Here is a 55,084-nt window from a genome sequence, read left to right as displayed (position 1 = left end):
TCGCTTCCTGGGCGACATAGTCGAAGGGGCGGTCGCGCAGGGCCGAGAGCAGCCGGTCGCGCTCGGCGTCGAGGGCGTGGGGGGCCAGGATCGCGTCCCGGACCGCTCCCTTGGGCGGTGTCGCCACCGGCCGCAGGCTCAGGGTATCGAGGTTGTCGCGAACCTCGGCCAGGGCGTCCGGATCGCCGCACCACCACGTCTTCGGACCTGCGAGTTGGAGGTCGGTGCCGAGCAATCTTCGGGCGATGCCCGGCAGGTAGGCGGCGAGCGCGCCCGACTCGAGCAGCCCCGAGCCGGGCATGTTGCCGACGACGAGGCTGCCGTTGCGCAGGGCCTCGACGAGGCCGGGCACCCCGAGGCGCGAGGCCGGGTTGAGTTCGAGGGGATCGACGTAGTCGGAATCGATACGCCGCCATAGCACGTCGGCGCGCTTCAGGCCGGAGACGGTGCGGATGTGCAGGGCGCCGTCCTGCATCACGAGGTCGTCGCCCTCGACGAGCAACAGGCCAAGGTAGCGGGCGAGCGCCGCCTGCTCGACATAGGTCGAGCTGAACACGCCGGAGGTCAGCAGGCAGATGCGCGGATCGCTGCGCTCGGCCCCCGCCGCCAACCCGTCGCGAAGGGCCTGGAAGAAGGCGGCGAGGCGCTCGACCTGCAGGTCGGCATGGAGATCCGGAAAGGCCCGGGTGAGGACGAGGCGGTTCTCCAGCGCGTAGCCCGGCCCCGAGGGCGATTGCGTCCGGTCGGCCAGGACCCGCCAGCGCCCGTCGGGCCCGCGCGTCACGTCCGCCGCGTAGAGCTTGAGGTAGCGCCCGCCCGGGGGGGCGACGCCCACGAGGGGGCGCATGAATTCCGGGCTGCCCGCGACGACGGCCGCCGGCAACAGACCCTCGCCCACGAGACGCCCCGCGCCGTAGACGTCGGCCAGGATCGATTCCATGAGCCCGGCGCGCTCGATGATGCCGGCGCTCAAGGTCTCCCAGTCGGCCTGCTCGATGACGAGGGGCAGAGACCCTAATGGCCAGGCATGGTCGCGCTTGTCGCCGTAGATCCGGTACGAGATCCCGGTGTCCCGGATCCGGCGCACCGCCGAGACGAAGCGGGTGCCGATCTCCGCTTCGTCGAGGTCGCCGAGACGGTCGAGGAAGCGCGGCCAGGCCCCCTTGGTCCGGCCCTCCGCATCCATGAACTCGTCCGGCACCCCGGCCTGCGGCCTGTAGGCGGAGGTCCAGCGCGCGAGGCGCTCGGCCCGTCCCCGGACCTCCGCTTCGGCCGCTTCGCTCATTGGGGCGTGTAGCCCGGAGGTGCCGGCGTGCGCAGGTCGAGCGTCATCGGGAACTCGCGGTTGGTCTCCTCCGGCGGCATCGCGATCCGGCCCGGGGTGTGGCCATGGGCCTGGAAGCGGGCGAGACGCCGCCCCTCGGCCTCGTAGGTGTTGACCGGGAAGGTTTCGTAGTTGCGTCCGCCCGGATGGCTGACATGGTAGCGGCACCCACCCAGCGAGCGTCCGCTCCAGGCATCCAGGATGTCGATGGTGAGCGGCGAATGGGCCGGAATGGTCGGGTGCAGGGACGAGGCCGGCTGCCACGCCTTGAAGCGCAGGCCCGCCACCGCCTCGCCGGCGACACCGGTACCGGTCATCGGCAGGCGCCGCCCGTTGCAGGCGATGATGTGCCGGCCGGGGACATAGCCCTCGACCTTCACCTGCAGCCGTTCCACCGACGAATCCACGTACCGCACCGTTCCCCCGATCGCGCCCTCCTCGCCCAGAACGTGCCAGGGTTCGAGGGCTTGGCGCAGCTCCAGCTTCACGCCGCCCTGCTCCACCGTCCCGAAGACCGGGAAGCGGAACTCGCGCTGCGCCACGAAGGCCGCCGGGTCGAAGTCGTAGCCGGCGGCCCGGAGGTCTTCCAGCACGCCGACGAAGTCGGCCCACAGGAAGTGGGGCAGCATGAAGCGATCGTGCAGGCCCGTGCCCCAGCGGACACAGCCTCCCGTCTGCGGCTCGCGCCAGAGCCAGGCCACGATGGCGCGCAGCAGGAGCTGCTGGGCGAGACTCATGCGCGGGTCCGGCGGCATCTCGAACGAACGGAATTCGAGCAGCCCGAGGCGGCCCGTGGGTCCGTCCGGCGAGTAGAGCTTGTCGATGCAGATCTCGGAGCGGTGGGTGTTGCCCGTCACGTCCACGAGGATGTTGCGGAAGATGCGGTCCACGAGCCAGCGCGGGATGTTGGGCTCGTCGGGTTTCGGCACCTGCGCCATCGCGATCTCGAGCTCGTAGAGCCCGTCGTGTCGCGCCTCGTCCATGCGCGGGGCCTGGCTCGTCGGGCCGATATAGAGGCCGGCGAAGAGGTAGGACATCGCCGGGTGGCGCTGCCAGTAGAGCACGAGGCTCTTCAGCAGGTCGGGCCGGCGCAGGAACGGCGAATCGTTCGGCGTCGCGCCGCCGAGCACCACGTGGTTGCCGCCGCCCGTGCCGGTGTGGCGTCCGTCGGTCATGAACTTCTGCGCCCCGAGGCGGATCTGCCGGGCGTCCTCGTAGAGGTCGCTGGTGATCCGGACGGCGTCGCGCCAGGTGGGCGCCGGATGCACGTTGACCTCGATCACGCCGGGATCGGGGGTCACCTTGATGACGTTCAGGCGCGGGTCGAAGGGCGGCTCGTAGCCCTCGATATGCAGGGTCAGCTTCAGCTCGGCGGCCGCGTCTTCCAGGTGGCCGAGGAGTTCGAGGTACTCGTCCACCCGCTGCAGCGGCGGCATGAAGACGTGGAGCACCCCGTCGCGCGGCTCCACCGCGAAGGCGGTGCGCACGGCCACACCCATCACGCCGGAGCCGTTGACGGTCTTGGTGCCGGGATGCCCTTCGGGCAGGGCGTCGCGCGCTTCCAGCGTGTCCTGCGGCTGGTAGTAGGGGTAGTGCTCCTGCGCCACGTAGGGCAGCGAGGAGAGCGGCAGGCGGTAGCCCACGGGCGAATCGCCGGGGGTCAGGAAGGCGTGGCCGCGCCGGAATTCCCAGGGTTCGGAGATCCAGAGCCGATCGGAATCGCCGTCCTTGCCGGTGGGCAGGCTCGCCAGCGGCAGGGCGTAACCGGCGGCCTCGCCGAGGCCGCGCTCGAACACCCGTGCCATGCGGGCATTCGTCTCCGGGTTCGGGTAGTGCGGCTCCGCGGTGGTGACGTTGACCGGCAGGTCGTCACGCTTCTCGCCCCAGTAAACCGGGTCCTCGAAGGCCGGGAACACGTAGGCGCCGAGCCCGAGGCGCCGGGCGACGCCATCGATGAGGTCCTTCGCGTTGTGGATGTTCGCGTCGCGCGCACCGTCCTCGGGCGCGATGAGGGCGGCATCCTTCCAGATTGGTACCCCGTCCCGGCGCCAATAGAGGGCGAAGGCCCAGCGCGGCAGGCTCTCGCCCGGGTACCACTTGCCCTGGCCGTAATGCAGCATGCCGCCCGGCGCGAAACGGGTGCGCAGGCGCCGGATCAGCTTGTCGGCGAGGCCCCGCTTCGTCGGGCCGACGGCGGAGGCGTTCCATTCGGCGGACTCGAAGTCGTCGACCGAGACGAAGGTCGGCTCGCCGCCCATGGTCAGGCGCACGTCCTGCGCGGACAGGTCCACGTCGATGCGCTCGCCGAGCGCGTCCATCGCGGCCCAGACCTCCTCGGAGAATGGCTTCGTGATGCGCGGGGCTTCCGCCACGCGGGTCACCGACATCTCGAAGCCGAACTCGACCTTCGCGGGCTCGGCAAGCCCCGAGATCGGGGCGGCGGAGGCGTAGTGCGGGGTGGCGGCAAGCGGGATGTGGCCCTCGCCGCAGAGCAGGCCGGAGGTGGCGTCGAGCCCGATCCAGCCCGCACCCGGCAGGTAGACCTCGGCCCAGGCGTGCAGGTCGGTGAAGTCGGTCGTGGTGCCGGCCGGGCCGTCCACGGCGGTGGTGTCGGGAACGAGCTGGATCAGGTAGCCCGAGACGAAGCGGGCGGCCATGCCAAGGCGGCGCAGGATCTGCACCATCAGCCAGGCCGAGTCCCGGCAGGAGCCGCTCTTTAGGGTCAGGGTCTCGGCGGCGCTCTGAACGCCGGGCTCCATGCGCACGCCGTAGGTGATCTCCTGCGCCACCTGCGCGTTCAGCGCCACGAGGAACAGCACCGTGTTCTGTTCGCCGGGCAACCGCTCCAGGAACGCGTCGACCTCGGGCGCCATCGCCTCGTCGAGAACGAGGTAGGGCTTCAGTTCGGCGGTCAGATCCTCCGCGTAGGTGAAGCCGCGGACCTGTGCGTAGTCCTCCACGAAGAAGTCGAACGGGTTGATCACCGACATGTCGGCGGTGAGATCGACTTCGATCTTCAGTTCGGTTGTCTTCTCGGGGAAGATGAGACGGGCGAGCCAGTTGCCGTTCGGGTCCTGCTGCCAGTTGATGAAGTGGTTTTCCGGCAGGACCTTCAGCGAGTAGGCCGGCACGGCGGTGCGCGTATGCGGCGCCGGGCGCAGGCGGATCACCTGAGGGCCGAGCGCGATCGGCCGGTCATAGGTGTAGTGCGTGACGTGATGCAGGGCGGCTTTGATCGACACGGGGGCTCCCGCTGTATCTGGACAGGGCGCCGGGCGTGCGACGAGGCACGCACCGGTTGCGGAGGAACCGGGCACCGCCCTGCGGTGTCCCGGAGCAAGCTTCACGATGACATACGCGAACCGGGCCCCATGCGCGATGCCCTTGCGGGCAACGGCCTTGTGGTTGTTCGCGGCGTCCGGTCGCTCCCGGCGCGGGCAGCCGAGACGCATCCGGATGCTCATCGGCTTGCAAGTTTCATGCACCCTGCAACCGACCCCCCGCTGCACACCGGCGGCCGGAACTTCGCCCGCGACACGCACTTTGGCATGCTGAGGCGCATCGGTTCGACGGTGGACGCGTCCACGGGGGGCAGTCCGTTCACCGGCGGTGTGCTATGCAACGCTCTGCGCGGCTTTCACAGCGACAGGAAAGGCGTCCCACGACGGCTCCATGAAGATCTTCCAGTGTCAGGCTTGCGACCAGCCGATCAGCTTCGAGAGCACCCATTGCGAGAGCTGCGAGCGCCGGCTTGGCTACGCCAGCGACATCCACGAGATGTCGGCTCTGGAACCCGTTGGCGGCGTCTGGCACGCCTACGCGAACCCAGCCCGCAAGTATCGCTTCTGCGCCAACGCTCATTTCGATGCCTGCAACTGGCTGGTGCCGGAGGATTCTCCGAACCGCTACTGCGTCACCTGCCGGCACAATCGCGTGGTCCCGGATCTCTCGATCGGCTGGAACCTGACCCGATGGCGTCAGATCGAGGCGGCCAAGCATCGGCTGTTCTACTCGCTGCTGCGCCTCGACCTGCCCCTGATGACGCGGGACGAGAACCCGACGACCGGCCTCGCCTTCGACTTTCTCGTCGATCCGTCCGAGAGCTACCAGATCGGGCCGCCGGTTCTGACGGGCCATCGCAGCGGCCTCATAACCCTCAACATCGCCGAGGCCGACGACGTCGAGCGTGAGCGCCGGCGAATGCTGTTCGGCGAGTATTACCGAACCCTGCTCGGGCATTTCCGGCACGAGATCGGGCATTACTTCTGGAACGTCCTGGTGCGCTACGACCAGAGCATCTGGACCTTCCGGTCTCTGTTCGGGGACGAGCGGATCAACTACTCGGGCGCGCTCCAGCGCCACTACGCCCAAGGCGCGCCGCCGAACTGGGAAGAGAGCTTCGTCAGCGCCTATGCGACCGCCCATCCGTGGGAGGATTTCGCCGAGACCTGGGCGCAGTACCTGCACATCGTCGACACGTTGGAGACGGCGAGCACGTTCGAGATGCACGTGCGCCCGCGCCTGCGTCACGGCCCCGCCGAGCCTGTGGTGATCGATTTCGATCCCTACCGGATGTCGGATTTCAGCCGAATCGTGGAGACATGGCTGCCGCTGACCTACGCGGTCAATTCCCTGAGCCGCAGCATGGGCCAGCCCGCGCTCTTCCCGTTCAAGCTGACACCGGCGGTGATCGCCAAGCTGTCCTTCGTGCACGAGCGCATCGAGACGGTGCGCTGCATGGGCAGCAGCAACGCCGACGCGGACATCCTGAAGGCGGTGATCACGGGCCTGCGCCAGAAGGTGGCCGCGCCCAACGCCTGACTATCGATTCGAAGGCTGGTCCTGCTCGATGGGGCGCGGACGTCCTTCGTCGTCGATGGCCACGAAGGTGAACGTCGCTTCCGTCACCTGTTCGCGCATCTGTGTGCGGAAGCGACGGGCCCAGGCCTGGACGGCGATCTTCATCGACGTGCGGCCCACCCGCTCGATGCGCGTGTAGACACAGAGCACGTCGCCGACCCGCACGGGGCGGATGAAGGTCATCGCATCCACCGCGACCGTGACCGCCCGCCCCTGCGAGCGTTCGACCGCCGCGATGCCGCCGGCCTGATCCATCTGCGACATGACCCAGCCGCCGAAGATGTCGCCGTTGGCGTTCGTATCGGCCGGCATCGCGATGGTGCGCACCGCGAGTTCGCCGCTTGGAACTCTCGTGCCGTCCGTCTCTGCCATGATGTCACTCGTTTCCCGTCGCCCGGCCACTCGACCGGGGCATCACCATAGGCGCACGGCAGTCTGTCCGCCCACCCATTGCAATTGCCGTCAGGGCATCACGCCCGCAGCCTTCAGGCCACCGGCGAGAATTACGGCGAGGACCGAGACGATCAGTTCGAGCGGGATCGTCTCCCAGACTTCGCGCGGAGGCGCGAAGCGTGCGGCGATGGCGAACATGAGCGTTCCTCCGGAGCGACGCGATCTGACGCGCGCCGTCTTCCTTTCGGCAACTTACCGCATGTTCTGGTCGTTTCCCAGGCAAAATCAGGAAATTTAGTGCCTGAAAACGAAGAGGCCCGGCCCTCGTGTCAACGAGAGCCGGGCCGGCGGTACGATCACGCCTCTCGCGAGGCGATCAGCGGGGTCTCAGTAGAAGCGGCGAGGGCCGTAGAACCGGCGGCCGTAATAGGGACGCGGGCCATAGAAGCGACGCGGGCCGTAGTAGCGGCGGCCATAGAACGGACGCGGGCCGTAGAAACGGCGCGGGCCATAGAAGCGGCGACGGTAGCCGTAATACTGCACGGTCTGCACGGCAGCCGGCGCGGCCTCGCTTTGAAGGGCGAGGGCGGGACCGATCGGGGCGGCCGAGGCGCCCTGCGGCGCCGTGGCGGCAAAGCCTAGGGCCAGAAGCGCGGCCAACACGAGTTTCCTCAGCACGTTCTCAACTCCCTGGAATCTGTCGAAATTCGACGTCCCGCGCCCGCTCGTCGGAGAGGCCCGGTCGCAGCAAACGCACGAACGCCGAAAGCGTTGCGGGATCATCGCCGAGCCGTGACAGGCTGGTCAACGCATGCTTAAGCGCGGCCGGCTCAGGCGATCTTCAGGGTCATGTCCACGGTGGAGGCGGCGGCGCTCGCCTTCACGAGTCCGATGCCGTGCTCGCAATCCTCCCGGCGGACATAGGCCTCGGCGGAATCGGCGATCACGTTTCCGTTCTGCGAACGCAGGCGCCAGCGCCAGCCGCCGGCGGAATCCCGGTAGATTTCAAACCGCATCGCCGTCACTCCGATGAAACCGGACACGGGGTCCGGCCGTCATTCAGATGGCATGCCCCGGCGTCTTGGCAATGCCCCCGGTTCATGACCGGCGCACCGATACGAAAACGCCGCCCCGGCGAACCGGGACGGCGTGGTCTCAGATCAGGTCGTCGCCGCGATCAGGAGCGCGGGCCGCGATCCAGCCAGCCGATCGCGCGGCCTTCGCCGCTGCCCTGCGGGCGCGGAGCGCGGGGACGTTCGCCGCGCGGCTCGGCCCGGTTCTCGGACGGGCCACTCGGACGACGCTCGCCGCGGGGCTCAGACCGCGCTTCCTGGGGACGGGCGGCGCCGTCGGGACGGCTCGGACGGCCGGCGCCGCCACGGTTCTCACCGCCGCGACCCTCGAAGCCACGGCCCTGGCCGGGACGGCCACCTGGACGGCTGCTGGGGCGCTGGCCCTGGCGCTGGCCGGGGCGCTGACCCTGCGGTGCGGGGCGACGCTCCTCGGCCTGGGCGTTGTCCGCCGCTTCCTGGCGGGACGGAGGCGTGAAGCCCTCGGGGAAGGCGCCCACGGGGATCTTCTGGCGCGTGGTGCGCTCGATGTCCCGCAGGTAGGCCTTCTCCTCGTCGTTGCAGAACGAGATGGCGAGGCCATTGGCGCCAGCGCGCGCGGTGCGGCCGATGCGGTGGACGTAGCTCTCCGGCACGTTCGGCAGGTCGTAGTTGATGACGTGGCTCACGGCTTCGACGTCGATGCCGCGCGCCGCGATGTCGGTGGCGACCAGCACCCGGCAGGAGCCGTCCTTGAAGGCGGCGAGCGCCCGCTCGCGCTGCGGCTGGGACTTGTTGCCGTGGATGGCGGAGCCGGCGATGCCGACCTTCTCAAGGCCGCGCACGACACGGTCGGCGCCGTGCTTCGTCCGGGTGAAGACGAGCACGCGCTCGATCTTCGGATCGCGCAGGATGTGGTTGAGGAGAGCCTGCTTGGCGCCCGTATGGGCGAAGATGACCTCCTGGCTCACCCGCTCGGCGGTGGTGGCCACTGGGGTCACGGCGACCTGGACGGGATCGCGCAGGTACTGGTCGGCGAGGCCGGCGATGTTCTTGGGCATGGTGGCCGAGAAGAACAGGCTCTGGCGCTCTTTCGGCAGCATCTTCACGATGCGCTTGAGGGCGTGGATGAAGCCGAGGTCGAGCATCTGGTCGGCCTCGTCGAGGACGAGGATCTCGACGGCCTCGAGGGTCAGCGAGCGGCGCTCGATGAGGTCCATGAGGCGGCCGGGGGTCGCGACCAGGATGTCGACGCCGTTGGCCAGCGCCTTCTCCTGGCGAGAGATGGTGACGCCGCCGAACACCACGGTGTTGGTGAACGAAAGGTACTTCCCGTAATCCGAGAAGTTCTCGGCGATCTGGTTGGCGAGTTCGCGGGTGGGCGAGAGCACCAGCACGCGGCAGCCACGGCGGATCGCCTTGCGCGGGGTCTCGGCGAGGCGGTGCAGGATCGGCAGCGCGAAGGCGGCGGTCTTGCCGGTGCCGGTCTGGGCGATGCCGCAGAGGTCGCGTCCCTGCATGGCCGGGGTGATGGCCTGCGCCTGGATCGGGGTCGGGCTCTTGTAGCCGGCCTCTTCCAGCGCCCGCAGCACGGGCTGGGCGAGTCCGAAATCGGTGAATTGGGTCAAGGGGTAACTTTCAGGCAGCGGGACCGTGCCGGACGACCTCATGAACAGGATCGTCGTTGGAAGAGGTGGCCGGTCCGTTGAGCTGGAGCCGCCCGCGTGCGGGGGCAGTCCGGGTGCATGCACGTTGAAGAGAGGGGCTCAGGTCGCACGGGGCCCGCAGAAGCGATCCAGCGATCCGTCACGCAGCCCTCTCAAGCGGAACCATGACGGCCGCTGACGCTGCATGTGCGATATGGGCTTTCGCGCTTGCGAAGTCAATCAAGGGTGCCGGCCCAACCGGATGCGGCGTAGGCACCATGCATGGCGTGCATGAGGCCTCGTTGTCGATCTACCAGGGGTGCGAGCTGACCGGGGTAAGACGAAGCCGTTGACGCGTCGGCAACACTGGCGTGCTACCGCAATCCCACGACGCCGGAGGGACCGGTGGGGCTGGTTGTGCCCTGGGGATTCATGATCGCGCGGCACACCCTTACCTATGTGGGTTCACGGGGCTTCGCTGCGGCCCTGAACATGGCGGCGCTGGCGGTGTTCACACGCCTCGCGCCGACGGACGTGTTCGGATTCTACCTTCTCGTGCTGTCCTGGGCCCTCGTCCTCTACAGCGCGACCTGCCAGTGGCCGAAATTCTCGTTCTTCGCCCTCTATACCGAGGAGCGGGCCGCACCCCAGGTCGGCACCGTAGTGCGCCTCCTCGGCGGCATGGTCCTGATCGCGGCGCTGGTTGCCATCGCCGCCGCCGCAGCCGGGCTCGTGGCGCCTCGGGTGGCCGTCAGCATCCTCGTGGCGGTGTTCGGAATGATGGTCTTCGAGGGAGCGGCCGAGATCGCGCGGACCCGGCTGGAGGTCGGCGCCGTCGCCCTTGCGATCGTGCTGCGCGCCGTGCTGGTCCTGACGCTCGGCAGCACCGCCCTTCTCGCCGGGGGCGGTGCCCTCGGCCTGCTGCTCGCTACCGCCACCGCCAACCTGCTGGCGGCGATTCCCGCTCTCCTGTCTATCCGTACCCTGCTGCGCGGTACGGGCGACTGGGGGGAGGCCCGGCGCTTTCTCGACTATGGCTTGCAGCTGGTTCTTTACTTAGCGGCTGACGCGCTGGCGCAGACCTAGGACCGCCTGATCATCGGGGCCAGCATCGGCGTCGCCGAGCTCGGAGCCTACGGTGCGTTCGCCGACTTCCTGCGCCAGAGCTTCGTCGTCTTCGGCGACAGCATCGCGCTCTCCCTCATTTCGATCGCCAAGCACGAGGCCCGCGATGGCGGCTTGGGCGCGGCGCGCCCGGTGCTGGAGGATGCCGCGCGTCTGCTCACGGTGATCGCGGCTTTCGGGGCGGTGTTCTTCCTGTGTTTTGACGACCTCCTGGTCGGCATCCTCCTCGGGGCGGATTATCGCGGGACGGCCCTGCGCGTCGCGCCCCTGCTGATCGCGGCCAGCATCCTGCAGATGCTGCGCTCCTACTACTTCGGGCAGGTGATCTACTTCACCCGCACCAGCCACCTCGATGCCGTCGCTTCGGTGACGTTGCTCGTCGCCATCGGCGGACTGTCGGCGCTGCTGGTTCCCCGCTACGGAGTCGAGGGGGCGGCCATCGCGATGGTCGTCGGGCAGGCGCTGGCCTGCCTCGTGTTCCTGTTCGGTGCGCGGGATGGGAGCCGGATGCCGGTGCCCCTGCGCGACGTCGCGCTCATCGCGGCCGCCGCTTCCCTGTGCGGGCTCGTCCTCACCGGCTTCGACGCCGTGCCGCTTGACGCGCGCGCCGCGCTCGTCCTGAAGCTAGGCTGCCTCGGGCTGGTCTCGATCGGCACGGCCTGGCATTTCAACATCCTGGGCCTCGCCGATCAGGCGGTCCGCCGCTTCCGGCGCGCCGCCTGATGCGCCGCCACAAAATCCGCAGCGTGGTGACTCCGGACGGTCTCGTCGTGGCGCTACGTCCCCTCGACGCGAACGCGCCCTGGGTCGAGGCCTGGCGCGACCTGAGCCGGCGCGCGCTCGTCGATAACCTGTTCTACGATCCCGATTTCGCGCTGCCGGCGGCGGGCGCCTTCGGCCAGGGCGTTCAGGTCGCCATGGTCGGTGATCGGGCGCCGGAGGAGCCGGGGCTGCATCTCCTCGGCGCTTGGCCGATACGGACGACGCGCCTGCGCTGGGGCGTTCCGCTCATCCTGGCGATGGGCTGGATGCACGATTTCGGCATCTTCGGTGCGCCGCTCCTCGATGCGGCCGAGCCGGCCCGCGCCCTCGACGGCCTGTTCTCAGGCCTGCGCCGTCTCGTCGGCCCCCGCCTGATGTTGACCCACGTGCCGACCCGAGGGCCGTTCGCCGACCTCCTGTCGGGCTGGCTCGATCGAAACCGGCTCCGGCACGCCCGGTTCTGGGCGCATGAGCGCGCCTTCCTCGACCTTGCCGCTCACGATTTCGCAGCGCGCGCGGCGTATCTCGATCACATCTCCTCCCGGAAGCGGCGAAAGCTCAGGCAGGCCTGGGACCGGCTGAACGCCGAGGGCGCGGTCACGACCGAGACGATCCGCGACCCCGCCGACCTCCCTGCCGCCATCGACGATTACATCGCCCTGGAGGCTGGCGGCTGGAAGGGCCGGCGCGGCACCGCCATCGCGGACGATCCCGCCCAAGTCGCGATGATGCGCGGAGCCGTCTTAGGCCTCGGTGCCCGCGGGGCCGTGCGCATCGACCGCCTCCGCCGCGACGGGCGGACCTTGGCGGCCGTGATCAGCTTCATCACGCGCGGGCAGCTCTGGAGCCTGAAGATCTCCTACGATGCGGCGGCCGCGAAGCATTCCCCCGGCGCGCTGGCCTTCCACCGGCTGACGCAAGCCATTGTCGCCGACACGGCGATCACGCGCGCGGATTCCTGCGCGCCTCCGAACTATACCTTGCCCGAGACCTTCTGGACCGAACGGTTGGCGCTCGCCCATATCCTCGTCGAGACGAAGGGCGGCGATCCGCTCTTTCCCCTCGCGGTGCGGCTGGAGCGGATCCGCGCCGCCGCCAATGTCCGACTCAAGGCGTGGCGGCAGCGGCTTCGAGCGCGGCGGGACAATGGTGCGGCGGCCGCGGAGACCACCGGCGACGCTTGATCCTCGATTGGGCTCAAACCGCCGGGAACAGGGTCTTGCGCTGCGAAAGCGTATGCGAAACGCATCATCAAAGCGATGGAAGCTGCGAGGCGCAGTGCCGAACGGCCGCCGGTCAGATTCCATTCTTCAGAAGCGGCCTCACCACCCACCCATGCCGAGTCTCTCACCAGCCGAAGCGGCCGATCTCCGCGAGGCGGGCCTGGACCATGGCTTCGTCTCGCCCGAGGGTCGCGATACGCTGGGAGAGGCCGTAGCAGGTACCGCAGAAGTCGAGTTGTAGCAGCGGCATGCCGTCGGCGCGGGCCCGGGCGACAGACCCGATCAGGCAGGCGATCACCGGTTGCCCCTCCGGAATGCCGAGGCATTCGGCGCGCGGGCTGCCGAACAGCGGCCGGTTCGGCCAAGCCAGCGAGACCACCGTTCCGCCGCGCCGGTCGGGGGCCGGAGGCACCGTGTAGCTGCGCACGAACAAGGCCGCGAAGGCGACGAACAGGAGCGGAAGGATGAGGGCGCGCATGGGTCGTCTCGCCGTCGTCAGGCCGGCTCGTCGAAGCGGCTCCAGCGGAAGACCTCCGTGCCGGCGCCGTCGATGACCCGGACCGCTTCGGCGGGCGCACCGGAGCGCTGCGGCGCGCGGGCACGCGCGAACAGCGTGAGGGCGCGCTCCTTGGCGGCCTCGACGGTGCCGGTGCGCACCGAGACGCGCTGGCGCACGAAGTCTTCGCCGCGCGCGTCGGCTTCGTCTTCTGAGGCCAGTACCTCGATGTGATAGGTCTCGCGCGGCTTCAAGGCGGCTCCGTCCGGCTCCATCGTGGGGGTTGACCTTAACCACCGCGCTCGCGAATGGCACCGCTCGGACGCCGGGTGCGACGAAAAAGGCCGGGCGCGAACCGCCCGGCCTCGTCGCGATGAGCGAACCGCGCCTAGCGCGGCAGGGCGCCGCTCGGTGCCGCACTCGATCCGGTCCCGCCTGGGCTCATCGGCCGGCCAGCGGTGGGAATCGGCGCCGCGTTCGGATTGCGCGCCGCACCCGCACCGGGCCCGGCCGTCGCGCTGCCGGCGCCCGTGCCACCGGTGGTTCCGGCGCTGCCGCGCACGCTCCCGGGATTGTTCACGCTGCCGCCGGCACTTCCGGGCAGGTTGGATTGGGCTTCGGCGGCTCCGGCGAGGAACGCGGCGGCCGACGCGGCGAGGACGAGGGTGGCGAGGCGCATGGTGGAACTCCGATTGGGCGTCGTGTCGGCTTCCAACGTCGCCCAGGGCGGGCTTGTTCAGGGGGGCATGGTCCGCAGGGCGTGCAACACCGGCCGGGATGTGGTTTGGTGAAGGCCTCCGCCCGCTCGAACGCGCCTCCCAGCCGGGTCATCCCCGGCGCAATCGAACAGAGAACCTCATGGCGACGACGCCCTTTGTCACGGCCGAATGGCTCCATGCCCGCCTCGGCGCCCCGGACATCGTGATTCTCGACGCGTCCTGGTACCTGCCGGCCCAGGGGCGGGACGCCCGCGCCGAGTACCTCGCCGGGCACATCCCCGGCGCCATCCGCTTCGACATCGACACGATGAGCGACGAGACCTCGCCCCTGCCCCACACCCTGCCGCGCCCGGAGGTCTTCGCGTCCCGCATGCGGGCGCTCGGCATCGGTGACGGCGCGCATATCGTGGTCTACGACGGCATGGGCCTGTTCTCGGCGCCACGGGTGCGCTGGATGCTGCAGACGTTCGGCGTCCGCGACGTCGAGATCCTGGAGGGCGGCTTTCCCGCCTGGGTCGCGGCGGGCTACCCGATCGAGGAAGGCGAGGGCCGGCCGCGCGCCCGCCGCCACTTCACCGCCCGCCTCGACCACGGCGCGGTCGCCGATGCCAGCGACGTCGCCCGTGCCCTGGACACGGGCGCGGCGCAGGTCGTCGATGCCCGCTCCGGTCCCCGCTTTCGCGGCGAGGAGGCGGACCCCCGCCCCGGCGTTCGTCCCGGTCACATGCCGGGCGCCCGCAACGTGCATTACGCCGCGCTCCAGACCGAGGGGCGCCTGAAGGACGCGGCATCCCTGCGCGCCGTCTTCGCCGAGAACGGCGTCGATGTGGGCAAGCCCGTCGTCACCACCTGCGGCTCCGGGGTCACCGCCGCCATCGTCGGCCTAGCACTCGAGACGCTGGGGCGCCCGCCGCGCGCCCTCTACGACGGGTCGTGGTCGGAATGGGGTTCGGATCCGGCGCGCCCTGTGGCGGCCGGCCCGGCCTGAAGCCGCCGCCTTGCTGCATCCCGACCGTCCGGATTTCGCGCTGACCGCGCCGGAGCGTCAGCGCTCGCGGGGGCGCATCCACCTCGGCGTCGACTGCCCGGACGGCCGTGACACCCGCATCCGCGACATCGCGGAAGCGGGGCCGCTGCGCCTGCGCATTCCCCGCCACTCCCCCGGACCCTGCGAGGCGATCCTCCTCAACACCGCCGGCGGCATCGCCTGCGGTGACATCTTCACCGTCACGGCGGAGGTCGCCCCTGGCGCCGACCTCGTCCTCACCACCACGGCGGCGGAGAAGATCTATCGTTCCGACGGCCCGGTGAGCCGGGTCGAGACGCGCGTGACGCTCGCGGCCGGCGCCCGCCTCGCCCACCTGCCGCAGGAGACGATCCTGTTCGACCACGCCGCCCTGGAGCGTCGCTTCGAGGCGGACCTCGCCCCGGACGCCCGGCTCCTCGCCTTCGAGGCGGTCACCTTCGGGCGGACCGCGCGCAACGAACCGATGACGCGGGGGCGCTTCTTCGAGACCTGGCGCATCCGGCGCGGCGGTCGCCTCGTTTATGCGGATTCCGTGCACCTCGACGGTGCACTTTCGGCGCAACTCGCACGCGCGGCCATCGGCGGCGGCGGCCGCGCCATGGCGACGCTGCTCGACGTCTCGCCCGATGCCGAGGCGCGCCTGGAGCGCGCCCGCGCGATCCTCGACGCCAACGCGACGGAGGGCGTCGCGGCCGCCGCCAGCGCCTGGAACGGGCACCTCGTGCTGCGCTTCCTCAGCCCCGATCCGGATGGCCTGCGGAGCCTCGCCCAGCGGGTGCTCACGGCCTATCGCGGAGTGCCGCTTCCGCGCGTCTGGCAGACGTGAAGCCTCTTCCAGAGCGGCCGTACCGCTCGCGGACGTTCGCGAGGCCACGAAGGACCTGCGGATGACGAGCCGGCGATCGGCGGCATGGGGGATGCACCCTGGACGATCGAAGTGACCAATCCCGCGCCGCGCCGCGCGGCGGCGGCCGATCCGCGATGATCGAGGAGACCTGAACCCATGCTGCCCGCCATCCTCGACGCCGCGACCCTGCGCGCGGCCTATGCCTCCGGCGACCTCGACCCCGTCGCGCTCGCGGAGATCGTGGCCGAGCGCATGGCCGCCTCGGCCGATCCGGCGATCTTCATCACGCCGGTTTCGAAGGCCGACCTCGTCGCGGCCGCCCGCCACCTGATGGAGCGCCATCCGCAGCCGAATTCGCTGCCGCTCTGGGGCCTGCCCTTCGCGGTCAAGGACAACATCGACGTGGCGGGACTGCCCACCACCGCCGCCTGCCCGGCTTTCGCCTACACGCCCGACCGGGACGCCGAGGTGGTGGCACGCCTGAAGGCGGCCGGCGCCCTGGTGACCGGCAAGTCCAACCTCGACCAGTTCGCCACGGGCCTCAACGGCACGCGCTCGCCCTACGGGGCGCCCCGCAGCGTCTTCAACGCCGACTACGTCTCCGGGGGGTCGAGCTCCGGCTCGGCGGTGGCGGTGGCCGCCGGACTCGCCTGCTTCAGCCTCGGCACCGACACCGCCGGTTCGGGACGCGTGCCTGCGGCCTTCAACAATCTCGTCGGCATCAAGCCGACGCCGGGGGCCTTGAGCACGACGGGCCTCGTGCCGGCCTGTCGCAGCCTCGACTGCATCACGGTCTTCTCCGCCACCGTGGGCGACGGCATCGCGGTGCGCCGCGTCGCCGAGGGTTTCGACCCCGCCGACCCCTTCTCGCGCCGGGCCGTCCGCCAGACCCTGCCCGCCGCCGGCCTGCGCTTCGGCGTGCTGGAGCCGGCCGAGCGCGAATTCTACGGCGATACCGAGACGGAGGCGCTCTACGCCGCCGCCATCGCCCGGCTGGAGCGCCTCGGCGGCGTGGCGGTGCCCTTCGACTACGCGCCCTTCCGTGAGATCGCCGCGCTCCTCTATGACGGCCCCTGGGTCGCCGAGCGGTTCGCGGCGATCGAGGAGTTCCACGCCGACCACGCCGCCGCCATGGACCCGAATGTCCGCGCCATCGTCGAGTCCGCGAAGGGCTACAGCGCCGTCGACGCGTTCAAGGGGCGCTACGCCTTCGAGGCGTGCAGGCGCCGCACCGACACGATCCTGGCCGGCCTCGACGTGCTGCTGTTGCCGACCTCGCCCACCATTTATTCGGTGGCCGAGATGCAGGCCGAACCCATCGCCCGCAACAGCCAATTCGGGCGCTACACCAACTTCGCCAACCTGCTCGGGATGGCCGCCATCGCGGTCCCGGCCGGCTTCCGGCGGGACGGGTTGCCGGCGGGCGTCACCCTGGTGGGGCCGGCGTTCAGCGACGAGGCCCTGGCGCCCTGGGCAGACGCGCTGCATCGCGCCCTCGGCGGCGGGATGGGCCTCGACCGGCGGGCCGCCCTGCCCGAGGCGAGCCGGGTCGCGACGGCGGAAGACGACCGGATCCCCCTCGTGGTCGTCGGCGCCCATCTCACCGGGCTCGCCCTCAATCACCAGCTTCAGGACCTCGGCGCCATCTTCCTGCGCGCCACCCGGACCGCGCCCGATTACCGGCTCTTCGCGCTTCCCGGCACCGTGCCGCCCAAGCCCGGCCTCCTGCGCGAGCCGGGTCACGCGGGGCCGGGCCTGGAGGTCGAGATCTGGGCCCTCGATCCGGCGAGCTTCGGGCGCTTCGCGGCCGCGATCCCCGCCCCGCTCGGCATCGGCAAGGTCACGCTGGCGGATGGGCAATCCGCCTCCGGCTTCCTGTGCGAGGCGCACGCCGTGGCGGGTGCGCCGGAGATCACTCACCATGGGGGATGGCGCGCCTACCTCGCGGCGAACCGGGCCTGAGGCGCCTGCGCTTGCGACGGCCCGTACGCTTGCCCTAAACCCCGTCCGGCAGGCACGGCCCTCCGCGCGCCGGCACTCACGAGGACCCGGGTTTGCGTCGCACCCTCCGTTGCCGCCTCGCCCCCGCCGGCCAGATCGAGGCGGACGGCGCCGCCGACACCTGGCGTGCGACGGGGGGCGACCCGCATTTCCGGCTCTGGCCGCCCGAAGGTCGCAAACGCCATCGCGGCGGCTGGGTCCGCATCCGCGCCGACCTGAGTGCGCTCGGGCGCACGAAGCTGACGCCGCTGCTCTACGTCGATGACGGCAAGGGCTTTCGCGAGACGCTGACGATTCCCCTCGAACTCGACGGGTCGGGCATCGACAATCTCGTGCGCCTGCCCCGCCGCGTCCGGGGCCTGCGCCTCGATCCCATGAACGGTCCCGGCCGCTTCCGCCTCGGCCATGTCGACCTCACGTATCTCGGCGCCATCGGTGCGGTCTCCGAGATCGCCGGGCGCCTCGTCGCGCGCCTCGACCCGGGCGAGCGCACCCCCGGCCGCGTCCTCTCCCGCATCGCCGCCCTCGCGCGGGCGAAGGGCCCCGCTGAACTCTGGAACGACTTCTTTTCCAGCGCCCGGCCACGCCCGGTCCCCGCCTCCTACACCGCCTGGATCGACGCGGTGGAGACGCCCGCGCGACGGACGGTGGCCGAGATGCGCGCCGAGATCGCCGGCTTTGCGTCGCGGCCCCGCATCTCCATCGTCATGCCGGTCTACAACACGCCCAGGCGCTGGCTGGAGGCCGCGATCGCCTCGGTCCGAAATCAGGCCTACGAGGATTGGGAGCTCTGCCTCTGCGACGACAACTCGTCGGACGCCCATGTCTGGCCGATGCTCCAGGCCTGTGCGGCCACCGATCCCCGCATCAGGCTGCACCGCCGCTCGACCAACGGGCGCATCTCGGCCGCCTCGAACGACGCCATGGCGCTCGCCACGGGCAGCCACATGACGCTGATGGACCACGACGACGTGATCCCCGACAACGCGCTCTACGAATTCGTCCGGATCCTCAACGCCGATCCGAACGTCGATTTCATTTACTCGGACGAGGACAAGATCTCGATCGACGGGGTGCGCTACGACCCGTTCTTCAAGCCGGACTGGTCGCCCGAGGCCCTCGAGGCCTGCATGTACACCGCGCATCTGGCGCTCTACCGCATGGACATCGTCGCCCGCATCGGCGGCTTTCGCGACGTCTGCAACGGCGCGCAGGATTACGACTTCGCCCTGCGCTACACTGAGCACGTCCGCAACGTCGTGCATGTGCCCAAGGTGCTCTATCACTGGCGCGCGATTCCGGGCTCCACCGCCCAGACCATGGACAACAAGGACTACGTCATCGCCGCCGCGATCCGGGGACTCGAAGACCGGGCCCGACGCACGGGCGAGCTCGATTTCGTGCGCTCCAGCCCCTTCAAGGGCTGCTTCGAACTGCGCCGCAAGCTCAAGGATCGGCCGCTGGTCTCGATCGTGATCCCGAGCGCGGGCCGCGACAGCGTCGTCGGCGGCAGGTCGGTCGACCTGCTGGCCGCCTGCCTCGACAGCGTTCGGGCACTGAGCACCTACGAGGCCATCGAGTTCGTCGTCGTCGACAACGGCGACCTGCGGCCCGGCACGCAGGCGGCGCTGGAGCGCCACGCAGCCCGGCGCGTGACCTACGCCGAGCCGGTCTTCAACGTGGCGGCCAAGATGAACCTCGGCGCCGGGGCGGCGGGCGGGGACGTGCTGATCTTCCTCAACGACGACATCGCGGTGATCACCCCCGACTGGATCGAGGCGATGCTGGCGCTGCTGCAGGTTCCGGGTGTCGGCGCGGTCGGGCCCAAGCTCCTGTTCGAGACCGGCGAGATCCAGCATGCCGGCGTCTCGGTCGTCGACGCCACGCCGGATCACGTGCGGCGGGGCTATCCGGGTGACGATCCGGGTCACTTCTTCTCCACCGTCAGCAACCGCAACTATCTCGCGGTCACGGGCGCCTGCGTGATGGTGAGGCGCGCCGATTTCGAAGCGGTGGGCGGCTTCGACGAGAACTTTGCGGTCAACTACAACGACGTCGACCTCTGCCTGCGCCTGTGGGACCGTGGCCTGCGCATCGTCTACTGCGCCCAGGCGAGCCTCTATCATTACGAGAGCCGCAACCGGGCCCGCACCGTCGATCCGGCCGAGCACCAGCGCTTCCGCGAACGCTGGGCGGTCAAGCTGCCGCGCGATCCTTATTACGGCGAATGGTTCGAGGCCCTGCCGCCGACCTTCGAGCTCGATCCGGCACGCTTCTGAGCCTTCGCGGCCGGCGAAGGCTGGTTGGGAAAACTCCGAATTGCGAACCGCTCCAATCTAGGACCAATGTCCCGTCGCGAGACGAGGGTCGATTCGGGCGATGCCGGCAGGGGCACTCATGGACGGGGAGGCGACGGTCGCGGTGACCGCGCTCCTGCTCGTGCTCTGCATGGGCCTCTGGGCCAGCGGGGCGGTGGCCGAGATCGTCACCGTGATGCTGTTCTTCTCCGGGGCGATGCTGTTCCGGCTGGCCCCGCCGGCGGTGGTCTTCTCAGGGTTCGCCTCCTCGGCCTTCTGGCTGGTTCTCAGCGGCATGGTGGTGGGGCTCGCCATGACCCGCACCGGTCTCGGCGACCGTCTGGCGCGAAGCCTGTCCGGCCACCTCTCGGCCTCCTATCCGGTCTTCATCGCCGGCATCGTCGCCCTGTCCTTCGCGCTCGCCCTGGTGATGCCGTCGAATCTCGGGCGCATCGCGCTCCTCGTCCCGGTGGTGCTCGCCCTCTGCGACGCCTTCGGCCTCGGCTCGGGCCGTCCCGGCCGGCACGGGGCCGTCCTAGCGGTGGGGCTCGCCACGCCCCTGCTCTCCGCCGCCATCCTGCCCGCCAACGTGCCGAATCTCGTCATGGCGGGCACGGCCGAGACGCAATACGGCCTGCACATCGCCTACCTGCCCTACCTCCTCCTGCACGCGCCGGTGCTGGCGTTCGTGAAGGGCGCGATCCTGATCCTGGCGATCGTCCGTTTGTTTCCGGACCGGCTCGACCACGGCGAGAACGGGGCCGCGCTCGTGAAGGAGCCCCTGCGCCCGGAGGCCGTCCGGCTCGCGGTGATCCTGTTCATGACGCTGGCCTTCTGGGTCACCGACAGCCTCCACGGCATCGCACCCGCCTGGATCGGGCTCGTCGCCGCGCTGATCTGCCTGATGCCGCGCATCGGCGTCCTGCCGGCCGAAGCCTTCGGGGCGGTGAACCTGCGCACCTGCTTCTACGTCGCCGCCCTGCTCGGCCTCGTCGCCACGGTCAACGAGACCGGCCTCGGCGCGCGCCTCGGGCACGCCCTTCTTCACGTCGCGCCGCTGACCCCGGATGCACCCGCCACCAATTTCGGAATCCTGACGGGGCTCGCGACGATCCTCACCCTGGCGGTCACCGCCAACGGCGCGCCGGCCCTCTACACGGCGCTCGCCGGCGAGATGGCGCGGGCCAGCGGTCTCGACCTGATGGCGGTGGTGATGGTCCAGGTCGTCGGCTACTCGACCCTGTTCCTGCCCTATCAGGCGCCCCCCATCGTGGTCGCGATCGACCTCGGGAAGGTCCCGCTGCGCGCGGCGACGAAGCTCACCCTCGCGACCGGCCTCGCCTCGCTCCTCGTGGTCACGCCGCTGGATTACCTCTGGTGGCGCGGCCTGGGATGGCTGCCGTGAGCGATGAACGACGGAATGACGATCTGGCGCGTGTGTCGCATGTGCGCTGCGGCGAAGCGGGCTTGCGCATTGGCGCCTGCTCGCTAGCACTTTAGAGACGATCCAAATTTTTCTTGCCGACGTCTCAAAAGGGATGTCGCTTCCTTTCGAGGACCTCACGCCCGATGGCCCCAACCGTCCGCCCCACGGTCGCCCAGCCGCTCTCGCCCCATCTCCAGATCTACCGCTGGACCTGGACCATGGCGATGTCGGTCTTCCACCGCATCACCGGCACGGCCCTCTATGGCGGCTCGGCCCTGGTGGCGATCTGGCTGGTGGCCCTCGCCTCGGGGCCCGCCGCCTACGGCACCGTCTCCTGGTTCTTCGGCTCGATCCTCGGGCGCCTGGTCCTGTTCGCCTACACCTGGATCCTGATGCACCACATGCTCGGGGGCCTGCGCCACTTCATCTGGGATTTCGGGCACGGCCTCGATCGTGAGCGCCGCCTGTGGCTCGCCCGCGGCACGCTGATCGGCTCCGTGATCCTGACCGTCCTGATCTGGGCGCTCGCCCTCACCCTGCGCTGAGGAGCGGCACCGATGGTCGACAATCGCCAGAACACCAACGTCACCATGCGCACGCCGCGCGCCCGGGTGAAGGGCCTCGGCGCCTCCGGGCACGGCGCCAGCCACTGGTGGATGCAGCGTCTCACCGCCGCGTCCAACGCTCCCCTGATGGTCGCCTTCGTGGTCGTCGTCGCGCTGATGGCCAACCGCCCCTACCCCGAGGCGGTCGCCCTGATGTCGCACCCGGCGGTTGCGCTCATCCTGATCCTCGCCGTGATCTCGGTCACGCTCCACATGAGGATCGGCATGCAGGTCATCATCGAGGATTACGTCCACGACAAGGGACTGAAGCTCGCGGCCTTCTTCGCCAACAATTTCTACGCGGTGATCGTCGCCGTCGCCTGCCTCTACGCGATCCTTCGCGTGAGCCTCGCCCGACTGGTCTGACCCTCCCCGCCTCCGAGACGCCTGAAGGACTTGAACTCATGGCCAGCAACGGAACCAACGGCGCCCCCGCCTACACGATCAACGATCACACCTTCGACGTGGTGGTGGTCGGTGCCGGCGGCGCGGGCCTGCGCGCCACGGTGGGCTGCAGCCAGGCTGGCCTGCGCACCGCCTGCATCTCCAAGGTGTTTCCCACCCGCTCGCACACCGTGGCGGCGCAGGGCGGCATCTCGGCCTCGCTCGGCAACATGGGCCCGGATGATTGGCGCTGGCACATGTACGACACCGTGAAGGGGTCGGACTGGCTCGGTGACCAGGATGCCATCGAGTACCTCGTGCGCAACGCGCCGGCCGCCGTCTACGAGCTCGAGCATTGGGGCGTGCCGTTCTCGCGCACCGAGGAGGGCAAGATCTACCAGCGGCCCTTCGGCGGCATGACTACGGATTACGGCAAGGGCACCGCCCAGCGCACCTGCGCGGCGGCCGACCGTACCGGCCACGCCATGCTGCACACCCTCTACGGGCAGGCGGTGAAGAACCACACCAACTTCTTCATCGAGTACTTCGCCCTCGACCTCATCATGGACGAGGACGGCCGCTGCCTCGGCGTCATTGCCATCGACCAGGCCACGGGTGAGATCCACCGCTTCCGCGCCCAGCAGACGATCCTGGCCACCGGCGGCTACGGGCGCTCCTACTTCTCGGCGACCTCGGCCCATACCTGCACGGGCGACGGCAACGCCATGGTGCTGCGCGCCGGCCTGCCCCTGCAGGACATGGAGTTCGTGCAGTTCCACCCCACCGGCATCTACGGCGCCGGCTGCCTCATCACCGAGGGCGCGCGCGGCGAGGGCGGCTACCTGACCAATTCCGAGGGCGAGCGCTTCATGGAGCGCTATGCGCCGTCGGCCAAGGATCTGGCCTCCCGCGACGTGGTCTCCCGCTCGATGACCATGGAGATCCGCGCCGGACGCGGCGTGGGAAAAAGCAGCGACCACATCTACCTGCACCTCGACCACCTCGACCCGGCGATCCTGCACCAGCGCCTGCCGGGCATCTCGGAATCGGCCAAGATCTTCGCGGGCGTCGACGTCACCAAGGAGCCGATCCCGGTGCTGCCGACGGTGCACTACAACATGGGCGGCATCCCGACGAACTATCACGGCGAGGTGCTCACCCTGAAGAACGGCAACCCCGACACAGTGGTGCCGGGCCTGATGGCGCTCGGCGAGGCGGCCTGCGTCTCGGTGCACGGCGCCAATCGCCTGGGCTCGAACTCGCTCATCGACCTCGTGGTGTTCGGCCGCGCGGCGGGCCTGCGCTGCGCCGAGATCGTCGAGGCGGGCGCCCGCCAGATGGACCTGCCGAAGGACTCGGCCGACAAGGCGCTCGGCCGGCTCGACCGCTTCCGCTATGCCAATGGCGGCACCCCGACGGCGGACCTGCGCGCCGAGATGCAGAAGACCATGCAGAACAACTGCGCCGTCTTCCGCACGGGCGAGGTTCTGGAAGAGGGCAAGGCCCTCATCCACAAGGTTGCCTCCGGTCTGGCGGACATCCACGTCAACGACCGTTCGCTGATCTGGAACACGGATCTCCTCGAAACCCTGGAATTCGACAACCTGATCGGTCAGGCCGTCGTCACCATGGAATCGGCGGCCAACCGCAAGGAAAGCCGCGGGGCGCACGCCCGCGAGGACTTCCCCGACCGCGACGACAAGGAGTGGATGAAGCACACGCTCGCATGGATGGACGATACGTCGAAGCAGGTCAGCATCGATTACCGTCCCGTCCATACCTACACGATGTCGAACGAGATCCAGTACATCGAGCCGAAGGCGCGCGTGTACTGAAGGCAGACCCAGCGAGAGTTCGTCACCATGAGCGCTTTCCTCCGGATCACGCGCAATCCGTCCATCATGGGCGGCAAGGCCTGTATCCGGGGGATGCGGGTGACGGTCGGCATGATCCTGTCCAACCTCGGATCGGGCGTCGGCATCGACGAGTTGCTCGCTGCCTACCCCTATCTGGAGCGGGACGACGTGCTCGAGGCCATGCGCTACGGCGCTTGGCTCGCCCAGGAGCGCGAGATCGACCTTGAGCCGGCGGCGTGAGGTTCGTGATCGACATGAACCTCTCGACGGACTGGGTCGATTGCCTTCAGCGGGCCGGGCACGACGCGTTGCACTGGTCCGCTGTGGGTCCGGCGGATGCCACCGATGATCGGATCATCGACTGGGCGCGCGGCGCCGACCGCATCGTCGTCACCAACGATCTCGATTTCGGGACCTTGCTGGCGATGTCGTGCGCGGCCCGTCCAAGTGTCGTCGAGCTTCGCACCGATACGACCCTCTCCGCCCGGATCGGCCCGCTGGTCGTCCAGGCCCTCGCCCGCGCGGAAGCAGATCTGCTCTCCGGCGCAATCCTGACCATAGAGGCGGACCGGCTCCGGCTGCGCGCCCTCGACTTCGCCCGGAAAGAGTAGGCCCCATGGCCCAGTTCAACCTTCCCAAGAATTCCCAGATCACCGAGGGCGAGACCTGGCCTCGGCCGACCGGCGCCAACAACCTGCAGGAATTCCGGATCTATCGCTGGAATCCCGACGACGGGAAGAATCCGCGCGTCGACGTCTATCAGGTCGACCGTGACGATTGCGGCCCGATGGTCCTCGACGCCCTGCTCTGGATCAAGAGCAAGGTCGATTCGACACTGGTCTTCCGCCGCTCCTGCCGTGAGGGCATCTGCGGGTCCTGCGCCATGAACATCGAGGGCCAGAACGCGCTGGCCTGCACGATGGGCATCGACGAGTGCCAGGAGCACGCCAAGGGCAAGAAGGTCGGTGCGGTGCGGATCTACCCGCTGCCGCACATGCCGGTGCTCAAGGACCTCGTGCCCGACCTGACGAATTTCTTCGCGCAGCACGCCTCGATCGAGCCCTGGCTTCAGACCGAGACGCCCGCCCCCGAGGGCGAGTGGAAGCAGACGCCGGAGGATCGCGCGCAGCTCGACGGCCTCTACGAGTGCATTCTCTGCGCCTGCTGCACCACCTCGTGCCCGAGCTACTGGTGGAACGGCGACCGCTTCCTCGGTCCGGCGGCCCTGCTCCAGGCCTATCGCTGGCTGATCGACAGCCGCGACGAGAACACCGGCGAGCGCCTCGACGCCCTGCACGATCCCTTCCGGCTCTATCGCTGCCACACGATCATGAACTGCGCCAACACCTGCCCGAAGAGCCTGAACCCGGCCAAGGCGATCGCCGAGATCAAGAAGATGATGATCTCCCGCGAGGTGTGAACTTCTCCGACGGTGTCGACTCATCGGAAAGGGCGCTCGGTGCGAACCGCGCGCCCTTTTTTGCGTCGCCACGCCCGGTCGAGAGTGTCCGGACGCGCTGCCGGGCCTCGGCCCCTATTCCGCGGGCGCGTGGTGCGGCACGTGGACGGCGCCCGGCTCGGCCTCGGCGCGAATGCCCTCGGCGGCGTCCTTTCGGCGAACGAGCCGCATCACGACCACGAAAAACACCGGCACGAACAGCACCGCCAGGATGGTGGCCGAGATCATGCCGCCGAGCACGCCGGTGCCGATGGCCTGCTGGCTCTTCGAGGCCGCCCCCGTGGCGATGGCCAGCGGCACCACGCCGAAGATGAAGGCGAGCGAGGTCATGACGATCGGGCGGAAGCGCAGGGTCGAGGCCTCGAGGGTGGCGTCGACCAGGGATTTGCCGGGCTTCCACAAGTCCTTGGCGAATTCCACGATCAGGATCGCGTTCTTGGCCGAGAGACCGATGATCGTGATGATGCCGATCTTGAAGTAGACGTCGTTGGGCAGCCCGCGCAGGTACACCGCCGCCACCGACCCGATGACGCCGAGCGGGATCACGAGGAGCACCGAGAACGGGATCGACCAGCTCTCGTAGAGGGCGGCAAGGCAGAGGAACACGATCAGGATCGAGAGGCCGAGCAGAAGCGAGGCCTGGCTGCCCGCCTGCTTCTCCTGCAGCGACTGCCCGGTCCAGGCATGGCCGAAGCCCTTCGGCAATTGCGCCATCAGGCGCTCCATCTCGTTGAGCGCGTCGCCCGAGGTGAAGCCCGCCGCCGGCTCGCCGGTGAGACGCACCGACTGGTAGCCGTTGAAGCCGACGATCTGCGACGGGCCGACGCCCCATTTCAGCTCGGCGAAGGAGGACATCGGCACCATCGTGCCGGTGGCGTTCTTCACTCCGTAGTTCAGCAGGTCCGGCGCCTGCATGCGCTGCAACTGCTCGGCCTGGACGTAGACGCGCTGCATCTTGCCCTGGTTCGGGAAGTCGTTGGTGTAGACCGAGCCCAGGTTGACCTGGATCGTGCTGTTGATGTCCTCGAACCGAACACCGAGCGCCGCCGCTTTCTCACGGTCGATGATCAGCTCGGCCTGCGGCGTCGGGGGCAGGCCCTCGATCTTCATCTTCTGCAGGATGGGGCTTTTCTTGGCGAGGGTCAGCAGCTGCGCCTCGGCGGCGGTCAGCGCCGAGTAGCCTCGCTGCGCCCGGTCCTGGAGCCGGAACGAGAAGCCGGCGGCGTTGCCGAGGTTGTCCACCGGCGGCGGCTCCTGGGCGTCGATGATGGCGTCCCGATAGCCGGCGAGCGCCGCGTTGGTGTTGGCCACGAGCGCGTTCGCGGAATTCGACGCATCGCGCTCGGACCACGGCTTCAGGGTCACGAAGGCCTGGCTCAGGTTGGCGCCCTGCCCCGAGAACGAGAAGCCGTTCAGCATCGTCACCGTGGCGACGCCGGGTTGGGCCAGGAGGTATTGCTCCACCTCGCGCACGGCGGTCTGCGTGCGGTTGAACGAGGCACCCGGCGGGGTCTGAATGTCGACGGTGAAGAAGCCCTGGTCTTCCACCGGAAGGAAGCCCTCGGGCAGGCGCAGGAAGGCGAGGCCGACGCCGACGAGCAGCGCGAGGTAGACCATCATGACCTTGCCCGAGCGCTTGATCAGCCCGGCGACGCCGCGCCCGTAGCGCGCGGTCTCGCGGTCGACGATCTTGTTGAACCAGCCGAAGAAGCCGCCCTTGGCATGGCCGTGGCCCTTCTCCACCGGCTTGAGCAGCGTCGCGCACAGGGCCGGCGTCAGCGACAGGGCAAGCAGCGCCGAGAAGCCGATCGACGTCACCATGGCGATCGAGAACTGCCGGTAGATGATGCCCACCGAGCCGGGGAAGAATGCCATCGGGATGAACACCGCGATGAGCACCAGCGTGATGCCGATGATCGCGCCGGTGATCTGGCTCATGGCCTTGCGCGTCGCCTCCTTCGGCGAAAGCCCTTCTTCGTTCATGATGCGCTCGACGTTCTCGACGACCACGATGGCGTCGTCGACGAGGATACCGATGGCGAGCACCATGCCGAACATGGTCAGCACGTTGATCGAGAACCCGGCGAGCAGCATCACCGTCACCGTCCCCATCAGGGCGATCGGCACGACGATGGTCGGGATCAGGGTGTAGCGGATGTTCTGGAGGAACAGGAACATCACGACGAACACGAGCACCACCGCCTCGACGAGGGTCATCATGACCTTCTTGATCGAGGCCTTCACGGCCGGGGTGATGTCGTAGGGAATGTCCCACTTCAGGCCGGGCGGGAAGAACTGCGACAGTTCCTCCATCTTGGCCCGGATGGCGTTGGCCGTCTCCAGGGCGTTGCCGTCCGGGGCCAGCGTCACCGAGATGCCCGCCGCCTCGCCGCCGTTCAGCCGCGTCGAGAACTGGTAGGCGTCGCCGCCGAGTTCGATCCGGGACACGTCGCGCAGGCGCACGTTCGACCCGTCGGAATTCGCCCGCAGCACGATCGCGCCGAAATCCTCGACGGTGTTGAGCTGTCCCTTGACGATGATCGGCGCGAAGACCGGGTGCTTGCTCGGGCTCGGCTGCGCGCCGACGGCGCCCGAGGCGATCTGGATGTTCTGGTTGCGGATCGCGTCGGTGACGTCCTCGGGCGTCAGGGAGAGGCCGCGCAGCTTGTCGGGATCGACCCAGACGCGCAGGGAGCGCTCCGTCGAGTAGAGCGTGGCCCGGCCCACGCCCGGCACGCGCCGGATCTCGTTGATGACGTTGCGGATCAGGAAGTCGCCGAGCCCGATCTCGTCCATCTTCCCGTCGGTGGAGACGAGGGTGATGATGTTGAGGGTCGCGGCGGAGGCCTCCTCCACCAGGATGCCCTGCTGGCGCACCTCCGAGGGAAGCCGCGCCTCGACGCGCTTCAGCCGGTTCTGCACCTCCACGGAGGCCAGGGCCGGGTCGGTGCCGGGCAGGAAGGTCGCGGTGATGTTGATCGAGCCGAAGGAGTCGGTGGTCGACTCGAAGCTCATGATGTTGGCCGCGCCGTTCAGCTCGTCCTCGATGAGCCGGGTGGTGCCCGTGTAGAGGCTCTCAACGGAGGCGCCGGGGAAGGCGGTCGAGAGCGCGATCGAGGGCGGCGCGATCACCGGATACTGCGCCACCGGCAGCATCGGCAGCGAGAGCGCGCCGCCGAGGATGATGAAGAGCGCGACGACCCAGGCGAAGACCGGCCGGTCGATGAAGAAGCGGGCCATGGTTCAGCGCACCTGCGAGACGGGCTTGGACGAGGGCGGCTTGGACGAAACCGGCTTGGACGCGTCCGGATTGGGGACGGCCGGGTTCGGCGTGCCGGGCTTCTCTTCCATCTCGGGTTCGGGCGTGTCGGTGTCGCGGGGCTTCGGGCCCGTGTCGGCGACGGCGACCTTCATCTCGACGGACTTCACCTGCTGGCCGGCGGCGATCTTTTGCACGCCTTCCACCACCACACGGTCGCCGGCCTTCAGTCCGGAGCGAATGATCCACTGGGTATCGACCACCGGGCCGACCTCCACGGGCTGGAGCATCACCGTGTCGTCCTCGCGCACCACCCAAACCTCGGCCTTGCCGTCGCTGGTCCGCTGGATCGCCTGCTGCGGCACGGCGAGGGCGTCGGTGTCGATGCCCTGCTTGATGCGGGCGCGCACGTACATGCCGGGGAAAAGCTCGTCATGCGGGTTCGGGAACAGCACGCGCAGGGTGACCTGGCCGGTGCTCGGATCGGCGGTGACGTCGGAGAACAGGAGCTTGCCGGCCGAGCCGTAGAGTGCGCCGTCATCCATGATGAGGTGGACATTGGCGGTGTCGGCCGAGAGCCGCGAGAGTTCGCCGCTGGCGAGATCCCGCCGCAGCTTGTTCAGTTCGCCCACCGACTGCGTGATGTCGACGTAGATCGGGTCGAGCTGCTGGATGGTGGCGAGGTTCGAGGTTCCGCCCTGGTCCACCAGGGTGCCCTCGGTGAGCAGCGCCCGGCCGATGCGGCCCGAGATCGGCGCGCGCACGTCCGTCCAGCTGAGGTTGAGCTTGGCCCGGTCGCGCGTCGCCTTGGCGCCCGCGACCTCGGCCTGGGCCTGCTTGAGGCCCGCATAGGCGCTGTCGTACTGGGCCTGGCTCGCGGTCTGGCGCGAAAGCAGCTGCTCGAGGCGATCCGCCTGCTGGCCCGCCAGCACCTGCGCGGCCTCCGTGCGGGCGAGCGCGGCCTCGGCGCTCTGCAGATCGACCTCGAAGGGGGCCGGATCGATCTTGTAGAGAAGGTCACCCTCCTTGACCAAGCTGCCCTGCTCGAAGGTCCGCTTGATCACGAGGCCCGAGACGCGGGAGCGCACTTCGGCGATGCGCAGCGGCGCGACCCGGCCCGGCAGGTCGCGGACATAGGGGATCGGCTGCTCGCGAACCGTCACGATGCCGACTTCCGGCGTCGGGCCGGGAACGGGGGCGGCGGCCTGCTGTTTCTGGTTGCAGGCGGACAGAGCGACCAGCACGAAGCCGGCGGCCAGGGCGGTCGACCGGGTCCGGAACAGGCGGGTAGAGAGAGACGTCACGATGGCTTCGCTCCTGCGAAATTCTGGTCTGTGGCGTTTGCCGCGCGAGCCGGCACCGCCGTTGTCTTGGCCCGCATTCCTGCGTTCCCCATCGACTCGGCTTCGCGGCAAGCGATGGGCCAGGCCGGCAAACGTGCCCGCATCGCGACCCGGGCGGGTCAGCGAAGGCTGCGTCGTGGCAAGGCACACGGGCGTGGGTTCCAGGGCTGGAACCGTGTCGTCGATTCGTGAAGAAATGTCTGCAGCCGTACCCAAGTGAGGGACGATCTTGGCAATCCGACGACATCAGTCGTGAGCGCCGACGGATTTTGTCAGCGGACGCGTCTGGATGTGGGACTCCCGTCGCCGGTCAGGCGATCGCGGCCGGGCGTGGGGGCCGCTCGGGAGGCGAGCCAGCCGGCGTCGCGACCCCATCGATGAAGCGCGGCGCGATGGGTGCGGCGGCGTTTCGGGCGAGCAGCACGGCGGGGCGCGGCAGGTCCGCCCACGCGGGGGCGTCGTCCGTGTCGACCGCGAGTGTCGAGACGTTCGTGCCCGTATCGGGGGCGATCGGAAGCGTGGATAGCGCGAGCACCGCCTCGACCTCGGCGGAGCGCGGGCTGGCGCTGGCGACGTCGAATGCCGGGAGCAGGGTGCAGGCGAGGAGAAGCAGGGTCAGGAACGTCCCGACGATGCGGCGAATGCCACGCGGTGCACGCGGTGCCTGCAGGGCATCGAGCCGTGCCGGAGAGACGGCCTTCGTCGGACCGTGGGTTGCCAAGCTTGTCACGGATCAGAGTCTGGTGCCGCGACATGCCCGCCACAAGTTCCTGCGGCATCGTGTCTGATGCGGGGCGGCGGCGCCGTTCTGCGCCGAGGCGGATGCGTTGCCGGGATCACACAGGGCGGCGACCTTCGTGACCGGCTTGGTTGACCGCCCTCCCCCATCTCGCCAAGGCTCCCGGTCCCGACCATCAGCCTGATGACTTTCGTGGGCTTTGCGCCCGCCCGAGTCTATTTCGGCAGGAGGAGACGACCATGCAGACGCGCCGCGTTCTCGCCGCATCCGCCTTCGCGGCGGCCCTGGCCTTTTCGGCCGGGCCGGCCCTGGCCGGCAACCCGTTCGACAGCGGGCCGATCGCCGACTTCATGAATATCTTTCGCGAGCAGGCGATCCCGCGCGCGACGGTGGCCTGGAAAGGCTCCGAGAAGCCCGGCACCATCGTGGTCTCCACGAGCCAGCGCCGGCTCTACTACGTGCTGGGGGGCGGCGAGGCCGTGCGTTACGGCGTCGGCGTCGGGCGCCAGGGATTCTCGTGGTCCGGCGAGAAGCACGTGACCATGAAGAAGGAATGGCCGGATTGGCGGCCCCCGTCGCAGATGCTGGCGCGCCGCCCCGATCTGCCGCGCTTCATGGCCGGCGGCCAGGACAATCCTCTCGGCGCCCGCGCCCTCTATCTCGGCTCCTCGCTCTACCGCATCCACGGTTCGAACGAGCCCGAGACCATGGGCGCCGCGGTCTCGTCGGGCTGCATCCGCATGACCAACAAGGACGTGGTCGATCTCTACGACCGCGCCAAGGTCGGCACGCGGGTCATCGTCCGCAACTGAGCCGCAGGCTCCCATCCGCACCCGCCTCCAGTCGGTCTCACTGGATCCGAGACGAGGGGACGGGATGATCTTCGGGGTGGATATCGGCCTGATCGCGGGTCTCTTCGCGGTCTCGCTGGCCGCCGGCTGCGTCGATGCGATCGCGGGTGGCGGCGGATTGCTGACCCTGCCCGCTCTGCTGCTGTCCGGGCTCGATCCCGTGTCGGCCATCGCCACCAACAAGCTCCAGGGCAGCGCCGGTGCGGTCTCCTCGACCCTGGCCTTCGCCCGGCGCCGGCTGATCCACTGGCCGGATGCCTGGAAGATCGCCGTCAGCGCCGGTCTCGCCTCGGTGGCGGGCGCCCTCTGCGTCAGCCTGCTGCCGCGTACGGTGCTCGACGCGGCGGTGCCGCTCCTACTTGTCGGCATCGCGATCTACTTCGCCACCGCCAAGCGGATGAGCAACGAGGACGCCGCCGCGCGGTTCACGCCGAACCTCTTCGCCCTGACCTGGGCCCCCGCCGTCGGCTTCTACGACGGCGTGTTCGGTCCGGGCGCCGGCGCCTTCTACATGATCGGCTTCGTCACCCTGCTCGGGCTCGGGGTGGTCAAGGGCACGGCGCACACCAAGCTCGCCAATGCGGCGAGCAACCTCGGCAGCCTCGCGCTCTTCGCCATCAGCGGGCACGTGGTCTGGCCGATCGGGCTGATGATGGCGGTGGGCGCAATCCTCGGCGCGCAGGTCGGATCGCGCCTGGCGATCCGGCTCGGGGCTCGGCTGATCCGGCCGCTCCTCGTCACGATCGCGTGCCTGATGGCGCTTCGCCTGCTCTCCGACCCCGTCAACCCGCTGCGGCGGGCGGTGGCCGGCCTGTTCTCGGGTGGGTGACCGACGTTCGCGCCGCCGAATCGTTCCGGCGGCGCGCGACCCTCAGCGCGGCATGAAGGCCCAGTAATCGAGGTCGAGGATCACCGACGGATCGTAGCCGTCGCCGGTCTTGTCGGGGTGGTTGCCGCAGGGCTGGTTCTTGGTGGCGACCGTGCGCAGGCGCAGGGCACCGATGTCGGTGCGGCCCGGCAGTTCGGCGGTCTCCAGCACCTCGCTCCAGGCGTAGACGGTGTCGCCGGCAAACAGCGGCGCGACGTGGCGCCCGGCGTTGATGCCGGCGAGTGCGAAGGCGTTTGCCAGACCGTTGAAGCTCAGCGCACGCGCCAGCGAGATGACGTGTCCGCCATAGATCAGGCGACGCCCGAAGCGGGTGTCCTTCGTGGCGAAGGCGTCGAAATGCACCTTGGCGGTGTTCTGGAACAGGCGCGTGGCGATCTGGTGCTCGGCCTCCTCCACGGTCATGCCGTCGACGTGGTCGATCTTCTCGCCGACGACGTAGTCGGAGAAGCGGTGCGGCGAGCCGGCGAGTTCGAGATCGTAGGCGCCGGCATCGAGGGGCGGCAGGGCGGCGGCGAGATCGGCGGGGTCCACGACCTTGGCGAAGGTCGGCACATGCTCCTGCGCGATGGTCGCCTCGGGATCGCGCTTCTTCACCAGCACCCAGCGGCAATAGCTCAGCACCGTCTTGCCGTCGGCATCCGAGCCGGTGGAGCGCACGTAGACCACGCCGGTCTGCCGGTTCGAACTCTCCTTGAGGCCGATGACCTCCGACACCGTGGAGAGGGTCTCCCCCGCATAGACCGGCCGGCGGAAGCCGCCCTCGGCGTAGCCGAGATTGGCGAGCGCGTTCAGCGAGATGTCCGGCACGGTCTTGCCGAAGACGACGTGGAAGGTCAGCAGGTCGTCCAGCGGGCGCTGCGGATAGCCGATGGCGCGCGCGAAGGCATCCGAGGATTGCACGGCGAAGCGCGGGCCGTAGAGTGCGGTGTAGAGGGCGACATCCCCCTCCGTCACCGTCCGGGGCGTGGCATGGCGGATGGTCTCCCCGAGGCGGTAATCCTCGAAGAAGCGGCCGGGATTGGTCTTCATGGTTCGGGCGTCCCTGGAACGGCGCTGAGGCTCACGTTTCTTGTGGTCGGATTTGGCGCGGCGAACCGGGACCGGTCCGCCGAACCGGCTCGCGATCAGCGCGTGTAGACGGTGGTCTGAACGGGCACGAATTCGTGCAGCAGGCGGCTCGCGAACAGGAGCAGCAGCACCAGCACGATCGGCGACAGGTCCACGCCACCGAGGTTGGGCAGGATGTTCCGGATCGGGCGCAGCACCGGCTCGGTCAGGCGATAGAGCACCTCACCGATCTGCGACACGATGGGATTGCGCACGTTCACCACGTTGAACGCCACGAGCCAGCTCAGGACGGCGCTGGCGATGAGGACGTAGATGTAGAGCTGCACGACGGTGTCGAAGAGCCAGATGAAGGCGTTCATGCGCGGAAACGAAGTCCTCGTGGCCCCGCGCTCGCAGGGCGCATCACGCGCACGCAAAGCCGCAGGATTTCTGGAATTGACAGGTCGGCGCGCGCGAGCCTAAAAGGCCGCCACCCCGGAACGGGGCTGTAGCTCAGATGGGAGAGCGCCGCAATCGCACTGCGGAGGTCAGCGGTTCGATCCCGCTCAGCTCCACCAGGTTTGCCCCTTTAGCGGGCCCCGGTGGTTTTTCTAATCATCCGTGACGCGTTCGGTTCGCCTGCACCCGTTCGCGCAGCGCATCGGCTTTGCCGTGCCGGCTCGACTCAATCGTCCTTCAGCGGATCGTGGCCCCAGTTCATCAGCGACAGGCGCCAGGGCGAGTCCTTCACCTTGGCGGTCTCCGACGGGCCGCCCTGCTTCAGGTGCCGGTGGACGTAGCCGACCACCTTGGCCATGTGCGCGTAATCGTCGTCGGTAAGGTCGGACTTCTTCGTGCGCAGCAGCGTGACGATCCGCCGGCCCTCGCGGTGGCCCGTGGCCTCGCCGCCTTCCGCCTTCTGGCCCACGGAACGGCTTTCCTCGGTCTCGAGAAAAGCTCCCAGCTTCGCGGCCGTCATGTTCACGGCGTCGCGGAACGCCTCATAGGTCTTGGCGTGGTCGTCGGCCTGTTGCGCCATGGTTCTCTCCCGGACGGTCGGGCGAAGAACGGGCTTGCAACGGGCGGGTTCCGGCCCCGCGACGGAGCGTCCGAACCCTCGGGCCGGGTCAGGCGATCAGCCAGGCCACCGTCATCACGCCGGTGAGAAATATCCCGTAGGTCGCCAGGACGGCGACGATCTCACGGTGCTGGATGACGATGTTTTCTGAGGCGGTCAGCATGGCAGTGTGGCCGGGCGTGGAACAGACTCGCTTGTCTCACGCCCCGGCTTAGAATTCGATGACCGCGACACCGGTCTTTGCGAGGAAATTGCCGATGTCTCCCGGGTGCCACAGCGCCTGGGCCGGCACTTCGGGCGCCCTCTTAAGCGGGCAGTCCCGCCGGCTGTTCGAACAGGAAACCGTCCACGGCCGGGATGGTGACGGCGAGGCTCGCCCCTGCCCCGTAGCTGGCCTTCGACAGTCTCCAGGGACAGTCGGTCCGTGCTCGGATGGCTTCCGACGGGCGCAGGCGCCGTGGGGCGCCATCCGCCGCGATCTCCTCGACGAGGAGGAAACCGTAGACCTGGAGCCGAGCCGCGATCAGCTTGGTCTCACGGTCGCCGGCTGCCACCGAGAGGCTGCCGGTCGCGTAGACCGCATCCATCAGCGCCCGCTGCTCGCTGCGCCGGGCCGCCACGCTCGCCTGCGGCGCGATTGGAGCTGCCTGCGGAAGGCGGGCCGCGCGCCTGAAGGGAACGACATTGTCCATCGTCGCCGGAACGCTACCCATACGCACTGTCCTCGCGATACGCCCGAAGGTGAAGGAACGCCCTCGACTCTCCCGTGATTTCGACGGTTCGGCTTAACGCACGGCTAATGCTGCCGGTCGGCCGCGTCCCGAAATCGTCGCGACCGGCGCCGCTCCGGTCGTGCCCATCGGCACGACGCCTTTCCGGACCGACGCGTGTTTACCCTCGCGGGTATTCGGGGCAGTGATGGACGAGGGCGGTCCCATCACGCGAGCGGACACGGCATGGCATCGATCTTTGAAGCCCACAGCTTTGCGATGATCGCCCATGCGGGGCAGATCGATAAAGGCGGGCAGCCCTACATCCGTCACCTGGAGCGTGTGGCGAACGCCGCCGTGGCCCGCGCCGGCCACGCCAAATCCGTGGACCGCCTTCCGATCGAACCGATGCAGGTGATGCAGGCGGCGATCCTGCACGATGTGCTGGAGGATACGCCGACCACCCCGGTGGCGTTGCGCGCCGAAGGCTTCCCGGCCCCCGTGATCGCGATGGTGCTGCTGCTCACGAAGCCCCTGGAGCGGATGCCCTACGACGAGCGGATCTCCCGGCTGATCGCGCAGCACGACCTCGGCGCGATCCTGATCAAGATGTCCGACACCGAGGACAACCTCTGCCCCGAGCGGACGTTGGCCGACGGCGAAGCCCTGCGCGAGCGCTATACCCACGCCTTCAGGCGGCTGAATGAAGCGGCCGCGGCCCTCGGTTACACGGGGCACTGAGGCGCAGGCCGCTGACGGAAACAGCCCCGCGCCGGAAGGCCGCGGGGCTGTTCATGGGCGTTATTCGCGCCGCGTGACTCGAACGGTGGCCGGCTTACTTACCGCTGGGGGCCGCGCCGCTGCCGGTTTCGCCGTTGCCGCCGGTGCTGCCGCCCGGTGCGCCGACCGTGGCGGTGCTCGGGCCGCCCGAGGTGCCGGCCGGTGCCATGGTCGAGCCCGTGGCCGCGGGACCGCCGGAGCGCTCCATGGACTTCTCGCTGTTGCTCTTCACGCTGCCCGGGTTGTTCAGGTTGCGCTCGGTCGAACCGCCGGCGCCGGTTTGAGCGAAGGCCGATCCGGTCAAGGCGAGGGCGAGCGAGCCAGCAATGGCAAAGGTCTTGATCGACATGGTGCGTTGTCTCCCAATTCTATGAACTGGAACGGCAACGTACACCCAGTAACATTTGTTCATTCGACATGTCGAAATCGCGAGCGAGCCGGTTTTCGGCAGTGCCGATCGCGGCTCGTACCTGTGTTGGCGCAGCTGACGTGCTCGGCTTTCGATAGCACGGCCGCCCGAAAACTTGGCAGCGTGCCGCCCAGACAACTCCCGCGATCTGGGAGTTCTCTCGGCGACGAGCGGTCTCAGTCGTCGCTTTCGGCGCGGTTCGTGTTCTGCTCCGGCTCGTCGAAGGTGTAGCCCTCCAGCCAATCGGCGCTATTCTGCGATCCGGCCGGGTAGGGATTGCTCGAATCCGCCTGACCGGCCAGTTTGGCGGCCTTGCCCTCCTCCATCACCGACTTCGAAATCACCGTCATGTCGCGCTCCTCATTATTTGGGTCGCCACTTTAAGTAGGGCGGCCAGCAGGGGGCGAGGACGGGGCTGCCCGGAAAAAACCCGCCTCGGCACGGAGCCGGGCGGGCTGTTCGGGTACGCCGATGCGGGGTTGCGCGTCAGGCGAGCTCGCCCATCAGGAGAGCTTGCGCATCAGGCGAGCTTGGTGATGAACCGCCCGGTCGTCTTGGCGCGCACCTCGTCCTCGGTGACGCCGTCGGCGAGCTCGACGAGGACCATCCCGCCCTCGCCCTTCTTGTCGATGGTGAAGACGCCGAGATCGGTGATCACCATGTCGACCACGTGGGTGCCCGTCAGCGGCAGGTCGCACTGGTTCAGCAGCTTCGGGCTCTCGGAGCCGTCCTTGCCCTTGGCGGTGTGCTCCATCACCACAACCACCTTCTTGACGCCGGCCACGAGATCCATGGCGCCGCCCATGCCCTTCACCATCTTGCCCGGGATCATCCAGTTGGCCAGATCCCCGTTCTCGGCCACCTGCATGGCGCCGAGGATCGACAGATTGATGTGCCCGCCCCGGATCATCCCGAAGGAATCCGACGAGGAGAAGTAGCTGGTGGTGGGCAGCGCGGTGATCGTCTGCTTGCCGGCATTGATGAGGTCGGCGTCCTCATCGCCCTCGAACGGGAACGGCCCCATGCCGAGCATCCCGTTCTCGGATTGCAGCTGCACCGACATGCCGTCGGGAATGTAGTTCGAGACGAGGGTCGGGATGCCGATGCCGAGGTTCACGTAGAAGCCGTCCTGCAGCTCCTTGGCGGCGCGCTCGGCCATCTGTTCGCGGGTCCAGGCCATGATGGGTGTCTCCTTGCGGGCTCTTCGACGCGGGCTCTTAGACGGAAGCCGCGGCGGACTCGCCGCGCTTGCGGGTGGTGCGCTGCTCGATGCGCTTCTCGCGCACCGGCACGTGAACCATGCGCTTCACGAAGATGCCGGGCGTGACGATGGTGTCGGGGTCGATCTCGCCGGGCTGCACGAGGTGCTCGACCTGCGCCACGGTGACCTTCGCGGCGGTGGCCATCATCGGATTGAAGTTCCGCGCCGTCTTCCGGTAGATCAGGTTGCCCTCGGTATCGCCCTTCCAGGCGTGCACGATGGCGAGATCCGCGAACAGGCCGCGCTCCATCACGTAGTCCTCGCCGTCGAACTCGCGCACATCCTTCCCCTCCGCGATCAGGGTGCCGACACCGGTCTTGGTGTAGAAGGCCGGGATCCCGGCGCCGCCCGCGCGGATGCGCTCGGCCAGCGTGCCCTGCGGGTTGAACTCGATGGCGAGTTCGCCGCCGAGGTACTGACGCGCGAATTCCTTGTTCTCTCCGACGTAGGACGAGATCATCTTGGCGACCTGACGGGTCTCGAGGAGCTTGCCCAGGCCGACGCCGTCGATGCCCGCGTTGTTCGAGACGACCGTGAGGTCCTTCACGCCCGAGTCGCGGATCGCGTCGATCAGGGCATCGGGGATGCCGCAGAGGCCGAAGCCCCCGCACATGATCATCATGCCATCCTTCAGCACGCCGGCCAGCGCCGACGCGGCGTCGGAATGTACCTTCTTCATGGAAGCCCTCCTGTATCGCGAATTTTCTGCCTTGCGCCGACCGTCACGCGAAAGCCGCGTCCTGCCAAGCCCTTGTGGCAGTGCAGCGGTTACATTTTGCAGCGCGCGCAGCGCCGACCGGCGGGATCGTTCCGGATCCTCCGGGGCGCCTTGTGCGCCGATCCGGGCGCGGCGGACAAGCCGGATCGCCGTTCCATGCCGTGGACGGCGCGCTCGGGCCCGGCCGGGTCGGGGAGACAAGCGCGCACGCAAGGGGTATCAGGAGGGCAATGGCCGGCTCATCCGTGCCTCGCGTCCCGTCCGACGCGACGCACATCGTCCTCGTTGACGATCGTGCGACCCATCGCGCGGGTGACCGCCGGATGGAGTGGAATGCCGCTGCGCCGCCTCGCAACGATCACCGGTCTCGGAGCCCTCACGGCGGGCCTTGCATGCGCCTGCCTGCCCTGGTCGGTGACGGCCCCGGGGCTGACGCGCTTCGTCGCCCGGGAGCTTGCGCAAGCCTACGGGGTGGCCATGCGGGCCGAGGGACCGGCCGAGATCACCCTGCTGCCACTCCCGCGCCTCGGCTTCGGCGGCGTTCGCCTCACCTCCGGCACGCCGGACGGCCCCGTCCTGGCGCAGGGCGGAACCCTCGCGCTTCAACTGAACCTGCTCGCCCTGCTCACCGGGCGCATCGACGTGAACACCCTCGCGCTCGACGGCGCGACGATCCAGCTGCCGGTGGACGCCGACGACGCGCGCTGGTCCGAGCCGGCCCGCCTGCTCGCGGCGCGCCTGGGGGCGGATGGCACCTCGCATCCACGCCGGGTCAGCCTGTCGCGGACCATCGCAGTCGGCAGCGACCCGCGCGACGGCAGCCCGCAGACCGCCCGCGACATCGATCTCTCCCTCTCGTGGCCACTCTGGAGCGCCCAGGCGGATCTCGCCGGCAGTTTCCTGTGGAACGACGCGCCCGCGCGCTTCACGCTCGGTGGCCTTCGGCTCGTCGACCTTCTCGACGGTGGCGCCACGCCCTTCTCGCTCGCCGCGAACTGGGCGGCGGGCAGCCTGACGGCCGAGGGTAACGGGCTCGTCCGCGACGGCGGCCTTCGGCTGACCGGACGGGGCACCTTCGAGACCCGGTCCCTGCCCGAGACCCTGGCCTGGGCGGGTGGCGCGGTGGCGCTGGCCCCCGTGGTCAAGGCCTTCGGGCTCGACGGCAGCTTCGATCTCGATGGGCGGCGCCTGATGCTGCCCAACGTGCGGGTCTCGTTCGGGGCCAATCTGCTGGAGGGCGCGGGTTCGGTCGCCTTCGACCGGGACAGGCCCGCCATCCAGGCGACGCTGGCCGCCGAATCCCTCAACCTGGCGCCCCTCGCCGCCGAGACCCTGCAAATGCTCGGCCTCGATGCGGCGGACGCGACGCGCGGCGTCGCGCTGGCGCCGCTCACGGCCGGCGACCTCGATCTGCGGCTGTCGACGGGCTCGGCACGGGTCGGACCGATGCTCGCCGAGGACGTGGCCGCCAGCGTCCTCGTGCGGAGCGGGAGCATCGAGGCGTCGCTCAATCGCGCCACCGTCGCGACGGGCACGCTGAAGGGTCGCCTCGCTCTGAATGCGTCGTCCGGCGACCCGATGGTCACCGAGATGAAGGCGCAGGGCGCCTTCGACGGCCTCGATCTCGGGGGCCTGCTCAGCGACCTGCGCCAGGAGAATTGGATGTTCGGACGGGTCCAGGGCCAGTTCATGGCACAGGGCACGGGCGCCACGACGGATCGGCTCCTGAACCACCTCGATGGGCATGCCGTGCTCGGTATCCAGGGCGGGACCCTCGTCGGCCTCGATCTCGCCGACGTCGCCTTGAGCCACAGGGTGCCGACCCAGCGCTCGGGCCGCACGGCGTTCGAGCGCGCGACCCTGAGCCTGCGTTTCGTCGATGGAGTCGGCGAGATCGCCGAGGGGGCGCTGGAGGGGCCGGCCCTGTCGGCGGCCTTGCGCGGCAGGGTCTTCCTGCCCGATCGCCGCTGCGAGGCTGTGATGGACATCGAGGCGCGGGCCGCGACGGCGGACGGGGCGCGGGCGACGCCGGCGCGGTTCCTGATCGGTGGGCCGCTCGACAATCTCGCGGTGCGCGCGTTGACGAACCAGACGGAGCCCGTGTCCCGCGGCGGCGCGATCCTGCCACCGAACGCCCTGCGGATGCCGGCCGGCGGTCCAGGCGCGCAGATCCCGACCTCCGCCCGCGCCTACGCCCCCTGAACCGGGCGCCTCAGACCGGATCGTTGCGGCCGGTCAACCACGACGCGGTCAACACGATGGCGGTGACGGCTGCGACGAGGAGCGTGGAGGCCGCATTGATCTCGGGATTCACCCCGAGGCGAACCTGGCTGTAGAGGCGCATCGGCAGAGTGGTCGCGCCGGGCCCGGAGACGAAGCTCGCGATCACGAGGTCGTCGAGGGACAGGGTGAAGGCGAGGAGGAAGCCCGCCGCCAGTGACGGGGCGATCAGCGGCAGGGTGACGGTCGCGAACACGCGGGCCGGGCCGGCGCCGAGATCGGACGCCGCGTCCTCCAGCGATCGGTCGAGGCCGCGCAGGCGCGCGCCGACGATCACCGCGACGAATCCGAGGCCCAGGGTCGCGTGCGCGATCACGATGGTGAGGATGCCGCGGTCGAGCCCGAGCCCGACGAAGAGCAGAAGCAGCGACAACCCGGTGATCACCTCGGGCATCACCAGCGGCGCGTAGACGAGCCCTGTGAAGGCGCGCCGGCCGGCAAAGAAACCGCTGCGGTCGAGGGCGAGGGCCGCCAGCGTACCGAGGATCGTCGCGATGGCAGCGGCGCAAAGGGCCACGAGGAACGAGACCCGGGCCGCGTCGAGCAGCGGCCCGTCGGCGAGGAGCACGCCGTACCAGCGGGTCGAGAACCCGCCCCAGACGGTGACCAGGGCGGAGGCGTTGAACGAATAGACCGCCAGCATCAGGATCGGCGCGTAGAGGAAGCCGAGACCGAGGATGAGGGCGGCGCGGTCGAGCGCTCTCATCGCGACGCCTCGCGGCCGTCTCGATCCGCCTCGCGAAAGAACAGCAGGGGACCGAGGACGAGGACCAGCACCAGGATCGCCACGGCGGAGGCCAGCGGCCAGTCGCGGTTGGAGAAGAACTCGCTCCAGAGCACGCGCCCGAGCATCAGTGTGTCGGACCCGCCGAGCAGGTCGGGGATGATGAACTCGCCTACCATCGGCACGAAGCAGAGGAGCGCGCCCGCCGCGAGCCCCGGGCGCGCCAGGGGCAGCGTCACGGACCAGAACGCCCGCACCGGCCCGGCCCCGAGGTCTGCGGCCGCCTCCGTCAGGCGGGGGTCGAGCTTTGCGAGCACGGCGTAGAGCGGCAGCACCATGAAGGGCAGGTAGGCGTAGGTGAGCCCGATCAGCACCGCGCCCTGCGTGTTCAGGATTTCGAGCGGCCGGGCGATCAGCCCGAGCTTCATCAGGGCAGCGCTGAGCAGGCCCTCGGGCTTCAGGATCGCGATCCAGGCGTAGATGCGGATGAGGAAGCTCGTCCAGAAGGGGACGATGACCAGGGCGAGCAGGATCGGCTGCATCCGGGCCGGCGCGCGCGCCATCGCGTGGGCGATGGGCGTGCCGATCAGCGCCAGGATCGCGGTGGCGATGGCGGCCAGCGTCAGCGAGGACAGGGCCGCGTCGCGGTAGAGCGCATCCTGGGCGAGGGTCTCGAAATTCGTGAAATCCAGGGCTTCGAGGAAGGAGCCCCAGCCCTCGAGCCCCGCGCTCCAGTCGAGCACCGGAAGGTAAGGGGGCTGGGCCGTGGCCGGTGCCGACAGGCTGATCTTCAGGGTGATGACCACCGGCAGCAGCACGAAGGCGCCCAGCCAGAGGAAGGGCAGCACAGGCAGGAACCGCTTCATCGCGGATCGCCTCCGCTCACGCGGGCATCGACCATGCCGCCTCCGGGCGATAGCTCAGGTGGACATCCGTCCCGGCCGGCATGGTTTTCGACCCCGCCGGTGCGCTGACGCGCCAGAGCCTGCCATCCGCGAGGCGCACCTGCGTGCGGACCCGGTCGCCGAGATAGGTCGTGTCGAGGACCTGCCCGGTCAGGCTCGAACTCGCCTGCCCCGGATCCTCGCTAACGGTCAGGCGCTCCGGGCGCAGGGCGATCACGCAGGCACCCTCAACCTGTCCCGCCGCGAGCAAGGGACCGCACGGCGTCTCGACGGTGGCGATCCCCGCGGCATCGCGCGCGAGCACGCGCCCCTCGATCAGGTTCACGTCGCCGAGGAGCCCGGCGACGAAGCGGTTCGCCGGGCGCTCGTACAGGGTGGCGGCATCGCCGATCTGCACGAGGCGGCCGCGATCCATGACGCCGATCCGGTCGGCGAGCGCCATGGCCTCGGCTGGGTCGTGGGTGACCACGATAAAGCTCGTGCCGAGGCGCCGCTGCAGGCCGCGCAGCTCGCCTTGCGTCTCCTCGCGCAAGGCTCGGTCGAGGGCGCCGAGCGGCTCGTCGAGGAGCAGCACTTGCGGCGAGCGGGCCAGCGCGCGGGCCAGCGCCACCCGCTGGCGCTGGCCGCCCGAGAGCGTGTCGGGCCGGCGCGCGCCGAACCCGTCGAGGCGCACCAGGCGCAGGAGTTCGTCGACCCGCTCTCCGCGCGCCGCCCGGCCGAGGCGGTTCAGCCCGTAGGCGATGTTGGCCGCGACGCTCATGTGCGGGAACAGGGCGTAGGACTGGAACATCATGTTCACCGGCCGCCGATGCGGCGGTTCGGCGGTGATGTCGCGGCCGTCGAGGCGGATCGTGCCCGAACTCGGCGTCTCGAAGCCGGCGATCAGGCGCAGCAACGTGCTCTTGCCGCAGCCCGAGGGCCCGAGCAGGCACAGGAATTGGCCAGCCGCCAGATCGAGGTTAAGGTCGGTCACCGCCGCATGGTCGCCGAAGCGCTTGCCGAGGCCGGCGCAGGTGAGCCGGCCCGGCGAGGTCGTCCGCGCCATCACGCGGGGACCCGCCTCAGTTGTCCTCGCGCAGGGCTTCGGCCACGCGCGCTTCGAGGAGGTCGGGACGCCGGATGACGAGGGCGCCGCGCGTGCGGTCGATCAGCCCGTCGGCGGCCATCACGGTGAACTCACGCGTCACCTGCTCGCGCCGGCAGCCGATCCGGGCGGCGAGCACGTGGTGATAGGGCGGCGGCGTCACCACCCGCTCGCCGTCGCCGCCGGCGCGCGGCACCGAGAGGCGCAGCAACTCGGCGTAGAGGCGGTGGCGCAGGTCGAGGAGCGCGTGCTCCATCAGGCGCGTGTTCAGTTCGCGCACGCGCTTGGCGAGCAGCCGGAACAGGCGGTCGGCGATGGCTTCCGAAGCGAAGATGATCTGCCGGAACACGGGGGCCGGCACCACGCAGACCTCGCCACGGGTGAGCGCCGTGACGTTGGCCGAGCGGCCGATGCCGTCCAGCGCCGCGAGCTCGCCGAAGAAGGCGCCGCCGCGCATCTCCCCGAGGATCACCTCCTTGCCGGATTGCGAGCGGTTCAGGATGCGGACTTCGCCCGAGGCCAGGAAATAGACGTCCGTGGAAACGTCGTCGTAATCGACCAGCACCTCGTTCTCGTCGAAGCGGCGCCAGTGGCAGCGCGTCTCGTAGGCAGACAGCTCGATCCCCGGCTCCTTGAAGAACGGGATGGTCGCCAGCCGTCCTGTGGTCACGCGTCTTGCCTCCATCAATGATCAAGCTTGATCGATACGCCGCACAACTCCTGGGTCAAGCCGCACACTGCTTTCGAACGCGGATAGGCGTGGATGCGCCGTCCGCGCCGATGCCGCCTCGGTCGCGACTCTTGCCAGTGAGGCCCCGTGCCCGCACAAGCCCGGCATGCTCCGCGTCAACGACCTCACCTACCGCATCGGCGAGCGCCTGATCCTCGACGGCGCCACCTTCGTCATTCCGGACCGGGCTCGCGTCGGGCTCGTCGGCCGCAACGGCGCGGGCAAGACCACCCTGTTCAAGGCGATCCTGGGCGAATTGCCCACCGAGGGCGGTACGGTCTCGATGCCCAAGGGCATGCGCATCGGCGCGGTGGCGCAGGAGGCCCCGGCCGGGCCCGAGACCCTTCACGCGGTGGTGCTCGCCGCCGATACCGAGCGCGCCCGCCTGATGGCGGAGGCGGAGACCGCCGATGGCCTGCGCCGGGCCGAGATCGAGACCCGGCTCGTCGACATCGAGGCGCATTCGGCCCCCGCCCGCGCGGCGGCGATCCTGCACGGCCTTGGCTTCGACGCGGAGGCGCAGGGGCGCCCCTGCTCGGACTTCTCCGGCGGCTGGCGCATGCGCGTGGCGCTGGCCGCCGTGCTGTTCTCCGAGCCCGATCTGCTGCTGCTCGACGAGCCCACCAACTACCTCGACATCGAGGGCACGATCTGGCTCTACGACTACCTCGAGCGCTATCCGCGCACGGCCGTGATCATCTCCCACGATCGCGACCTCCTCGACGAGTGCGTCGACCACATCCTGCACCTCGACCGCGGCAAGCTCAGCATCTACCGGGGCGGCTACACGAGTTTCGCCCGGCAGGTGGCCGAGAAGCGCGTGCTCCAGGCCAAGGCCAAGGTGAAGCAGGACGCCGAGCGCGCGCATCTCCAAAGCTTCGTCGATCGCTTCAAGGCCAAGGCCACGAAGGCGCGCCAGGCCCAGTCCCGCGTCAAGCGGCTCGCCAAGATGGAGATCATCGCCTCGGTGATCGAGGACGACGTGCCGGCCTTCCGCCTGCCGAGCCCGGAACGGCCGCTCTCGCCGCCCATCGTCGCGATGGAGCGGGTCCAGGCGGGCTACCCCGACCGCATCGTGCTCTCGGGCCTCAACCTCAGCCTCGCCCCCGACGACCGCGTCGCGCTGCTCGGCGCCAACGGCAACGGCAAGTCGACCTTCTGCAAGCTCATCGGCGGTCGTCTTCCCCCGCTCAGCGGCGAGATGCGTCGCTCGAACAAGATGGAGGTCGCCTACTTCGCCCAGCACCAGCTCGACGAACTGCGCCCGGCCGAGAGCGCCTACGCCCATGTCCGCGACCTGATGCCGGACGTGCCGGAATCGAAGGCGCGCGCGGCCGCCGCGCGCCTCGGCTTCTCGGGCACGAAGTCCGAGACGCCGGTCTCGCAACTGTCCGGCGGGGAGAAGGCCCGCCTGCTCATGGGCTTGGCCGCCTTCAAGGGGCCGCACCTGCTCATCCTCGACGAGCCCACCAACCACCTCGACATCGAGAGCCGCCAAGCCCTGGTGGAGGCGATCAACGACTACGAGGGCGCCGTCATCCTCGTGAGCCACGACCGCTTCCTGGTCGAGGCCTGCGCCGACCGGCTCTGGCTGGTCGCCAACGGCAGCGTGAAGGCCTTCGACGGTGACATGGACGATTACCGCCGCTTCGTCCTGGCCGGTCCTGAGCGGGAAGCGGAGAAGAGCGCCGCCGAGACCACCGGTGGCGCCAAGGCCGTGGAGCGACGCTCCAACGCCGACCGGCGCGTGGCGCTCGCCCCCTTGCGCAAGAAGCTGGAGGGCGTGGAGGCACGCATGAAGAAGCTCACCGACGCGATGGCCAAGATCGACGCGGCCTTGGCCGACGGCACCGCCTTCCAGGCCAACCCGGCCAAGGCCGGCGAACTCGCCAAGATGCGCTCGGACGCCGCCGCCGCCCTGGAGGCGGCCGAGGAGGAGTGGCTGGAACTGAGCGGGGAGATCGAGGGCGCCACGGCCTGAGACGGGGTCGGTCCAGCGATGGGCCGCGCGGGCAACAATCTCCGGAGCACAGGCGTTTCCGACGGAGCGCAACGTCAGGAAGGCCGCCATGCCCGATGCAACCCGCCGCACACGGCTCGGTCCCCTGCTGGCCCTGCTGCCTGTGGGTGCCGCCGGCGCCTGGCTGGCCTACAGCCGCTTCGGGATCGATCACCGGCGGCGCATGCCCCCCGCCCTGCCCGGCCGGCAGGAATGCCTCGGTGGCGAGGCCGGCGGACTCAGCTTCTACGGCGCGACCGAGGCCGAGGGCGTGCCCCTCCTGCTGATCCATTCCGTCAACGCGGCGGCCAACGCCTACGAGGTCCGCCCCCTCTACCGGCATTACGCCAAGTCCCGGCCGGTCTATGCCCTCGACCTGCCGGGCTTCGGCTTCTCGGAGCGCAGCGACCGGGTCTACACGCCGGAACTCATGACGGCGGCGATCCACGCCATGGTCGCGGAGATCCGGGACCGCCATGACGGCGTGCGCATCGACGCCGTGGCGCTCTCCCTCTCCGCCGAGTTCCTGGCCCGGGCCGCCCTGGAGCGGCGCGACGATTACCGCAGCCTCGGCCTGATCAGCCCGACCGGCTTCGACAGGCGCTACGAGCGCCGCAGCCCGAAGGGCAGCGACACCGCCCGGTCGGTCGTCGCGTATCCCCTCTGGGGCCGGGCCCTGTTCGACCTGCTCGTCAGCCGCCCGAGCATGCGCTTCTTCCTGCAGAAGACCTGGGGCTCCCCCGACATCGACGAGGGCCTGCTCGACTACGATCAGGTGTCGGCCCATCAGCCGGGCGCCGAGCACGCGCCGTTCTCGTTCCTCGCCGGCCACCTCTTCGCCACCGAGACCGGGCAGATCTATCCGCGCCTCGACCTGCCCGTCTGGATGGTCCACGGCACGCGGGGCGACTTCGTCGATTACCGGCACGCCGAGCGCTTCCGGGCTGCCCCGAACTGGACCATCGACGTGATGGAGACCGGCGCCTTCCCGCATTTCGAGCGCCTGTCCGAGGTCACGGCGCGCTACGACGCGTTCCTGGCTCGGCTCGATGCCTGAGCCCCTGGTCGCTCGCGCGCCGCCGGGTTAGTCGAGGGGCACGCCCGCTCGAAGAAAACCCGGAGCCCCGATGTCCGACCTCAGCCTCGCCGCCGCGCAGACCATCCTCGCCACCGCCCTGGAGACCGCCCGCGCGCACAACCTCAAGCCCCTGGCGGTGGTGGTCTACGACGCGCGCGGCGCCCTGAAGGCCATGGCGGCCGAGGATGGCACCTCCCTGCGCCGGGCCGAAGTCGCCATGGGCAAGGCCAACGGCTGCCTCGCCCTCGGCATCGGCGGGCGCGCCATCCACAAGCGCGCCGAGGAGCAGGCCTACTTCCTCGCCGCCGTCAGCCACCTCGTCGGCCCCGCCGCCCTGGTGCCGGTGCCGGGCGGCGTCCTCATCCGCCAGGGCGACGCGGTGATCGGCGCCGTCGGCATCTCGGGCGACACCTCCGACAACGACGAACTCTGCGCGCTGGCGGGCATCGAGGCGGCGGGGTTGACCCCGCAGACCGGCGCCTGAGCGGGACGATGCGCCCGCATCGACGGCAATGGCTGGTCGGCGGTGCGGCGCTCCTGGCAGCGGGTCGTGCGGGCACGGCGTCGGCCGCGCCCACCGATCTCTACCGGCGCGGGAACGACGCGGACCCCGAGACGCTCGATCCGCACAAATCCTCGACGGTCGCCGAGGCGCACATCCTGCGCGATCTCTACGAGGGGCTGCTGACCTACGACAACCGCGGCGCCATGATTCCGGGGGCGGCGACCCACTGGACGATCTCCGACGACGGCCTGACCTACGATTTCGCGCTGCGCGAGACCGGGCGCTGGTCGAACGGCGATCCCGTACTGGCCGGCGACTTCGTCTTCGCCCTCCGGCGCATCCTCAGCCCCGCGACGGCGGCGAAATACGCCGAGGTGCTGTTTCCGCTGAGGAACGCCCGCGCGGTGAACCAGGGTGCGCTGCCGGCCGAAGCCCTCGGCGTCGCGGCGCCCGAACTCCGCCGCCTCGTGCTGACCCTGGAGCAGCCGACCCCCTACTTCCTCGAATTGCTGACGCATCAGACCGCCCTGCCGGTCCACCCGGCCTCCGTCGCACGCTTCGGCGACGCCTTCGCGCGTCCGGGCAACAGCGTCACGAACGGTCCCTACCGGTTGCGGGACGTGGTGCCGAACGACCGCATCACGCTCGTGCGCAACCCGCATTTCCACGCGGCCGGGGACGTGACGATCCCGCAAGTCGCCTTCCTGCCGACGCCGGACCTGTCGAGCGCGGTCCGTCGCTACGCGGCCGGCGAGATCGACTCGCTGGCCGACCTGCCGGGCGACCAGATCGCCTCCCTCAAGGCGCGCTTCCCCGATCAGGTCGTGCTCGGGCCGTCCCTCGGCCTCTACGCGCTGGCGCTGAACACCCGAAAGGCGCCGTTCGACGATGTCCGGGTGCGCCGTGCCCTCTCCCTCGTGATCGACCGGGAGTTCCTGGCGCAGAAGCTCTGGGGCGAGACCATGGACCCCGCCTATTCGCTCTGCCCGCCCGGCCTCGACAATTACCGCACGCCGCCGGAGCTGCCGGGGCGCGACGCGCTGCCGATCGACCGCGAGGACGAGGCCCGCGCGCTGCTGGCCGCAGCCGGGTTCGGCGAAGGCAGGCGCCCCTTGCGCCTCGAATACCGCTTCAACGCCAGCGACAACAACCGCAACACCGCGCTCGCCATCGCCGACATGTGGCGCGGCATCGGCGTCGAGACCCGCTTCGTCTACACCGACGCCAAGACCCACTTCGCGTACCTGCGCGACGGCGGAAGTTTCGATGTGGCCCGCATGTCCTGGATCGCCGACTATTCCGACCCGCAGAACTTCCTGTTCCTGCTGGAGACCGGCAACGACGGGCTCAACCCCGGCCGCTTCAGCGACCCGGCCTACGATGCCCTGATGCGCCAGGCCGCCGCCGAGCGCGACCTCGCCCGGCGCGCCGATCTCCTGTTCGCGGCCGAGCGCATCATCGTCACCGACCTGCCCTGGATTCCGGTGATGCACACCCGCTCGAAGGCCCTGATCGCCCCGCGTCTGACCGGCTACCACCCGAACCTGCGCAACGCCGCGCCGACGCGCTTCCTCAGGCTGACCGCGTGATCCGCTTCGTGACGCGCCGCCTGCTGCAGGCGGTCCCCACCCTGTTCGCCGTGGTGACGCTGAGCTTCTTCCTCATCCGCCTCGCGCCCGGCGGCCCCTTCGATCTGGAACGGCCCCTGCCCCCGGCCGCGATGGCCAACCTCGCCCGGGTCTACGGTCTCGATCAGCCGCTCCCCGTGCAATACGCCCGCTATCTCGGCGCGCTGCTCACCGGCGATTTCGGGCCGTCCTTCTCGTTTCGCGACCTCACCGTCGCCGAGCTGTTCGCGCGCGGCCTGCCCGTGTCGATGACGCTGGGCGCCCTCGCGCTCGGACTGGCCCTGGTGCTCGGCATCGGCCTCGGTGCGCTGGCGGCCTTCCGGCGGGGTGGTGCCGTCGACCGCCTCGTCGGTGTCACGGCGGGTCTCACCCTGGCGGTGCCGACCTTCGTGGTGGCGCCGCTGCTGCAGATCGTGTTCGGCTTGAGCCTGCGCTGGCTGCCCGTGGGAAGCTGGGAGGGCGGCGCGCCCGCCCATCTGGTGCTCCCCGTCGTCACCCTCGCCCTGCCCCAGGTCGGGGCGCTCGCGCGGCTCACCCGCGCCGCGCTGGCGGAGGTGCTCGCCGCTCAACCCATCCGCACTCAGCGCGCCATGGGCCTGCCGCCCCACCGGATCGCCCGGCACGCCCTGCGGGCCGCGCTGCTGCCCGTGGTCGCGATCCTCGGGCCCACCGCTGCCGCCCTCCTCACGGGGTCGGTCGTCGTCGAGACCATCTTCGGCCTGCCCGGCATCGGCCGCTACTTCGTCGATGGCGCGCTGAACCGCGACTACACACTGGTCATGGGCACGGTGATCCTCGTGGCGCTGTTCGTGATCGCCCTCAACATCGTGGCCGACCTCCTCTCGGGGCTCCTCGACCCGCGCCTGCGGGCGGCGCGGTGAGGCGCGCGCTCCTTCGCCTCGCCCGCAACCGTATGGCCCTCGCGGCACTGTCCGTGCTCGCGGCGATCACCCTGGCCTGCCTCGTCGGACCCTTCCTCACGGGCCACGATCCGACGCGGATCTATCCTGATCTCGTGCGCACGGCCCCGTCGCTGGCGCCCCACCCCCGCCCCGAGGCGATCGGACCGGCGATCGAGCGGCTCGCCTTCCGCATGCGGGTGACACCGGACTCCGTTCGGGCCGAGGGTTCGACCCTGCACCTCGTGCTCACGGCCGCCCAGCCGATCAACGAACGTAGCCTGAGCTACCTGCCCCGCTCCGACCTGTTCGGCGCCGCCACGATCGTGGCGCGCGAGGCCGGGGGGCGGCGCCTCGTGGTCGAGGCGCCTATACGCCAGCTGTATTTTCCCCTCGGCACCGATGTTCTCGGGCGCGACCTCCTCAGCCGCAGCCTCGTGGCGGGCCGCGTCTCCCTCCTCATCGGCCTCGTCGCCACCGGCGTCTCCCTGCTGATCGGGATGCTCTACGGGGCGCTCGCCGGCTATCTCGGCGGGCGGGTGGACGCGGTGATGATGCGCGTGGTCGACGTCCTCTACGCCCTGCCCTTCGTGTTCTTCGTCATCATGCTGCTGGTGTTCTTCCGCGCCGGGATCGGGCTGATCCTGGTGGCCATCGGGGCGGTCGAATGGCTCGACATGGCCCGCATCGTCCGGGCGCAGACCCTGTCTCTGCGCCACCGCGACTTCGTGCGCGCGGCGGAAGCGCTCGGCCTCTCGACCTTCGCGATCCTGCGGCGGCACATCCTGCCCAACACGCTCGGCCCCGTCACCGTGGCGGCGACCCTGCTGGTGCCGAAGGTCATCCTCCTCGAGAGCTTCCTGTCCTTCCTCGGCCTCGGCGTGCAGGAACCGGCGACGAGCTGGGGGGCACTGATCGCGGAGGGCTCGCGCGCCATCGAATCGGCTCCCTGGATGCTCGCCGCCCCGGCGGGCTTCCTGGTGGCGACCCTGGTGGCGCTCAACCTCCTGGGCGACGGCCTCGCCGATGCCCTCGACCCGCGCCTGTCGGAGGCGCGCTGAGGCTCAGCGCTGGGTGGTCAGCCCGGGATAGACCACCCGGACCATGCGCCGCTCGTCCGGGATCTCGACCCCTGACGTGACCCGCGCCTCCGGCGGATGGATCGAGCCCGTCGTCCCGATATCGCTCGGGCGCAGGCGCCAGGGGTCGTGACCGTGTCCGCTCGACGCGGTCCGCGCCTCGGCCTCGGGCACCAGATCCCGGATCGCGCCGATGAGGGCCGGTACCTGCAGGAGCCCCAGGACCGTGCAGGTGAGCAGGGCCGAGGTGCCGACGCTCACCGCGAGGGCGCGGGCGAGGGAGGGTTGGGAAACGGTGAGGCGTGGCATCGCGGCGTCCGGCAATCGAACGCGCAGTCGAGCGCAGATCGCTTAACCGACGGGCAAAGCTTGGCGGAACCCCCGGCGCGTGCGCGGGATTGCCAACAACTGTCGCGTGGCACGGTTAACGAGGATTTCGATGGCAACCAGGGCCTTGGCGAATGGCGGCGCGGCGGCGGGAGCCACGCCGGAGCGGGTGCCGATGGGTACGGTGATCGAGACCGACATCGCGGCCCGGCTCGACCGCCTGCCCTGGGGGCGCTTCCACGTCCTCGTCATCGTGGCGCTCGGCATCACCTGGGTGCTCGACGGCCTGGAGGTGACTTTGGCCGGCTCCCTCGTCGGGGCGCTGCGGGCCGAGCCCATGAGCTTCACGGAGTTCGACATCGGACTGGCGGCGAGTTCCTATCTCGTCGGTGCCGTGGTGGGCGCGCTGGGCTTCGGCTGGCTCACCGACCGCATCGGCCGCAAGAAGCTCTTCTTCATCACCCTGGCGCTCTATCTCGCGGCCACCGCCGCCACCGGGCTCTCCTGGAACATCTACAGCTTCTGCATCTTCCGCTTCCTCACCGGTGCGGGCATCGGCGGCGAGTACACCGCCATCAACTCGACGATCCAGGAACTCGTCCCCGCCCGGGTGCGCGGCTGGACCGACCTCGTCATCAACGGCTCGTTCTGGATCGGGGCGGCGCTCGGCTCGTTCCTCTCCATCGCCGTCCTACGCCCGGGCATGATCGACCCGGCCTGGGGCTGGCGCATCGCCTTCTTCGTCGGCGGCGGCATCGGCCTCGTCATCCTGCTGCTGAGGACCTGGATTCCCGAGAGCCCGCGCTGGCTCGCCACCCACGGCTACGTCGCCGAGGCCGACCGGGTCGTCAGCGGCATCGAGAAGCGCTTCACCGACGAGGGCCACACTCTGCCGCCCGTGGACGCGGCCAAGCGCATGAAGCTGCGGACCCGCAGCCACACGCCCCTCAAGGAGGTGTTCGGCACCATGCTGGTCGGACACCGGCGCCAGACCTTCGTGGGCCTCGCCCTCATGATCGCGCAGGCGTTCTTCTACAACGCCCTGTTCTTCACCTACGCCCTGGTGCTGCAGCGCTTCTACAACGTGCCCGGCGACCATGTCGGCTGGTACCTGCTGCCCTTCGCGCTCGGTTCGTTCCTCGGTCCCCTGCTCCTGGGGCGCCTCTTCGATACGGTCGGGCGCCGGCCGATGATCGCCTTCACCTACGGCATCTCGGCGATCCTGCTCACCGTCACCGGCTACCTGTTCAAGATCGACGTCTTCGGCCCCGTTGGCCAGACGGCGGCCTGGATGGTGGTGTTCTTCTTCGCCTCGGCGGCCGCGAGCGCCGCCTACCTGACGGTGGCGGAGACCTTTCCGCTCGAGATCCGGGCGCTGGCCATCGCGGTGTTCTACGCCCTCGGTACCGGCATCGGCGGCGTCTCCGGCCCGCTCCTCTTCGGTGCCCTGGTGGAGACCGGCTCCCGCGACAACGTGCTGATCGGCTACCTCGTCGGCGCGGCGCTGATGGCGGTCGCGGCCGTGGTCGGTGGCGTGTTCGGGACGGCGGCCGAGGGCAAGTCGCTGGAGGACGTGTCGAAACCCCTGGCCTCGGCCTGACGCGGGCCTCCACCTCAAAGCCGGCAACGCGTGAAACCAGCGGCGCCCGCACATGTTGGTTTTGCGCTGATGCATTCAGGCTCTCACCACGGAGACGACGTCATGCGGATCACCACCGCGCTCGCGCTCATCCTGGCCTGCACCGCCACGGCGCTGGCCCAGGGCAACGCCCCGGCCGAAATCCGGCAGCCCGGCCCGCCGCGCATGACGCAGCCCGGCGTCACCGGGGCGCCGGTGGTCAAGCCCGGCGGGGTCGACAATGGCGGCCCCGGTTCCATCGGCACCGTGGCCCCCGGCGCGACCGGAGCGTCGAGCGTCTCGAACAATTCCGGTGCGTCCGGGAACGCCGAGCAGAACCAGAAGCCGATCGGCAACACCGGCGGGGGTGGCGGCGGCGGAAGCTGAGCCGCGCTAGGCGCCTCGGCGCTCGGCGAAGAACGCGCGCAACAGGCCGGCGGCTTCCGCTTCCCGGAAGCCGCCATAGACCTCCGGTGCATGATGGCAGGTTGGCTGGTTGAACAGACGCGGGCCGTGCTCCACGGCGCCGCCCTTGGGGTCGGACGCGGCAAAGTACAGGCGCCGGATGCGCGCGAACGAAATCGCGCCCGCGCACATCGCGCAGGGTTCGAGGGTGACGTAGAGATCGCATCCGCTGAGACGCTCGTCGTCCAGCGCCCGGCAGGCGTCCCGGATCGCCAGGATCTCCGCGTGCGCCGTGGGATCGCGCAGGGCGAGCGGACGATTGTGCGCCACCGCGATCACGGCTCCGTCCTTCACGATGGCCGCTCCGACCGGCACCTCGCCCTCTGCCGCCGCCCTGCGCGCCGCATCGAAGGCGAGGCTCAGGGGATCGATCGGTTCGGGCTGTGACGAATGCTGGATTGGCGTCGATGCGGACATGCGCGATTCCCTAGCGCGTCGGCCGCCACGCACAAACCGAGGCGGTTTGTTTCCGAGATGTTAATCCACGGAACATCCTCGCGGCGTGGCCGTTGGAAAGGCCGACGCGGATCGATCATTCGTTAAGTCGGCCGCAAAACCGAAGACGAGGAGCGCACGATGAGCAGCACCACCGACAAGATCAAGGGTCTCGCCAACGAGGCCGTCGGCAACGTCAAGCAGGGCATCGGCAACGCCACGGACAACGACAAGCTCAAGGCCGAAGGCAAGGCGCAGGAGCTGAAGGGCGAAGCCCAGAAGACCGTTGGCGACGCCAAGGACGGCATCAAGAGCGCCGCCGACACGGTCAAGAGCAAGCTCTGAACGGACGGCCTTCCGGCCCCTGGACGGTTCCGAGAATGATGGAAAAGGCGGCGCGAGCCGCCTTTTCGCGTGTCCGGGACCTGCGGCGACGCTCCGCGACCCTTGCGCGCGGGGTCACTCGCAACACGGCGCCGGCTCTGTTATGGGGCTGGAATGACCGACAAGACCGACGACACGATGGGCGGGGCCGAGGACGCGCCTGCGAAGAAATCCCGTTCGAAGGCCAAGGCGCCTCCGAAGGTCCCGGCCTCCGCGCCGGACAACGGCGAGACGGCCGTCGCGCCTGAGGCCGAAGCCCCGAAAGTGAAGGGTTCGAAGGCCAAAGCCTCGAAGGCCGAAGCCAATAAGGCCGAGGTCGCCGAGTCCGAAGTCGCTCAGGCCGAGGTCGTGAAGGCCAAAC

At 69.6% G+C, this 55,084-nt stretch carries 55 protein-coding genes, 1 tRNA gene and 1 pseudogene (1 of these 57 cut by a window edge); 30 read left to right on the top strand and 27 right to left on the bottom strand.

Annotation, left to right across the window (positions count from 1 at the left end; genetic code table 11):
• Together JWQ05_RS01200 and JWQ05_RS01195 are read right to left on the bottom strand one after the other, a co-directional pair.
• Positions 1–1,285, bottom strand: partial view of a circularly permuted type 2 ATP-grasp protein gene (locus JWQ05_RS01200; RefSeq protein WP_299653188.1) — the 5' portion only. 1,235 nt of this gene lie to the left of the window's left edge; the window shows 1,285 of its 2,520 coding nt (coding positions 1–1,285); the start codon lies at positions 1,283–1,285; its stop codon lies off the left edge, out of view.
• Complete coding sequence (locus JWQ05_RS01195; protein ID WP_299653185.1) at positions 1,282–4,566, bottom strand: DUF2126 domain-containing protein; 3,285 nt, start codon at positions 4,564–4,566, stop codon at positions 1,282–1,284. Before JWQ05_RS01195 ends, JWQ05_RS01200 begins: the two co-directional genes overlap by 4 nt.
• A gap of 430 nt (positions 4,567–4,996) precedes the next feature.
• On the opposite strand from JWQ05_RS01195, the gene JWQ05_RS01190 reads away from it, so the two are divergent.
• On the top strand, positions 4,997–6,145 hold the full coding sequence (locus JWQ05_RS01190; RefSeq protein WP_299653182.1) for a putative zinc-binding peptidase: 1,149 nt from the start codon (positions 4,997–4,999) through the stop codon (positions 6,143–6,145).
• Here the strand turns inward: JWQ05_RS01190 and JWQ05_RS01185 are convergent, their stop codons facing one another.
• The 5 genes from JWQ05_RS01185 to JWQ05_RS01165 all read right to left on the bottom strand — a co-directional run bounded on the left by JWQ05_RS01185 (position 6,146) and on the right by JWQ05_RS01165 (position 9,254).
• The gene (locus JWQ05_RS01185; protein ID WP_299653179.1) at positions 6,146–6,556 is read right to left on the bottom strand and encodes an acyl-CoA thioesterase; all 411 of its coding nucleotides are present in this window, start codon (positions 6,554–6,556) and stop codon (positions 6,146–6,148) included.
• Positions 6,557–6,646: 90 nt separating this feature from the next.
• Positions 6,647–6,775, bottom strand: a complete 129-nt coding sequence (locus tag JWQ05_RS01180) for a hypothetical protein (RefSeq protein WP_299653176.1) — start codon at positions 6,773–6,775, stop codon at positions 6,647–6,649.
• Between the two features lie 189 nt (positions 6,776–6,964).
• Entirely contained in the window at positions 6,965–7,255 is a 291-nt protein-coding gene (locus JWQ05_RS01175) for a hypothetical protein (protein WP_299653174.1), read from the bottom strand.
• Between the two features lie 152 nt (positions 7,256–7,407).
• Positions 7,408–7,593 (bottom strand): DUF1508 domain-containing protein, encoded by a 186-nt coding sequence (locus JWQ05_RS01170; protein ID WP_299653171.1) that lies wholly within the window; start codon positions 7,591–7,593, stop codon positions 7,408–7,410.
• A 161-nt stretch (positions 7,594–7,754) separates the two neighbouring features.
• Positions 7,755–9,254 carry a DEAD/DEAH box helicase gene (locus tag JWQ05_RS01165; protein WP_299653168.1) on the bottom strand — a complete coding sequence of 500 codons (1,500 nt, stop codon included), beginning with the start codon at positions 9,252–9,254 and terminating at the stop codon, positions 7,755–7,757.
• A 423-nt stretch (positions 9,255–9,677) separates the two neighbouring features.
• Here JWQ05_RS01165 and JWQ05_RS01160 point away from each other — a divergent pair, with 423 nt between their 5' ends.
• The 3 genes from JWQ05_RS01160 (at position 9,678) to JWQ05_RS01150 (ending at position 12,343) form a co-directional block, all read left to right on the top strand.
• The gene (locus JWQ05_RS01160; RefSeq protein WP_299653165.1) at positions 9,678–10,358 is read left to right on the top strand and encodes a hypothetical protein; all 681 of its coding nucleotides are present in this window, start codon (positions 9,678–9,680) and stop codon (positions 10,356–10,358) included.
• Between the two features lie 153 nt (positions 10,359–10,511).
• The gene (locus JWQ05_RS01155; RefSeq protein ID WP_299653162.1) at positions 10,512–11,120 is read left to right on the top strand and encodes a polysaccharide biosynthesis C-terminal domain-containing protein; all 609 of its coding nucleotides are present in this window, start codon (positions 10,512–10,514) and stop codon (positions 11,118–11,120) included.
• Entirely contained in the window at positions 11,120–12,343 is a 1,224-nt protein-coding gene (locus JWQ05_RS01150; RefSeq protein ID WP_299653159.1) for a GNAT family N-acetyltransferase, read from the top strand. Before JWQ05_RS01155 ends, JWQ05_RS01150 begins: the two co-directional genes overlap by 1 nt.
• A 163-nt stretch (positions 12,344–12,506) precedes the next feature.
• Here JWQ05_RS01150 and JWQ05_RS01145 read toward each other — a convergent pair whose 3' ends face one another.
• The 3 genes from JWQ05_RS01145 to JWQ05_RS01135 form a co-directional block, all read right to left on the bottom strand.
• A complete protein-coding gene (locus JWQ05_RS01145; RefSeq protein ID WP_299653157.1) occupies positions 12,507–12,860 on the bottom strand; it encodes a hypothetical protein in 354 nt (117 codons plus the stop codon).
• 17 nt (positions 12,861–12,877) lie between these two features.
• Complete coding sequence (locus JWQ05_RS01140; RefSeq protein ID WP_299653154.1) at positions 12,878–13,153, bottom strand: hypothetical protein; 276 nt, start codon at positions 13,151–13,153, stop codon at positions 12,878–12,880.
• A 113-nt stretch (positions 13,154–13,266) separates the two neighbouring features.
• Positions 13,267–13,557 (bottom strand): hypothetical protein, encoded by a 291-nt coding sequence (locus JWQ05_RS01135; RefSeq protein ID WP_299653151.1) that lies wholly within the window; start codon positions 13,555–13,557, stop codon positions 13,267–13,269.
• 179 nt (positions 13,558–13,736) lie between these two features.
• Between JWQ05_RS01135 and sseA the strand changes: the two genes are divergently transcribed.
• From sseA to JWQ05_RS01080, 11 genes are all read left to right on the top strand, one after another.
• The gene (gene sseA / locus JWQ05_RS01130; protein ID WP_299653148.1) at positions 13,737–14,585 is read left to right on the top strand and encodes a 3-mercaptopyruvate sulfurtransferase; all 849 of its coding nucleotides are present in this window, start codon (positions 13,737–13,739) and stop codon (positions 14,583–14,585) included.
• Positions 14,586–14,595: 10 nt separating this feature from the next.
• Entirely contained in the window at positions 14,596–15,450 is an 855-nt protein-coding gene (locus tag JWQ05_RS01125) for an urease accessory protein UreD (protein ID WP_299653145.1), read from the top strand.
• A gap of 177 nt (positions 15,451–15,627) precedes the next feature.
• Positions 15,628–17,433 (top strand): allophanate hydrolase, encoded by a 1,806-nt coding sequence (atzF, locus tag JWQ05_RS01120; protein WP_299653142.1) that lies wholly within the window; start codon positions 15,628–15,630, stop codon positions 17,431–17,433.
• Positions 17,434–17,525: 92 nt separating this feature from the next.
• On the top strand, positions 17,526–19,751 hold the full coding sequence (locus JWQ05_RS01115) for a glycosyltransferase family 2 protein (RefSeq protein ID WP_299653139.1): 2,226 nt from the start codon (positions 17,526–17,528) through the stop codon (positions 19,749–19,751).
• Between the two features lie 91 nt (positions 19,752–19,842).
• Positions 19,843–21,174 (top strand): SLC13 family permease, encoded by a 1,332-nt coding sequence (locus tag JWQ05_RS01110; protein ID WP_366944536.1) that lies wholly within the window; start codon positions 19,843–19,845, stop codon positions 21,172–21,174.
• Between the two features lie 164 nt (positions 21,175–21,338).
• Positions 21,339–21,740 (top strand): succinate dehydrogenase, cytochrome b556 subunit, encoded by a 402-nt coding sequence (sdhC, locus tag JWQ05_RS01105; protein ID WP_299653133.1) that lies wholly within the window; start codon positions 21,339–21,341, stop codon positions 21,738–21,740.
• 12 nt (positions 21,741–21,752) lie between these two features.
• Positions 21,753–22,166, top strand: a complete 414-nt coding sequence (sdhD, locus tag JWQ05_RS01100) for a succinate dehydrogenase, hydrophobic membrane anchor protein (RefSeq protein WP_299653130.1) — start codon at positions 21,753–21,755, stop codon at positions 22,164–22,166.
• A 38-nt stretch (positions 22,167–22,204) separates the two neighbouring features.
• Positions 22,205–24,019: a succinate dehydrogenase flavoprotein subunit gene (gene sdhA, locus JWQ05_RS01095; RefSeq protein ID WP_299653127.1), complete on the top strand. Its 1,815-nt coding sequence runs from the start codon at positions 22,205–22,207 to the stop codon at positions 24,017–24,019.
• 27 nt (positions 24,020–24,046) lie between these two features.
• Positions 24,047–24,280, top strand: a complete 234-nt coding sequence (locus JWQ05_RS01090; protein ID WP_299653124.1) for a DUF433 domain-containing protein — start codon at positions 24,047–24,049, stop codon at positions 24,278–24,280.
• Entirely contained in the window at positions 24,277–24,651 is a 375-nt protein-coding gene (locus JWQ05_RS01085) for a DUF5615 family PIN-like protein (protein WP_299653121.1), read from the top strand. Before JWQ05_RS01090 ends, JWQ05_RS01085 begins: the two co-directional genes overlap by 4 nt.
• Before the next feature lie 5 nt (positions 24,652–24,656).
• Entirely contained in the window at positions 24,657–25,460 is an 804-nt protein-coding gene (locus tag JWQ05_RS01080) for a succinate dehydrogenase iron-sulfur subunit (protein ID WP_299653118.1), read from the top strand.
• 114 nt (positions 25,461–25,574) lie between these two features.
• Here JWQ05_RS01080 and JWQ05_RS01075 read toward each other — a convergent pair whose 3' ends face one another.
• From JWQ05_RS01075 to JWQ05_RS01065, 3 genes are all read right to left on the bottom strand, one after another.
• A complete protein-coding gene (locus JWQ05_RS01075) occupies positions 25,575–28,739 on the bottom strand; it encodes a multidrug efflux RND transporter permease subunit (protein ID WP_299653115.1) in 3,165 nt (1,054 codons plus the stop codon).
• 3 nt (positions 28,740–28,742) lie between these two features.
• On the bottom strand, positions 28,743–30,062 hold the full coding sequence (locus JWQ05_RS01070) for an efflux RND transporter periplasmic adaptor subunit (protein ID WP_299653112.1): 1,320 nt from the start codon (positions 30,060–30,062) through the stop codon (positions 28,743–28,745).
• A 349-nt stretch (positions 30,063–30,411) separates the two neighbouring features.
• Positions 30,412–30,822, bottom strand: a complete 411-nt coding sequence (locus tag JWQ05_RS01065) for a hypothetical protein (protein WP_299653109.1) — start codon at positions 30,820–30,822, stop codon at positions 30,412–30,414.
• Positions 30,823–31,079: 257 nt separating this feature from the next.
• On the opposite strand from JWQ05_RS01065, the gene JWQ05_RS01060 reads away from it, so the two are divergent.
• Positions 31,080–31,652, top strand: coding sequence for a L,D-transpeptidase (locus JWQ05_RS01060; RefSeq protein ID WP_299653106.1), 573 nt, complete (start codon positions 31,080–31,082; stop codon positions 31,650–31,652).
• A 64-nt stretch (positions 31,653–31,716) separates the two neighbouring features.
• Complete coding sequence (locus JWQ05_RS01055; protein WP_299653103.1) at positions 31,717–32,520, top strand: TSUP family transporter; 804 nt, start codon at positions 31,717–31,719, stop codon at positions 32,518–32,520.
• 42 nt (positions 32,521–32,562) lie between these two features.
• On the opposite strand, the gene JWQ05_RS01050 is transcribed toward JWQ05_RS01055, so the two are convergent.
• Positions 32,563–33,609: a MaoC family dehydratase gene (locus JWQ05_RS01050; RefSeq protein ID WP_299653100.1), complete on the bottom strand. Its 1,047-nt coding sequence runs from the start codon at positions 33,607–33,609 to the stop codon at positions 32,563–32,565.
• Positions 33,610–33,704: 95 nt separating this feature from the next.
• Positions 33,705–34,007 (bottom strand): YggT family protein, encoded by a 303-nt coding sequence (locus JWQ05_RS01045; RefSeq protein WP_264045331.1) that lies wholly within the window; start codon positions 34,005–34,007, stop codon positions 33,705–33,707.
• Positions 34,008–34,129: 122 nt separating this feature from the next.
• On the opposite strand from JWQ05_RS01045, the gene JWQ05_RS01040 reads away from it, so the two are divergent.
• Positions 34,130–34,205: transfer RNA gene (locus JWQ05_RS01040), tRNA-Ala, on the top strand.
• A gap of 107 nt (positions 34,206–34,312) precedes the next feature.
• Here the strand turns inward: JWQ05_RS01040 and JWQ05_RS01035 are convergent.
• Positions 34,313–34,666, bottom strand: a complete 354-nt coding sequence (locus JWQ05_RS01035; RefSeq protein WP_299653094.1) for a DUF3140 domain-containing protein — start codon at positions 34,664–34,666, stop codon at positions 34,313–34,315.
• A 344-nt stretch (positions 34,667–35,010) separates the two neighbouring features.
• Positions 35,011–35,418: a hypothetical protein gene (locus tag JWQ05_RS01030; RefSeq protein ID WP_299653091.1), complete on the bottom strand. Its 408-nt coding sequence runs from the start codon at positions 35,416–35,418 to the stop codon at positions 35,011–35,013.
• 174 nt (positions 35,419–35,592) lie between these two features.
• On the opposite strand from JWQ05_RS01030, the gene JWQ05_RS01025 reads away from it, so the two are divergent.
• On the top strand, positions 35,593–36,156 hold the full coding sequence (locus JWQ05_RS01025) for a phosphohydrolase (RefSeq protein WP_299653089.1): 564 nt from the start codon (positions 35,593–35,595) through the stop codon (positions 36,154–36,156).
• A 94-nt stretch (positions 36,157–36,250) separates the two neighbouring features.
• On the opposite strand, the gene JWQ05_RS01020 is transcribed toward JWQ05_RS01025, so the two are convergent.
• From JWQ05_RS01020 to JWQ05_RS01005, 4 genes are all read right to left on the bottom strand, one after another.
• Complete coding sequence (locus tag JWQ05_RS01020; protein ID WP_299653086.1) at positions 36,251–36,544, bottom strand: hypothetical protein; 294 nt, start codon at positions 36,542–36,544, stop codon at positions 36,251–36,253.
• Between the two features lie 236 nt (positions 36,545–36,780).
• Positions 36,781–36,954, bottom strand: a complete 174-nt coding sequence (locus JWQ05_RS01015; RefSeq protein ID WP_299653083.1) for a hypothetical protein — start codon at positions 36,952–36,954, stop codon at positions 36,781–36,783.
• Between the two features lie 170 nt (positions 36,955–37,124).
• On the bottom strand, positions 37,125–37,784 hold the full coding sequence (locus JWQ05_RS01010) for a 3-oxoacid CoA-transferase subunit B (RefSeq protein ID WP_299653080.1): 660 nt from the start codon (positions 37,782–37,784) through the stop codon (positions 37,125–37,127).
• A gap of 37 nt (positions 37,785–37,821) precedes the next feature.
• Positions 37,822–38,544: a CoA transferase subunit A gene (locus JWQ05_RS01005; RefSeq protein ID WP_299653077.1), complete on the bottom strand. Its 723-nt coding sequence runs from the start codon at positions 38,542–38,544 to the stop codon at positions 37,822–37,824.
• A 372-nt stretch (positions 38,545–38,916) separates the two neighbouring features.
• On the opposite strand from JWQ05_RS01005, the gene JWQ05_RS01000 reads away from it, so the two are divergent.
• Positions 38,917–40,785, top strand: coding sequence for an AsmA family protein (locus tag JWQ05_RS01000; RefSeq protein ID WP_299653074.1), 1,869 nt, complete (start codon positions 38,917–38,919; stop codon positions 40,783–40,785).
• Between the two features lie 10 nt (positions 40,786–40,795).
• On the opposite strand, the gene JWQ05_RS00995 is transcribed toward JWQ05_RS01000, so the two are convergent.
• The 4 genes from JWQ05_RS00995 to JWQ05_RS00980 are packed head-to-tail and all read right to left on the bottom strand — an operon-like array spanning position 40,796 to position 44,261.
• Complete coding sequence (locus JWQ05_RS00995; RefSeq protein WP_299653071.1) at positions 40,796–41,569, bottom strand: ABC transporter permease; 774 nt, start codon at positions 41,567–41,569, stop codon at positions 40,796–40,798.
• Positions 41,566–42,453 (bottom strand): ABC transporter permease, encoded by an 888-nt coding sequence (locus JWQ05_RS00990; RefSeq protein ID WP_299653068.1) that lies wholly within the window; start codon positions 42,451–42,453, stop codon positions 41,566–41,568. Before JWQ05_RS00990 ends, JWQ05_RS00995 begins: the two co-directional genes overlap by 4 nt.
• Before the next feature lie 16 nt (positions 42,454–42,469).
• The gene (locus tag JWQ05_RS00985; RefSeq protein WP_299653065.1) at positions 42,470–43,537 is read right to left on the bottom strand and encodes an ABC transporter ATP-binding protein; all 1,068 of its coding nucleotides are present in this window, start codon (positions 43,535–43,537) and stop codon (positions 42,470–42,472) included.
• 16 nt (positions 43,538–43,553) lie between these two features.
• Positions 43,554–44,261, bottom strand: coding sequence for a Crp/Fnr family transcriptional regulator (locus tag JWQ05_RS00980; RefSeq protein ID WP_299653062.1), 708 nt, complete (start codon positions 44,259–44,261; stop codon positions 43,554–43,556).
• Between the two features lie 151 nt (positions 44,262–44,412).
• Here JWQ05_RS00980 and JWQ05_RS00975 point away from each other — a divergent pair, with 151 nt between their 5' ends.
• The 6 genes from JWQ05_RS00975 (at position 44,413) to JWQ05_RS00950 (ending at position 51,476) form a co-directional block, all read left to right on the top strand.
• Positions 44,413–46,287, top strand: coding sequence for an ABC-F family ATP-binding cassette domain-containing protein (locus JWQ05_RS00975; protein ID WP_299653059.1), 1,875 nt, complete (start codon positions 44,413–44,415; stop codon positions 46,285–46,287).
• 88 nt (positions 46,288–46,375) lie between these two features.
• On the top strand, positions 46,376–47,362 hold the full coding sequence (locus JWQ05_RS00970; protein ID WP_299653056.1) for an alpha/beta hydrolase: 987 nt from the start codon (positions 46,376–46,378) through the stop codon (positions 47,360–47,362).
• Between the two features lie 70 nt (positions 47,363–47,432).
• Positions 47,433–47,867: a heme-binding protein gene (locus JWQ05_RS00965; RefSeq protein WP_299653053.1), complete on the top strand. Its 435-nt coding sequence runs from the start codon at positions 47,433–47,435 to the stop codon at positions 47,865–47,867.
• Positions 47,868–47,875: 8 nt separating this feature from the next.
• Positions 47,876–49,477 carry a peptide ABC transporter substrate-binding protein gene (locus tag JWQ05_RS00960; RefSeq protein WP_299653050.1) on the top strand — a complete coding sequence of 534 codons (1,602 nt, stop codon included), beginning with the start codon at positions 47,876–47,878 and terminating at the stop codon, positions 49,475–49,477.
• Positions 49,474–50,397 (top strand): ABC transporter permease, encoded by a 924-nt coding sequence (locus JWQ05_RS00955; protein WP_299653047.1) that lies wholly within the window; start codon positions 49,474–49,476, stop codon positions 50,395–50,397. Before JWQ05_RS00960 ends, JWQ05_RS00955 begins: the two co-directional genes overlap by 4 nt.
• Positions 50,394–51,476, top strand: a complete 1,083-nt coding sequence (locus tag JWQ05_RS00950) for an ABC transporter permease (RefSeq protein ID WP_299653044.1) — start codon at positions 50,394–50,396, stop codon at positions 51,474–51,476. Before JWQ05_RS00955 ends, JWQ05_RS00950 begins: the two co-directional genes overlap by 4 nt.
• A gap of 3 nt (positions 51,477–51,479) precedes the next feature.
• On the opposite strand, the gene JWQ05_RS00945 is transcribed toward JWQ05_RS00950, so the two are convergent.
• The gene (locus JWQ05_RS00945) at positions 51,480–51,803 is read right to left on the bottom strand and encodes a hypothetical protein (protein WP_299653041.1); all 324 of its coding nucleotides are present in this window, start codon (positions 51,801–51,803) and stop codon (positions 51,480–51,482) included.
• A gap of 193 nt (positions 51,804–51,996) precedes the next feature.
• On the opposite strand from JWQ05_RS00945, the gene JWQ05_RS00940 reads away from it, so the two are divergent.
• Together JWQ05_RS00940 and JWQ05_RS00935 are read left to right on the top strand one after the other, a co-directional pair.
• On the top strand, positions 51,997–53,421 hold the full coding sequence (locus JWQ05_RS00940; RefSeq protein WP_299653214.1) for an MFS transporter: 1,425 nt from the start codon (positions 51,997–51,999) through the stop codon (positions 53,419–53,421).
• Between the two features lie 102 nt (positions 53,422–53,523).
• Positions 53,524–53,826, top strand: a complete 303-nt coding sequence (locus tag JWQ05_RS00935; RefSeq protein ID WP_299653038.1) for a hypothetical protein — start codon at positions 53,524–53,526, stop codon at positions 53,824–53,826.
• Between the two features lie 6 nt (positions 53,827–53,832).
• Here JWQ05_RS00935 and JWQ05_RS00930 read toward each other — a convergent pair whose 3' ends face one another.
• Complete coding sequence (locus tag JWQ05_RS00930; RefSeq protein WP_299653035.1) at positions 53,833–54,321, bottom strand: nucleoside deaminase; 489 nt, start codon at positions 54,319–54,321, stop codon at positions 53,833–53,835.
• A gap of 159 nt (positions 54,322–54,480) precedes the next feature.
• Here JWQ05_RS00930 and JWQ05_RS00925 point away from each other — a divergent pair, with 159 nt between their 5' ends.
• Positions 54,481–54,684 (top strand): CsbD family protein, encoded by a 204-nt coding sequence (locus tag JWQ05_RS00925; protein WP_299653032.1) that lies wholly within the window; start codon positions 54,481–54,483, stop codon positions 54,682–54,684.
• A gap of 153 nt (positions 54,685–54,837) precedes the next feature.
• Positions 54,838–55,084: pseudogene (locus tag JWQ05_RS00920) on the top strand (hypothetical protein); the annotation flags it as partial.

Origin of the sequence: Methylobacterium sp., from assembly GCF_028290105.1 — a bacterium.
In the GTDB taxonomy this organism is placed as follows: domain Bacteria; phylum Pseudomonadota; class Alphaproteobacteria; order Rhizobiales; family Beijerinckiaceae; genus Methylobacterium.
The sequence above is the reverse complement of the archived record's forward strand: the minus strand, read 5'-3'. Positions and strand labels throughout refer to the sequence as shown.

Excerpts from the sequence above, each read along its gene's own strand:
- JWQ05_RS01055 (WP_299653103.1), top strand. The coding sequence starts at position 31,717 with ATGATCTTCGGGGTGGATATCGGCCTGATCGCGGGTCTCTTCGCGGTC.
- sdhD (WP_299653130.1), top strand. The coding sequence starts at position 21,753 with ATGGTCGACAATCGCCAGAACACCAACGTCACCATGCGCACGCCGCGC.
- JWQ05_RS01030 (WP_299653091.1), bottom strand. The coding sequence starts at position 35,418 with ATGGGTAGCGTTCCGGCGACGATGGACAATGTCGTTCCCTTCAGGCGC.
- JWQ05_RS01000 (WP_299653074.1), top strand. The coding sequence starts at position 38,917 with ATGCCGCTGCGCCGCCTCGCAACGATCACCGGTCTCGGAGCCCTCACG.
- JWQ05_RS00930 (WP_299653035.1), bottom strand. The coding sequence starts at position 54,321 with ATGTCCGCATCGACGCCAATCCAGCATTCGTCACAGCCCGAACCGATC.
- JWQ05_RS00965 (WP_299653053.1), top strand. The coding sequence starts at position 47,433 with ATGTCCGACCTCAGCCTCGCCGCCGCGCAGACCATCCTCGCCACCGCC.
- JWQ05_RS00975 (WP_299653059.1), top strand. The coding sequence starts at position 44,413 with ATGCTCCGCGTCAACGACCTCACCTACCGCATCGGCGAGCGCCTGATC.
- JWQ05_RS01080 (WP_299653118.1), top strand. The coding sequence starts at position 24,657 with ATGGCCCAGTTCAACCTTCCCAAGAATTCCCAGATCACCGAGGGCGAG.
- JWQ05_RS01075 (WP_299653115.1), bottom strand. The coding sequence starts at position 28,739 with ATGGCCCGCTTCTTCATCGACCGGCCGGTCTTCGCCTGGGTCGTCGCG.
- JWQ05_RS00940 (WP_299653214.1), top strand. The coding sequence starts at position 51,997 with ATGGGTACGGTGATCGAGACCGACATCGCGGCCCGGCTCGACCGCCTG.
- JWQ05_RS01005 (WP_299653077.1), bottom strand. The coding sequence starts at position 38,544 with ATGAAGAAGGTACATTCCGACGCCGCGTCGGCGCTGGCCGGCGTGCTG.
- sdhC (WP_299653133.1), top strand. The coding sequence starts at position 21,339 with ATGGCCCCAACCGTCCGCCCCACGGTCGCCCAGCCGCTCTCGCCCCAT.
- JWQ05_RS00970 (WP_299653056.1), top strand. The coding sequence starts at position 46,376 with ATGCCCGATGCAACCCGCCGCACACGGCTCGGTCCCCTGCTGGCCCTG.
- JWQ05_RS01090 (WP_299653124.1), top strand. The coding sequence starts at position 24,047 with ATGAGCGCTTTCCTCCGGATCACGCGCAATCCGTCCATCATGGGCGGC.
- JWQ05_RS00925 (WP_299653032.1), top strand. The coding sequence starts at position 54,481 with ATGAGCAGCACCACCGACAAGATCAAGGGTCTCGCCAACGAGGCCGTC.
- JWQ05_RS01015 (WP_299653083.1), bottom strand. The coding sequence starts at position 36,954 with ATGACGGTGATTTCGAAGTCGGTGATGGAGGAGGGCAAGGCCGCCAAA.
- sdhA (WP_299653127.1), top strand. The coding sequence starts at position 22,205 with ATGGCCAGCAACGGAACCAACGGCGCCCCCGCCTACACGATCAACGAT.
- JWQ05_RS01135 (WP_299653151.1), bottom strand. The coding sequence starts at position 13,557 with ATGCGCCTCGCCACCCTCGTCCTCGCCGCGTCGGCCGCCGCGTTCCTC.
- JWQ05_RS01060 (WP_299653106.1), top strand. The coding sequence starts at position 31,080 with ATGCAGACGCGCCGCGTTCTCGCCGCATCCGCCTTCGCGGCGGCCCTG.
- JWQ05_RS01150 (WP_299653159.1), top strand. The coding sequence starts at position 11,120 with ATGCGCCGCCACAAAATCCGCAGCGTGGTGACTCCGGACGGTCTCGTC.
- JWQ05_RS01185 (WP_299653179.1), bottom strand. The coding sequence starts at position 6,556 with ATGGCAGAGACGGACGGCACGAGAGTTCCAAGCGGCGAACTCGCGGTG.
- JWQ05_RS01050 (WP_299653100.1), bottom strand. The coding sequence starts at position 33,609 with ATGAAGACCAATCCCGGCCGCTTCTTCGAGGATTACCGCCTCGGGGAG.
- JWQ05_RS00960 (WP_299653050.1), top strand. The coding sequence starts at position 47,876 with ATGCGCCCGCATCGACGGCAATGGCTGGTCGGCGGTGCGGCGCTCCTG.
- JWQ05_RS01020 (WP_299653086.1), bottom strand. The coding sequence starts at position 36,544 with ATGTCGATCAAGACCTTTGCCATTGCTGGCTCGCTCGCCCTCGCCTTG.
- JWQ05_RS00985 (WP_299653065.1), bottom strand. The coding sequence starts at position 43,537 with ATGGCGCGGACGACCTCGCCGGGCCGGCTCACCTGCGCCGGCCTCGGC.
- JWQ05_RS01190 (WP_299653182.1), top strand. The coding sequence starts at position 4,997 with ATGAAGATCTTCCAGTGTCAGGCTTGCGACCAGCCGATCAGCTTCGAG.
- JWQ05_RS00980 (WP_299653062.1), bottom strand. The coding sequence starts at position 44,261 with ATGGAGGCAAGACGCGTGACCACAGGACGGCTGGCGACCATCCCGTTC.
- JWQ05_RS01045 (WP_264045331.1), bottom strand. The coding sequence starts at position 34,007 with ATGAACGCCTTCATCTGGCTCTTCGACACCGTCGTGCAGCTCTACATC.
- sseA (WP_299653148.1), top strand. The coding sequence starts at position 13,737 with ATGGCGACGACGCCCTTTGTCACGGCCGAATGGCTCCATGCCCGCCTC.
- JWQ05_RS00995 (WP_299653071.1), bottom strand. The coding sequence starts at position 41,569 with ATGAGAGCGCTCGACCGCGCCGCCCTCATCCTCGGTCTCGGCTTCCTC.
- JWQ05_RS00990 (WP_299653068.1), bottom strand. The coding sequence starts at position 42,453 with ATGAAGCGGTTCCTGCCTGTGCTGCCCTTCCTCTGGCTGGGCGCCTTC.
- JWQ05_RS01145 (WP_299653157.1), bottom strand. The coding sequence starts at position 12,860 with ATGCGCGCCCTCATCCTTCCGCTCCTGTTCGTCGCCTTCGCGGCCTTG.
- JWQ05_RS00945 (WP_299653041.1), bottom strand. The coding sequence starts at position 51,803 with ATGCCACGCCTCACCGTTTCCCAACCCTCCCTCGCCCGCGCCCTCGCG.
- JWQ05_RS01010 (WP_299653080.1), bottom strand. The coding sequence starts at position 37,784 with ATGGCCTGGACCCGCGAACAGATGGCCGAGCGCGCCGCCAAGGAGCTG.
- atzF (WP_299653142.1), top strand. The coding sequence starts at position 15,628 with ATGCTGCCCGCCATCCTCGACGCCGCGACCCTGCGCGCGGCCTATGCC.
- JWQ05_RS01035 (WP_299653094.1), bottom strand. The coding sequence starts at position 34,666 with ATGGCGCAACAGGCCGACGACCACGCCAAGACCTATGAGGCGTTCCGC.
- JWQ05_RS00935 (WP_299653038.1), top strand. The coding sequence starts at position 53,524 with ATGCGGATCACCACCGCGCTCGCGCTCATCCTGGCCTGCACCGCCACG.
- JWQ05_RS01170 (WP_299653171.1), bottom strand. The coding sequence starts at position 7,593 with ATGCGGTTTGAAATCTACCGGGATTCCGCCGGCGGCTGGCGCTGGCGC.
- JWQ05_RS01180 (WP_299653176.1), bottom strand. The coding sequence starts at position 6,775 with ATGTTCGCCATCGCCGCACGCTTCGCGCCTCCGCGCGAAGTCTGGGAG.
- JWQ05_RS01140 (WP_299653154.1), bottom strand. The coding sequence starts at position 13,153 with ATGGAGCCGGACGGAGCCGCCTTGAAGCCGCGCGAGACCTATCACATC.